Raw genomic sequence first — 55697 nt, 5'->3', positions numbered from 1 at the left:
GATTTTCGTCCATTTCATTTCCCCAGAAATATTCAGTTCCGATTGTTTTTCTCGCAGGATCTCTTCTATAGCTTGGCGGTCTTCTGATTTAACCAAAGCTCCGCCATAGAAATTCGAGAAGTATCGACCTTTCTGAGCAGATTCATCGCAGAAGATAGTATAGTGTCGCTTAGCCATGCTTATACATGCCATTGGGGTGTGGCGTTGGTCAATGTTACATTACTGGTTTCATATTCGGTTGACAGCTTTAGATTCCCCTATGCGCGCGCTCACAGCATGCAACTCAAGCACAATGATAGGAAAATAATCCTTGACACCGTGACGGTCGTTCGCTAGGGTTATGCCATGATCGGGAAGCTGTGGCCGGAGGGGTTGCAGCGGTTCGGTTGAGGGTTTCGAAGGGTCCGCTTGGCGGGCCCTTTTTTCGTTTTGGAGGTGCGCATGGTCGAGGATGCGGGGATTGAGGCGCTGCCCGATGTCATCGAGGTGAAGGCGGCCGGTGGGGGATCGGATCTGGAGCGGCTGCTTGGCGAATTCACCACCGAGATGCGCGCGCAGTTCGAGATGTTCCGGCGGCTGAGGGAAGCGGCCGAGAGCCTGCTCGATGGTGCCGACGAGGGGCTGGCGAAGCTGGCGCGGGCGGACGTAAAGGCCGCGACCGATGCGATTGCGCTGATCGTGCGCACGCTGGAAAAGATCGACTCGCTCTTGCGCCAGCTGGAGCGCGATCGCCTGGAGGCCGAGGAGCGGGCGCTCGATGCGCGCGATCCGGAGGTGTTGCGGGCCGAGGTCGAGGCGCTGATTGCAGCACGGGTCGAGCAGGCGGTTGCCGCGCGGCTGGACCAGGCGGTGGCGGCGCACGTGGCCGAGGTGTCGGGGCTGGCCGAGGGGCAGGGGCCGTGACGCGGTCTTGTGTGATTTCTTGATGATGAATGACGACGGATTGCCAACAGGACGGATCCCCTTCACGGGCGAAATCTGAAGTTTAGGCGGCTTACGCTGACCTCAAGCCTTCGATTTCGCGTTCTCCCCCACAGTGGGGGAAGAAGGCGTTGGCGGTTGCGGTATCGTCCCCTCTCCCCTTGTGGGAGAGGTTACAAAATCGAGGGCTTAGCCCGATCAGGGCTAAACCTCAGATTTTGTTGGTGAGGGGATCGGTTCAGTGGGTAGCGCTGCCCGGTCACCCCCACCCGCCGCCATGCGGCGACCTCCTCAAGGGGGAGGTGGGAGGCGCAGCCTGGTCGGTCTCAACCGGCTTCGACCATGCGGGCGAGCAGCGCATCCAGCTGCAGGAATTGTTCCGGCATCGAGCCTTCCATGCCGATGCAGGCTTCGTCGAGGGCTTCCTTCGAGGGATAGGCTTCGTGCAAAACGAGGCGGGTGCCGGCGGGGTCGGGCGTGAAGGTGACCGTGGTGATGGTGGTTTCGCCGCTTTCGTCATTGGTCCAGACGAGGCGGGCATTCGGTTCGACCTCGACATAATCGCCGAAGAAGGTCATCGCCTCGGCGGGATCATGGCCGAAGGTGACGCTGTAGCGGCCGCCGACGCGCAGATCCATCTGAACGTCGAGGATCGGCACGCCCATGGATTGCGGCGCCCACCAGAGCTTGAAGAGGTCTGGCGTGGTCCAGGCCCTGAAGACGCTGGCGACGGGGGCGGCAAAGACGCGGGTGACCACGAGGTCGGTCTCGGACATGCGCTCGACCGAAGTCGGGCCGACGGTTTCAAGCTTGCTCATCGGGTCTCTCCTGTTGCAGCAGTGTTTCGAGCACGGTGTCGAGCGCATCGAAACGGTCGTTCCAGACCTTGCGGCGCGCGGCAATCCAGGCAGCGACCTCACCCAGGCCCTCGGTCTCGATCCGGCAGACCCGGACGCGGCCCAGCTTTTGAGATGTCACCAGCCCCGCCTCTTCGAGCAGGGCCACGTGTTTTTTCATGCCCGTCAGGCTCATCGCGAAACGATCGGCAAGCCGCGTGATCGAGGCCTCGGAGCGGCCGAGCTCTTCGAGCACGCCGCGACGGGTGGCATCGGCAAGGGCCGCGAAGGCGGCATCGAGCTGGGCGGCAGATTGCTGAACCATTTGGTTCAGCGTTTAGCATGAAGATGGGGTGGTGGCAAGGGAGGGGCGCTCCGTTGCGGGCGGTGCGCGGACGGAAGCGATGCCCTCGACGGCAAAGCTGTGGCTGGGCGGGATCAGTGCCGTTGGCTGCAGGCAAACAGATGCTGTGTGGAGACTGCCGATGACGCCGAAATCTCTGGGGCGGCTGGCGCGCGACCGGGCGGCGAAGAGGCTGACTTCGGCTTTTGCCATGGCTGGCGATTTGAAGGCTGGGTTGGTCGGGATTTCCGAAACACTGCAATCGGCGGCGGCGCAGGGCACGGCCCTTCAAGAACAGGTCTCGCCCGAGACGCGGGCGCAGGCCGGGTTTTCGATCGGGACCGAACGGGATGGGCGTGACGGGCGAAGGGATCGGCCGGTATCGGCAGGGCGGAGCGACGTTTTCGATCTTGCCGAGCTGACCGCCGCAGACCTCGCCTTTCTCGCCCGCGACTGGCGGCTTCTGGCGCGACCCGAACAACTGCCGCCGGAGGGCGACTGGCGCCACTGGCTGATTTTGGGCGGGCGTGGATCGGGCAAGACGCGGGCAGGGGCCGAATGGGTGCAGGCCGAGGTTCAGGCGGCCGGCCGGCGGACGGATCTGCGCATTGCGCTGGTGGCAGAGACCTTGGGCGACGCCCGCGAGGTGATGATCGACGGGGCCTCGGGGCTGGCGAGAATCGCCCGGCGGATGCGGCCGGTGGTGGAGATATCAAGGCGCAGGCTGGTCTGGCCGAACGGCGCGATCGCGCAGATATTCTCCTCGGAAGACCCGGAAAGCCTGCGCGGGCCGCAGTTTCATCTCGCCTGGTGCGACGAGCTCGCCAAATGGAAACATGCCGACGAGACCTTCGACATGCTGCAGTTTGCGTTGCGGCTGGGCGCGCATCCGCGCCAGGTGGTGACGACGACGCCAAGGCCGGTGCCGCTGTTGAAGCGGCTGATGGCGGATGAGGCGACGCGGCTGACGAAGATGGCGACGGCGGCCAATGCCGCGCATCTGGCGCCCGGATTTTTGCAGGCCCTGGCGGCGCGTTATGGCGGGACAAGGCTGGGGCGCCAGGAGCTGGATGGCGAGCTGATCGAGGACCGGCCGGATGCGCTGTGGAAGCGGGCGCGGCTCGATGAGATCGTGGTAAAACTCGCAGAACCCTTGCGCCGGATCGTGGTCGCGGTCGATCCGCCGGCGGGCGGGGCGCAGGCCTGTTGCGGCATCGTCGTTGCCGGGCTGAAGGACAATGGCCAGGCGGTGGTGCTGTCGGACTGCTCGGTGGAGGGGACAGGCCCGGCCACCTGGGCGCGTGCGGTGGTCTCGGCTTACAGGCGCTTCGAGGCGGACCGGGTGGTGGCCGAGGTCAACCAGGGCGGCGACATGGTGAAAAGCGTGCTGGAAAGCGTCGAGGCGCGGCTGCCGGTGACGACGGTGCGCGCCACACGCGGCAAGTTTCTACGCGCCGAGCCGGTGGCGGCGCTCTATGAGCAGGGGCGGGTGCTGCATGCCGGCAGGTTTTCAGCACTCGAGGACCAGATGTGTGATTTCGGCTTAGACGGGCTGTCGAACGGGCGCTCGCCGGACCGGCTGGACGCGCTGGTCTGGGCGCTGACGGCGCTGATGCTGGAGGGCGGGGCTGAGCCGCGGATACGCGGGGTGTGAGAATACCCTAAATTTCACATGGTTGATAAAAGGTAAATTCATGCAATCCTGAGTTCTCGTCAATTTTTCTGGGGGCAGGGGAATGCGGAAGATGATTTTGCTCGCGCTGTGCGCGGGTGTGAGCGGGTGCGTGAGCAGTCCAAAGGGGAATGTAACGCCGATTTCGATGGATCAGCTCATTGAAAAGGTGCGTTGCGAACTGAAAGAAAGCAGCAGGACCTCAAAATATCTTACGAATGGTGGTTCGGTCGCCGCAACACTCACTCTTCAGACCACTAACGTGGGTGCGTTCGGTTCGACTTTGACCCCGGCAGATGCACTGTCGAAGCCGGGCGAAACGTTCAGTTTTGCGCTGCCGTTTGGTTTTGAACGATCGACAAAGAGATCGTATACCCAGTTATTCACTATAGATCTTGCCACGGCGCTCACAGAAGGCTGCGTCTCCCATAGTAATTCGCCTGTTATCGGAGATATCGGTGTTGATGCCCTCGTGAACGAATATGCCACCACCTACGAGTATCTGCAGCAACGAAGGAAAAATGGTGGCGGTCGCGGAATCCAAGTTGCAACCATTACTGATGATAAGCAGGCTTTGTTCTCCGGGATTACCGAATTCACCGCGAAGCTCTCAGCTGGCCCCACTGGCCCAACCTGGGTTTTAAGTCACCTCACCGCAGCTCTCAATCTGACCGGATCGTCAGAAGCTTTCGGGCAGCTGCAACTGGCTTTTGTCGACGTAACGTTTGAAAAACCAAAAAGACAGGAAATTGAACAGAGGCAAAGGAAGAAAGCAGATCAGATTCAGACACCTTCCGTTTCACAGGAATCCATCATCAACAGAGCGCCTGCTGGATTCAATTTGCTTCTGTACAACAACAACTTATTGAACAATGATCAAAGATGAATATTCGTTGAACAAAATCTAGCGTCGCCGGGATCCGTTGCGCCATATACCACGCCGCCGCTGCGTATAGTTTGGCGCACGGCAAGGCGTGGCTTCGAAGGCTGAGGATTTGACTTACGGTGAGCAGCGTTAAATGAAAAAAACCGGCGCCTTTCGGCGCCGGTTTGCTGATGGGACGGTGGATCTGGGCTTACTTCTGCGCCGGCTGGCTGGACGGCTGGCGGACCTGGCGCCATTCGTTTTCGAGGCGCTGCAGGACATGGGCCGGGATCGTGGCCGGGGCGGCGGTTTTGGGCGAAGTGGTCGTCGTCTGCATGTCTTCCCTCCTCATGCTGGAAGTATCGGCTTCCAGAACGTCTGCATGAGCGGAAAGTTCCACAGTGTTAAAGCTTTGTAAATGTGAACGGAACGGGCTCTAAACGATTGAATTTTCTTCAATCGTTTTAAAAAACAAGAATTTTTCCCGATCCTGCGGCAACGGGTGGCGCACGCGCTGCACGGTCCCGTCTCGGGCCGCTTCCTTCGGCCTCTGGAGCCCTGGATCGAGGTTGATCCGGCGCGGTGCGTCGCCCTTCCCATTCTCCTGACTATGAGGTTTCCCATGCGGATTGATCGCGCGATCGTCTTCGCAGGCCTGCGCCATGCCGTCTTCGGCGGGCGGATGGCCCAGGCGCAGGTGGACGGCATCGAGGCCGTGCTGACGCGGTTTTCTGCGCGTGGCTGGGCCGATCCGCGCTGGCTCGCCTATATGCTGGCGACGGCCCATCACGAGACGGCGGGCACCATGCAGCCGGTGCGCGAGACGCTGGCGGCGAGCAATGACGAGGCCGTGGCGCGGCTGGAGCGGGCTTTTCGGGCGGGGAAACTGCCGACGGTGAAGACACCTTATTGGCGGCCGGACGCCGACGGCCGCAGCTATTATGGCCGGGGCCTGGTGCAGATCACTCATCGCGAGAACTATGCGCGGATGAGCCGGGTGGTGGGGCTGGACCTGGTGGCGGAACCGGATCTGGCGTTGCGCCTCGACGTGGCCGCGACCATTCTCTTGGTCGGTATGACCGAGGGGCTGTTTTCGGGCGTAAGGCTTGCCGACTGTTTTTCCGGCATGAAGGCCGACTGGACCGCTGCGCGAAAGATCGTCAACGGGACGGATCGGGCAAAGCCGATTGCCGCGACGGCGCGGATTTTCGATGCGGCGATCCGGGCGGGCCTGGTGGTTTGAGCGGCGTCGGGATCAAGGGCGGTGCGGCTTCAGGGCGGATTGAGCGGGGACGCGTGCGGTGCTATCGGCTTTCGCACTGCAACAGGTCTGATAGGTGCCCCATGATCCGCCACATCGTCTTCTTCACAGCGTCGCCCGACAATGTCGAGGCCGTGCGCGCGGGGCTCTCGATCCTGACCGAGATCCCCCATGCGCGCCTGCTGGAGATCGGCACCAATGTGAAGACCGACCGCTTCGATCAGGGCATTGATCTCGTCGTCTATGGTGAGTTCGACGACGAGGCGGCCCTTGCCGCCTACAAGGCGCATCCGCTTTATGAGGAAAGCATCCGCCGGGTAAAACCGCTGCGCGAGGAGCGGTTTGCGGCGGATTATGGGGTGGGGGATGCGGTGCGGGAGAGGGTTTGAGGGATCAGCGACTCTGGCGGCGGCGCAGCAGCAGGTAAAGCCCTGCCAAGATGGAGACGCCGAGCAGGAAGAGACCTGCCTGGTTGAAAAAGCCGCTGGTGGCGGTGATGTCGATCATGGTGCTTCCTCAAGATCCAAGAGAAATGTGCGTGCCCACAGGTGCAATATAACGCCGAATGTCGAAAACTCCAAGACGGCAAGGGGACTGAGCGTGCTCGGATCTGTCACAATGGCGTTGATCGTCGGCGTCAGAACCCCGATCGCCACCATGGTCGTCCCGCAGGTATTCACGAAATTCGCCGTGAGCTTCTGACTTTCGTTGCGGATCAGAACCGTCAGACTGTCTTTTGGTGCTTCCATCACCGCCCCCTGATTCCCGTGACCGAAAATGCAACCATGAGATGGTAGTCCAAGGCTGGTTTTCCGCCAAGGGGCCGACCATCGAGATTGCCTCACCGTCGAGCAAGGACACACCCCATGAAACTCCCCTTCCGTTTGCCCTGGGCGCAAGCCCCGGATCGCACCCGTTTGCCTGATGAAAAGGCGCTGTCTCCCCGGCCTGGCACGCCACTGGCCTTGATTGCCGGCGAGGGCGAGGCGCGGTGGACGGGGCGCAGTTATGCGGCGCTGTCGCGCGAGGGGTTCATGAAGAACCCGGTGGCGCATCGCTGTGTGCGGATGGTTTCGGAAGCGGCTGCCAGCATCGGCTTTCTCGCCTATCAGGGGCCGGCCGAACGGGAGGATCATCCGGCGCTGTCGCTTCTGTCACGGCCGAACGGGGCGATGACCGGGGCGGATTTTCTCGAGGCGCTCTATGGCCAGCTGCTGCTCTCGGGCAATGCTTTTGTCGAGGCGATTGCGGTTGGCGCGGGGGCCGGGGCGAGGGCGGAGCTGCATTTGCTCAGGCCCGACCGGGTGAGTGTCGTCTCCGCTGCCGATGGCTGGCCGGCAGGTTATGATTACCGTGCGGGCACGGTGGTGCGGCGCATTGCGCTGAACGGGCTGCTGCATCTGAAGCTGTTTCATCCGCTCGACGATCACCTAGGCTTTGCGCCGCTCGCGGCAGCGCAGGTGGCGCTCGATCTGCACAATGCGGCGGGGCGCTGGAACAAGGCGCTCTTGGACAATTCGGCCAGGCCCTCCGGCGCGCTGGTCTATCAGCCGAAGGAGGGCGGCAATCTGTCGTCCGACCAGTATCAGCGGCTGAAGGTGGAGCTCGACGAGGGTTATTCCGGCCCGATGCGCGCCGGGCGGCCGCTGCTGCTCGAAGGCGGGCTCGACTGGAAGTCGATGGGGCTTTCGCCCAAGGACATGGATTTTGTCGAGGCTAAGAACGGGGCTGCGCGTGACATCGCGCTTGCCTTCGGCGTGCCGCCGATGCTGCTCGGCATTCCCGGCGACAACACCTATGCGAATTACCAGGAGGCGAACCGCGCCTTTTATCGCCTGACCGTGCTGCCGCTGGTGACGCGGACGGGGGCGGCGCTCTCAGGCTTTCTTGGCGATCTCACAGGCGAGGGGCTGCGGCTGGTGCCGGATCTCGACACGGTGGCGGGGCTTTCCGCCGAGCGCGATGCTCTGTGGGCGAGGGTCGGGGCGGCCGGTTTTTTGACGGATGAGGAGAAGCGGGAGGCTGTGGGGTATTGAGGGTGTGGTGCCTTGTGAACCGATCCCCTCACCAACAAAATCTGAGGTTTAGCCCTGATGGGCTAAGCCCTCGATTTTGTAACCTCTCCCACAGAGGGGAGAGGGAACGCCGCCGCTGGCCGCATCGTCTTCTCTCCCCCTTGTGGGAGAGGTTACAAAATCGAAGCGCTAGGCGCGCGCAAGCCGCCTAACCTTCAGATTTTGTTGGTGAGGGGATCAGTTCCATTGGCGCGTTTAGGTATGGCGGGCACCTCCCCATGCAGAATGTCCCGGGCTGCCAGGCGTGCCAGATAGGGCGCGAGGATCAGGCCGGGATGGCCGGTGGCGAGATAGAGACCCTGGACCTCGGGGACAAAGCCGAGGCGGGGGAGTTTGTCCTCGAAGGTGGGGCGATGGCCGATGTCTGCACTGATCAGCGACAGGGGCGACGGCAGATCGAATTCTTCGGTTAGGACGGACAGGAACCGCTTGCCGACGATCATCGGTGTTTCGTCGGGATTGTCCGGATGCCAGGACTCGGCGACGAAGACGGTTTTGTCTAGGCTCTGGCGAACCTCGACACGCGGACCGTCGAGGATATGGCGGATGAAGGGCGTGTCGCAGGCATATCGGAGCAGGAGCGCCGGCGATAGGACCATGCCGATCTCTATGCCGAGCTGTTTTGCCAGCAAGTCCGTTCCCGGACCAGCGGCGAGGAGGACGCAATCGGTCTCGATCAGACCGGACGAGGTCCTGATGCCGCTGATCTGACCATTGACCGTTTCGATTGACGAGACCGTCTCGCCGAAACGGACAGTGGCACCGCGGCTCCGGGCGGCGTCGAGAAGCGTTCCGGCCAGGCGGATCGGATCGATGGCAATATCCTCGGTCGAGAAGACGGCTATTTGCGGCGCATGGCGCAGCTGCGGTTCCAGCCGGCTGATCGTTACGCGATCCACCAGTTCGACGGTTTCGCCGGCATGCTGGCGTGTCGCGAAGAGATCTTCGGTTTCTTGCGCCAAGGCATGCCAGAGAAGTGAGCCACGGCGTGAAAAACCCGATATCTCGGGCAGATCGTGGATCAGGGCGGGATAGTCCTGCACAGCCTTCTGCCAAAGGACATGACTGTCACTGCCGGGCACCCCGTGGACGGTGTTGATCCAGCCGAAGGCGCGACCGGTGACACCGCAGGCGGGGTTCGGGCCGCTCTCGACCAGGACGACATCCGTTTGCGGCGAGGCCAGGTGATAGGCCATCGCCGTTCCGAAGATGCCGGCTCCGATGATGATGATGCGGCGTTTCTGCAATGGCATGATGGCAACCTTGAAATGCGACGAATGCGTGCAATGATAGGCGTTCGCTAGCCTTTACGGGTAACACGCAGATGACGGTCGATGGAACTGAAATAACCGACATTGGCCTCCCACCCGGCGCCCGTGTGATCCCCGACTGGATCACGCCCGCCGAGGAAACCGCGCTCGTCGCCTTTCTCGACGAGGGAGCCTGGAGCGACGAACTGCGGCGGCGGGTTCGGCATTTTGGCTATCGCTACGATTATCGGGCGCGGATCGCGACGCCGGAGAGCCGGATCGGGCCGCTGCCGGAGGACGTGCAGGGGCTTGGACGGCGGATGGTCGAGGACGGGATTTTTGCGCGCCTGCCGGATCAGGTGATCGCCAATGAGTATTTGCCGGGGCAGGGGATCAGCGCCCATGTCGATTGCCAGCCGTGTTTCGGCGATGTGATCGTGTCGATGAGCCTCCTTTCTCCTTGCGAGATGCAGTTTGGCTGCGTCGCGACGGGAGAGAGGCGAGCGGCGATCTTGCCGCCAAGGTCGCTGCTGGTGCTGGAAGGGGTGGCGCGACATGACTGGACCCATGCGATCCCGGCGCGTCGGTCTGATATCATCGACGGGGTGCGGGTGATGCGCGGGCGACGGGTGTCGCTGACCTTTCGGACCATGCGGTTTTGAAGGGCTTGGTGCCCGTAGAACTGATCAGGATGGTGGCATCGCCCTTCGAGGCCAGGCTTAAGCCCGGCACCTCAGGGCGAGGGGATTTCCACTGCGTGCCCGGTGCGCGAGCCCGCTCTTCAGTCCTGCCGCTCGGCCTTTGTCGATGGCGCAGGCTGCAGTAGCGCAGGCGACAGTGACAGCCGGCTTGTGACGGCGTCGAGGACGCGGGCGATGGCTCTTCGGCGCGCGGCATGCAGGCGGTGGCCGAAATCGGTGAGGGCGGCTTCGAGCTTGATGTCGCAGGACTGGACACCCGGTCGACCATAGAAGAGGTGGCCGAGGGCGATCGACAGCATGGCCATCAGGCCTGATGCAATCAGCACATCGGAGAGGAAATGCGCGCCAAAGGCAATGCGGTTGAGCGCGGTGAGCGCCGCAAAAAGGCTGAGCAGGCAGAAGACGCAGCGGCGCCAGACGACCGGCACGAAAAAGGCGAGCGGGATGAGACAGGTGACGACGGCGGCTTCGCCCGAGACGAAGGAACGGTCGTCGAAATAATCGCCGCCGAGCGCCCAGGCATGGATGAAATGCTCGGTGCCGCCGAAATCGATGATGCTGCGCGGCCGGGGGCGATCGATGAGCGGTTTCAGGATGCCGTTGACGGTGAGCGCCGGGCCGAGCAGGAAGAGGCTGGAAAAATAGAGCGTGAAGCGCGGCGGAAAGAGCGATGCCCGCGAGGGATAGATGAGCTTGAGCACCAGCCCGATCACCAGCACGATGGTGAGTGCCAGCGGAAAATACTGGCCGAAGGCGCGGAAGGTGTTGAGCGCCGTCATTTTCGTCGCCGGGAACCCCTGGCCCTCGACATAGAAAAAGTGGCTGACGGCGAGATCCACCGCCGGAAACGAAACGAAGAATGCCGACAGTGACAGCGTGACGAGAGTGGCGAGAAGCAGCGGTTTTTCCGCAACGGTGCCGCGCGGCGCACGCGCCGCGTCGATGACATAGACCATGATGTGACCCCAAACATATTACCCCGCATGCACATAGGCAGGCCTTGATGAAAGGCGTGTGACGGTCGCGTTTGCGATCTGGGAAATACGTGTCCGGGCCTCGTCCTTCGAGGCCCTCGCTTTGCGAGGGCGCCTCAGGATGAGGGGAGAGAGTTGGTTTCGCGGGCGGCCTTGTCGCGGGACAGCCGACCTGGCTGCAGGGCGGGCCGGCGCCGTCTGTTGAATCGGAATGTGAGCGACTTCACGCAGCAGGTTCACATGCGGAATCGCGGTGTGAACATCCTCGCCCAAGAGATTCAGAATATTCGAAAAAATCCGCCGCCATCACCTGGATAGGGCCGCAGTCCGTTGCAGTCGAAGGGGAAGGTTTGCGCCGGCCGCAGCCTTTTGGGCGGGATCGTACCGGCCGGCGCAGACATCAAGCCTATCAGCGAAAGATGAACAAATGACTGACTTCAGCCATGACGGCGGCGTTTTTTCTGCGCGCCTGATCGGGGCGGTCGCGGGCTCCGCGATTTCGCTCGTCTACCTCCTGCCCAAACATCGCCGCGAGGCGGCGGTGCGTTTCCTGACCGGGCTCGCCTGCGGGCTGATCTTCGGCGGGCCGACGGGTCTCTGGGGCGCGACCCGGCTCGGTATCGAGCCGGACCTGTCCTCCGCCGAGATCATGCTGGCCGGCGCCACGCTCGCGTCTTTCACTGCCTGGTGGGGGCTGGGCGTGCTGGTGCGGCTGACGGGGCGGGCGGGGGAGAAGGTTTGAGTGGCACGCTGCGACTGTCGTTCACCCTGTGACCAAAAAGCCCCTCATCCGCCCTTCGGGCACCTTCTCCCCGCAGGCGGGGAGAAGGGCGATGCGGCCGGCGTGGTGCCCCCTTCTCCCCGTTCACGGGGAGAAGGTCCCGGCAGGGGGATGAGGGGCGGTTCTATCATCAAGCGCCGATCGGTGATCACCCCCACCCGCCGCTTTGCGGCGACCTCCCCCCCTCGAGGGGGGAGGTGTGAGAGCCGCGACACACGAACATCACGAGGAGAGACACATGCAGCGCGAGCAAGGGCCGGGCGGCCAGAGTTTTCGATATGCGGGGCTGACGCTGAAGGGGGTTGCCGGCGACGGGACGTTTTCCGGTTATGCCAGCCTGTTCGGCGAGGTCGATCTCGGCCGCGATGCGATCGAGCCCGGGGCTTTTTCGGCCTCGATCGACAAGCGCGGGGCAGGCGGCGTGCGCATGCTGTTCCAGCACGATCCGGCCGAGGTGATCGGCCGCTGGACGGTTTTGCGCGAGGACGCGCGCGGGCTTTATGTCGAGGGCAAGCTGGCAACCGATGTGGCCCGCGCCCGCGAGGTGCTGGCGCTGATGAAGGCAGGCGCGCTCGACGGGCTGTCGATCGGCTTTCGCGCGGTGAAGACGCGCAGCGATCGCAAGGCCGGGGTGCGGCGCATTCTGGAGGCGGATCTCTGGGAGATCTCGGTCGTGACCTTTCCCATGCTGCCGACGGCGCGTGTCTCCAATGTCAAGCATCGGCGGTTCTACCGCGACAGGGAAACCGAGCTCGTGCGGCTGATGCGCCGGGCGGCGAGGGCGATGGCGAGCAATCATTTCAACAGGGGATGACGAGATGGATCAGGCGAAAGGACAGGGCATGATGACGGACGACGGTACGGGGGCGAAGGGGGCGGGCAAGCCGGTTTCGCCGGCGCGCGCGCCACTCGAGGTGAAAGCGGCACCCGACACGGTGACGGCGGCTTTCGAGGAGCTGATGAGCGCCTTTGAGGCGTTCAAGGAGGGCAATGACCAGCGGCTGGCGGAAATCGAGGACAAGCTGACAAGCGACGTCGTGACCCGCGACAAGGTCGAGCGGATCAACAAGGCGATCGACGATCAGGGGCGGCTTCTCGACGAGCTGGTGCTGAAGAAGCTCCGGCCGCAACTCTCGCGGCCGGGGCGCGACGACCAGGTGTCTGCCGAACACAAGGCGGCCTTCGAGGCCTATGTCAGGCGCGGCGACGACCAGGCCTTGCGCGATCTCGACCAGAAGGCGCTCTCGGCCGGTGTTTCGGGTGACGGCGGCTATCTCGTGCCGCCGCAGATGGATGGCGAGATTGGCCGCAGGCTGACCGCCATTTCGCCGATCCGCGCGCTCGCCACCGTGCGGCAGGTGTCGGGGTCAGTGCTGAAGAAGCCGTTTGCGGCAGCGGGGTTTGCCAGCGGCTGGGTGGCGGAGACGGCGGCAAGGCCGCAGACCGGCACGCCGGAACTTTCCGAACTCGCCTTCCCGACCATGGAGCTCTATGCCATGCCGGCGGCAACCCAGGGGCTGCTTGACGATGCGGCTGTTGATATCGAGGCCTGGATTGCGGCGGAAGTCGACATCGCCTTTGCCGAACAGGAGGGCGTTGCCTTCGTCTCCGGCGATGGCGTCAACCGGCCGAAGGGCTTTCTGAGTTATCCGCAGGTGGCCGACGACGCCTGGGAATGGGGCAAGATCGGCACGGTGGCGACCGGGGCGGCGGGCGCCTTTGCCGCAAGCGGGGCGTCGGACGTGCTGATCAACGCGGTTTATGCGCTGAAGGCGGGGCATCGCCAGAACGGCACATTCGTCATGAGCCGGCGCAGCCAGGGCGCGGTGCGCAAGCTGAAGGATGCCGACGGCAACTATCTCTGGGCGCCCCCCGCCCGCGCCGGCGATCCGGCCTCGCTGATGGGCTTCCCGGTCGCCGAATCCGAGGCCATGCCGGAGATTGCGGCGAATGCCACGGCGATTGCGTTTGGCGATTTTCGCGCCGGCTATCTGGTGGTGGACCGGGTCGGCGTGCGGGTGCTGCGTGATCCCTATTCGGCCAAACCTTACGTGCTGTTTTACACGAAGAAGCGCGTGGGCGGCGGCGTGCAGGATTTCGAGGCGATCAAACTGGTGAAGTTCGGGGTGTGAGGCATTGACCCTCCCCTTGGACGGGGAGGTGGGTGGCCTTGGCCGCCCGTTGAAACAGGCCCCTCATCCGCCCTTCGGGCACCTTCTCCCCGCCCCTTCGACAGGCTCAGGGCGGGGAGAAGGGCGAATGCGGCCAGCGGCGTGCCCCCTTCTCCCCGTTCACGGGGAGAAGGTCCCGGCAGGGGGATGAGGGGCAGTCCTCATGCTGAGGTGCCCGCGTCAGCGGGCCTCGAAGCATCGGCCCCCGCGAGGGTGGCCTCGTCCTTCGAGGCCCGGCTGGGCCGGGCACCTCAGGATGAGGGGTTTGCTTTCATTTCCATATTCAAAGGATCTCCCATGACCATCATCGACCTTACTCCGCCGTTGGCGGAGCCACTGACGCTTGCCGAGGTGAAGGCGCATCTGCGGCTGGATACCGAGGACGAGGACACCCTGCTCGGCTCGCTGATCACGGTCGCGCGCGAACATCTGGAGCGGGAGACCGGGCTGGTGCTGGCGATCAGAGATTTCCGGCTTTGCCTCGATGCCTGGCCGGACGACGGCATTTTGACGATCGCGCGCGGGCCGGTGCGGCAGGTGACGGATGTGACGGTGTATGACGGCGATGGCGTCGGTCAGGCCGTGGATCTGACCGGGCATTTGCTTGATGGCGAGGCGCGGCCGGCGCGGCTTTGGCTGCGCGATGTGCCTCAGCCGGGGCGGGTCTTGAACGGCATCGAGGTGGAATTTGTCGCCGGGTTTGGCGAGAGCGGTGCTGACGTGCCGGACACGCTGAAGCGGGCCATGCTGTTGCATATCGCGGCGATGTTTGCCTGCCGGGGCGTGGTGGCGCCTGAGGCCCAGCCGGCGGTGGTGCCGCCGGGATATGACCGGCTGATCGCGCCCTTTTGTCGGCGGGGGCTCTGACCATGGCGGCTCTCGATATCGATGCCGGCCGGCTGACGGCGCGGCTGGTGCTGGAAGCGCCTCAAGCCACGGATGACGGGCAGGGCGGGGCGGATGTCGTCTTTGCCGAGCAGGCCCGCGTCTGGGCACTGATCGAGCCGAAGACATTTGGCGAAGAGATCAAGGGGCCGGGGCTGGTGTCGGAGGCGACGCATCAGGTGACCTTGCGGGCACGCGGCGATCTCAGGCCGGGGCAGCGGCTGTGCAAGGACGCGCGGGTTTTCGAGATTTTGGCGTTGCGCGATCTCGACGAGACGGGGCGGTTAATGCTGGCGCTCTGCCGTGAGGTGACGGGATGAGGCGCGGCGGCGGGCGGGACCATGTGCCGGTGGCGCTCGAGGAGACCGGGGTGGTGCTGGGCGAGATGTTGCGGCGGGCGTTGACGGAGCGGTTGGCGCGGGCTGCGCGGGGAGACGCTGACGGTTCAGAGCTGGAGGGGCGACGGGCAGGGGATGATGGGGGCGGTGGCCTCGTCCTTCGAGGCCCGGCTGCGCCGGGCACCTCAGGATGAGGGGTTGGCGTGATGCATGAGGGGTTGGCGTTTGGCACGAGGGGTGGCGTGATGTGTCGGTACTCAGCTCGGGCGTGATCAGGGAGATGAACAATGGCGAATGCGGTCAATGCGTTGGCTTCGGCGCTTCAACAGGCGGTGAAGGCCGATGCGGCGCTGGCCGGGCTGCTCGGGGCGGACGGGATGACCGACCGGACGCTGCGGCCGCAGCACTTTCCGGCGCTGGTGCTGGGCACGGTCGAGGCGCGGGATTATTCGACTGGCGAGGCGGAGGGGGCGGAAATCCTGCTGGTGCTGGAGGCCTGGAGTGCGAAATCGCGGCGCGAGGCGGAAGAACTGGTGGCGGAGCTGCGCCGGGTGGCGAAGGGGCTGCCGCAGGGACTCTCTGGCTTTCGGCTGGTGAATTTCAGGCATCGGCGCACGGTGAGCCGGCGCGAGGTGAAGGCCGGGTTGTTTGTCGCGGAGGCAAGTTTTCGGGCGGTGGTGGAGTGAGGGGGGGCACGAGGGACGAAACTCGATCCTATGGAAACCGTTCACGTCCTAGGTTATCTTGCATTCAGCCGTTTCACAGGGGGCGTTGATGGGCGTGATCGCACAGAGCTTGGGTGGCCGGGTGGCCGATCCGGAGCGTTTTCCGGCGCTGAGGACACTGCTGGCGCGCATTGACGCTGCCTGCGATCCGATCGAGGTGATCCTCTATGGCAGCCGGGCGCGTGACGAGGCGACTGCACAGAGTGACTGGGACCTGAAGATCATCGTCGCCGATGACGCGCCCGAGAGCATGTTGTCGCCGCTGTTCGGCTGGACGCTGCAGGACGGATCCGGCGTGCATGCTGACGTCTCGGTCACACGCCTCTCCGACTTCCAGGCCGATCTCAAAGTGGCGAATTCGGCGGCCAGCCATATCGTTGACGACGGCATTCTGCTTTTCCGCTGAGCTGCATATCGCCAACGCCCTGCGTTTGGCCCGCGAAGATCTCGATGCGGCGCGGCTGCTATCGGGGGCGGATAATCGCAACGATGCCTATCATGCCCAGCAGACGGCAGAGAAGATGCTGCTGGCGCTTTTGACTTCGGAAGGCATCCGCGCCGAGCGACGGGATTCGCATCGCATCGACGTGTTGCGGGATCTCCTGCCTGATGCCGATCCGTTCAAGGCGCGGTTTGCGCCGCTGACCTTCCTGACCGTGTTCGCGACGACCTACCGCTATCCCAAGGATGCCGGCCGAATACCGGCGCGGGCCGAAAGGGATGAACTGGAGCGGGTACTCGTGACGCTCCAGGCGATCCTGACCGACCTCGCGGAGCATTTTGGCGTGGAGCTCTCGGCGTCGGATCGGCTGCCGGCGGCCAGATCTAACCCACCGCGCACCTAATGCAACCGCCCACTCCGCCGCGCCATCACCGCAAGCGCCAGAATAGCGACGAACGCCGTGGCGGCGAAGAGGGTGGCAAGCGTCAGGCCGGCGGTGAGGCCGGCGCGGTCGATGACGGCGGTCATCAGCACGGGGGCGGTGGCATTGGCGAGGTTTTGCGGCAGAGCGAGCCGCGCCGATTGCTGGGCAAAGCGGCTGGCGGAAAAGAAGCTGAGCGGCAGGAGCGCGCGGGCGATCGTGGTGACGCCCGACCCGAAGCCGTAAAGGGCGACGAAGGCGAAGAGTGTCGAGGGCGTGCCCTCGGTGAAGAGAATGATCAGCGGGGCGGCGGTCAGCATGGCGGTGCCGGCTAGACCGGTCGTGAGCGGTGAGGAGCGTTTGCCGAGCACCACATCGACGGCGCGGGCGGCAATGCCGAAGACGGCGCGCAGCGACCCGAGCTGCAAGGCGAGCGCTGGCGTGGCGCCGGAGACTTCCAAGACGTGGAGCAGGATCGGCGAGAGGCCGAAGGTCATCAGGCTGGCGAGCGCCGTGGCGAGTGCAATCAGGGCAAAGGCGATGCGCGCCTGGGCGGGGCTCAAGGTGAGCGGCTCGACGAGGTCGGCGGCGCGGTCTTCTGCGGAACGCTGGATCGGCATGCGGGCGAGCGCCAGATGCGCCGGCAGGCAGACAAGAAACTGCACGACGGCAGCGCCGATGAGCGCGCCGCGCCAGCCGACGGCGTCCGACGCCAGCGAGAGGAGCGGCCAGCAGATGGCCGAGGACAGGCCGGTGAAGATCATCAGGATGCCGATGGTGCGTTTGGCACCGTTGCCTTCGCGTTCCACGACGGCGGCGTAACTCGGCACCGACAACCCGCAGGCGCCGCCAAAGCCGAGGATCAGCCAGCCGAGGCCATAAAGCACGATCCCTTGAGCGGCGGCAAGAACCAGCAGGCCTGCGCCCATGGTGAGCGAGCCGAGCGCGAGCGTCCGGGCGGCGCCGTGGCGGGCGATCAGACGGCCGGTGAAGGGGCCGAGTGCCGCCATCATCAGCATCATCACGGTGAGCCCCGCAAAGGCGAGCTCATTGGCCATCCCGAGATCGGTCGCCATGGCGCGGCCGAAGACGGCCGGCATTTCGAAGGTCGTGCCCCAGCCGAGGATCTGGCAAAGCGCGAGGGATGCGACGAGCGCGAGGCGGCGGAGGGGCATCATGGGGGCTCGGGGCGGGTGGGGGAGAGCGAATAGCGAATAGGCAGTAGGCATTAGGCATTAGGCAGTAGGCAGTAGGCAGTAGGCAGTAGGCAGTAGGGTTTCTAGAGGGGGATGGGCGGGGGCGCCAGGGCGAAATCTTGGGGTGGGGGCTTCTTCTCCCCCCTTGCGGGGGAGAAAGCGAAATCGAGGAGTTGGCCCGATCAGGGCCAAACCTTGAGATTTCGCAAGTGGGGCAAGGTCAGGTTTCTGCCCCCGCAACTGAGCCCCTCTCTTGGAAAATCTGAAGTTTAGGCGGCTTGCGCTCGCCTACACCTTCTCATCGCCTTCGCGCGGCATCGCGCTCAGGCCTCCGTTCGCTGAAATCGATTCACTGGATCGATTTCTGGCCTTTGGCCACCGCTCCGAAGTCTCCCCCGCAAGGGGGAGAGAGGACCCCGCAGGCGCCTCGCCCGACAATCAATCTACACACACATCAACCAGGAGGCGGATATGGGCGCGCAGAGGGGCAAGGATCTCTTGCTGAAGATCGATGATGGGGCGGGCTTTGTCACGGTGGCGGGGCTTCGCGCCAGGCGGCTGTCGTTCAATGCGCAATCGGTGGATATCACCGATAGCGAAAGCGCCGGGCGCTGGCGGGAATTGCTGGAAGGGGCTGGCGTGCGGCGCGCCGGGCTGACGGGGTCTGGTCTGTTCAAGGACCAGGCCTCGGATGCCCTTGTGCGGGCGGCCTTCTTTGCCGGCTCGATCCTGAATTTCCAGGTGGTGATCCCCGATTTCGGCACGGTGACGGCGCCGTTCCAGGTGACGGCGCTGGACTATGCCGGCAATCACGACGGCGAAATGACCTTCGAGATCGCGCTGGAATCGGCCGGTGCCGTGTCCTTTGCGGCGCTGTGAGGCTGACATGCGGGGTTATGGAGAGAGGGACCGCGATCAGCCGGTGACGGTGAACCGCGCCAACCGCCATCGCGGCGAGGTGGAGGCTGTCATCGATGGCGAGCGGCGCATTCTGTGTTTGACGCTGGGGGCGCTGGCCGAGTTGGAGACGGCGTTCGGGGCGGAAAGCCTTGGGGATCTCGCCGCGCGGTTTTCGACCGGGCGGCTGAAAAGTGCGGATCTGATCCGCATCCTCGCCTGCGGTCTGCGCGGCGGCGGCAACCGGGTGTCCGATGCCGATGTCGCCGAGATGGCGGTCGAGGGCGGCGTGGCGGGGGCGGCGGGTGTCGTCGGCGAGCTGCTGACGGTGACGTTTCAGACGGGTGGGGCGGCGGGCGTTTCTGCCGGTGCCGGGGCGGAGACGACGGCGTCCCCTTGAGGGCCGCAGGCGGCGGGGACGAAGGGCCAAAGCCGTTTCCCTGGGGGACGGCCATGACGCTCGGGTTCCATCGCCTGCGGCTGTTACCAGAGGTGTTCTGGCGGCTGAGCCTGCCGGAATTTGTGGCGATGGCCGGCGGATTTGATCGGCCGGGCGGGATTTCGCGCGGCGAGGTGGAGCGGATGATGTTGAGGTTTCCGGATTGAGGGGCTCAAGCGGGTAGGCCGCCCCTCATCCGCCCTTCGGGCACCTTCTCCCCGCAGGCGGGGAGAAGGACGGAGGCGGCACCGCTATCCAGTTGGAAGCGGCCTATTTCTGATAGAGAAAGCGGCACTGAATGATTTCGATCTGCTGGACGCTGCCCTTGCCGGAAACGCGATAGACAAGCCGGTGTTCGCCCAGGATACGGCGAGACCAAAAGCCGCTGAGATCGCCCTTGAGCGGCTCGGGTTTTCCAAGGCCCTGGAAGGGGGATCGCTTCATATCCCGGATCAGCGTGTTGATTTTTTCGACCATGGCCGGGTCGGAACCCTGCCAGTATTCGTATTCCGCCCAGGCGTGCACGGTCCAGAGCAGGTTCATGTTACAGGGTCGGATCCCTGTCGATCAACTCTCCGCCATCAAGCTGGGCAAGGCTTTCACGCAGCCGTTCAGAATTCGCCGGCGTTGAGAGAAGATGCAGCGTTTCCTGCAGGCTCTCATATTCGCCCTCGGCCATCACGACCACGGCCTCCGATCCCTGGCGGGTGACGAGCAGCGGCGCGCGCGACGCGATCACCTCGTCGAAATGGGTCGCGATGTTTTGGCGGAACTCGGTCAGGCGGACATGGGCCATGATGGCTCTCCTGGATGGACTGTACGTAAATGTGTACGGATTGCTTTGAGGTGTCAATCGGTGTGCGGTCAACCAGGGCTTGGATTGTCTTCCCCTCATCCTGAGGTGCCCTCGCGTAAGCGAGGGCCTCGAAGGATCCGGGCGTGCGGTGATCGGTGGCCTCGTCCTTCGAGGCCCGACGGGGTCGGGCACCTCAGGATGAGGGGAGTTGTTGGTGGGCGCCTCAGGATGAGGGGGCGTTGGCGGGTGCCTCATCATGAGGGGAGCCGGCGGCGGGCGCCTGAGGATGACGGGCAGACGGTTCTGCGCGGCCACCAGTTTGCGCGTGAAAAGAAAGGAAATCTCCATGACCGATGACGACACATTGGCGCTGTCCGTCGATCTCGATGGCAGTGCGGCCTTGGCCGTGCTCGACGATCTCGAAAGCCGCTCGGCCCGGTTCGGGCGGGCACTGACGTCGGCGTTGGCGGGCGCCGTGACCGGCGGCAAGGGGCTGGAGGAGGTGCTGCGCACGGTGGGATTGCGGCTCTCCGACATCGCGCTTTCGGCCGGTTTGAAGCCGCTCGAAAATCTGCTGGGACAGGCGGCAGGCGGGTTGCTCGACGGTCTGACAACGGGGCTCGGATCGGCGCTTGGAACGGGTGTGGCTGCCTATTCCAAGGGCGGGGTGCCGGGGCGGGTCACGCCCTTTGCCGATGGCGGCGTGGTGGCGCAGCCGACGTATTTTTCAATGGCGGGCGGCACGGGCTTGATGGGCGAGGCCGGGGCGGAGGCCATTTTGCCGCTGAAGCGCGGAGCCGATGGGGCACTGGGTGTGGCCAGCGACGGCGCGGGCGCGGGTACGGTGATCCATTTTCAGGTGACGGCGACGGATGCGGCGAGTTTTGCCCGGAGCGAGGGGCAGATCACGGCGATGCTGGCGCGTTCGGTGACGCGCGGGCGGCGGGGGATGTGAGGGTGCGGGGAGCGAGTAGCCAGTAGGCAGTAGGTAGTGGGGGGGTAGGGAGAGGTGGCCTCGTCCTTCGAGGCCGGGCTGGGCCCGGCACCTCAGGATGAGGGGAAACCCGGGACCTCAGGATGAGGGGCAAGAGGCGAGGTAGGGCGGCACCGACCGCCCTCATCCTGAGGTGCCCTCTCATCGCGCGGGCCTCGAAGCATCCCTTGCGTCGAACAGGTTCAAGATCATCGTCAACGGAGGCATCCATGGCCTTTCATGAACAGCGTTTTCCGCTGCGCCTGTCGCTGACCTCAAGCGGTGGGCCGGGGCGGCAGACGGATATTGTCTCGCTGTCGAACGGCCGCGAGGCGCGCAATCGGCGCTGGCGGTTTTCCAGGCGTCGGTATGATGTCGGCTCGGCGCTGCGCTCGGTGGCCGATCTCTATGCGGTCCTGGAGTTCTTCGAGGCGCGCGGCGGGCAGCTGCATGGCTTTCGTTTTCGCGATCCGGTGGATTTCTGCTCGGTCCGGCCGGGCGAGCCGGTGACTGCGCTCGACCAGTGGATCGGGACGGGCGACGGGGTGACGGCGGGGTTTCCGCTGGTCAAGGCCTATGGCGACGGGGCGGCGGTGGAGCGGCGGCCGGTGGTGAAGCCGGTGGCGGGCAGTCTGCGGATCGCGGTGGACGGCGTGCAGCGCGAGGACGGGTTTGTGCTGGATGCGGTGACGGGGATCGTCACCTTCGCCGCCGGCCATGTCCCGCTTGAGGGGGCCGAGATCCGGGCGGGTTTTGAGTATGACGTGCCTGTGCGCTTCGACACCGACCGGATCGAGATCAATCTCGATGCTTTCAGGGCCGGGCGCATTCCCTCCATTCCGCTGATCGAGGTGATGCCATGAGGGCGATTCCGGAAGCGCTGGCCGCCCATATCGCGACGGGGGAGACGACGCTCTGCCGGGCCTGGCGGGTGACGCGGGCGGATGGAACAGTGCTTGGCTTTACCGAGCATGACCAGGCGCTGACCTTTGCCGGCACGGTGTTTGAGCCGGCAAGCGGCTTTGCGGCCAGTGAGGCGCGTGGGGCAAGCGGGCTTGCCGCACCGGGAGCGGAGATTAAGGGCGGGTTTTCGAGCGATGCGATCACGGAAGCCGATCTCGCCGCCGGGCGGTATGACGGCGCCCGCGTCGAGCTGTTTCTGGTCAACTGGCAGGCGGCCGAGGATCAGCATGTGCTGCTTTCGGTGCAGGAGATCGGCGAGGTGGTGAGGGCGGGTGCCGGCTTTTCCGCCGAACTGCGCAGCGTCGCCCATCGGCTGCAGCAGCCGCAGGGGCGGATCTATAACCGGCGCTGCGATGCGGATCTGGGTGATGTCAGATGCGGGGTGGATATGGGCGTCGGTGGGCGGCGGCGGAGTGGCCAGGTGGCGGCGGTGGTCTCGGCCGACCGGCTCACGGTTTCGGGACTGGCGGGGCTGGGCGAGGGGCATTTTCGCCTCGGGCATTTGCGCTTCGACGGCGGGGCGCTTGCCGGGCGCAGGCTGGCGATCGAGGAGAGCGGGGCTTCGGTGGACGGGCTTGTCGAGGTGCGGCTCTGGCTGCCGCTGGAGGCCATGCCGGAGGTGGGCGATGCCGTGACGCTGTCGGTCGGTTGCGACAAGAGTTTTGCCACCTGTCGAACAAGATTTTCCAACCAGATGAATTTCCAGGGTTTTCCCCATATGCCGGGCAGCGATTTTGCCTATTCCTATGTGAGCGGTGCGAGCACCCATGATGGTGGGGTTTTGTATGAGTGAGGGGGGGGTAAGAAGCCCCTCATCCGCCCTTCGGGCACCTTCTCCCCGTAAACGGGGAGAAGGAAGAGCCGCCGCCGGCTGTATTCGCCCTTCGATGAACTCAGGCGGCGGATGAGGGGCAATTACACACACTGGCCGCTCCATCCCTTCGCTATCCCCCGCAGACAACACTGAAAGGTATTGCGATGAAGATCATTTGCCCTGACGGAAACGGATATTCTTATTATGTGCAGGCGGTCGACGAGAGCCGCTATATCAGGGTCGACGGCGTCGAGACGTTTCTGGTGAAGGCCGGGGATTATTGGAACGGCGCTGGCGGCAGCGATGCCCTGAACTATCGCGAGCGCTGCGAGGCGCGGGTGACGACGGAGGATAGGGTCGGCTCGACGCAGACCTATGCGTTTCAGCTGAAGATTCCGTCCAGCTATCCGGAGTTCAGCCCGAAGCAGACGCTCGGGCAGTGGCACAATGGCGCTTACGACAGCGTCTACAACCGCTATGAGAATGGCGAATTCACCATCTGCCTCAACAATCACGACACCGACAGCTTCTTGGAATATCCGGTCACGGTGACCAAGGGGGTGTGGAACAGCTTCAGCTATACCTTCGTCTGGCATGCGCGGGCGGGGGCGGTGACGGCCAGGGTCAACGGCAAGACGGTGGTCAAGGCATCAGGGCTGGCACTGGTGCCGGCGACGGCGAGGTCGGTCTATTTCAAATACGGGATTTATCGGAACATGGCCAAGGGCTTGGTCGGGCCGGATCAGCAGGTGAGTTATCGCCAGGTCAGCCGGGGGTGAGGGGGTTGCCTAGGTTGCCCCTCATCCCCCTGCCGGGACCTTCTCCCCGCAAACGGGGAGAAAGGGGGTGCGGGGCTGGCGGCGGCTCTTCCGTCTCCCCGCCTGCGGGGAGACGGTGCCCGCCCTTCGATGCCCTCATGCTGAGGTGCCCGCGCATGAGCGCGGGCCTCGAAGCATCCTCAGGCGCGCGGTGGCCTCGTCCTTCGAGGCCCGACGCAGTCGGGCACCTCAGGATGAGGGGGAAACGTCTGTGCTCGCGGGCCCCCCTCTGTCGGCTGCGCCGACATCTCCCCCACGGGTGGGGAGAGTGGGCTGCGGCGCGGCGTCCGATCTGTCGTGTTCCGCGAGCATCGCCGATCCCCACCACAAATCCCTCAACATCACCTCCTCCGGAGCCTCCCATGTCCGTCAATGCGCGTGTGCTCGGCATTGCCGAGCGCTGGATCGGCACGCCCTATCGGCATCAGGGGGCGACGAGAGGGGTGGGGTGCGATTGCCTCGGCCTCGTGCGCGGGATCTGGCGGGAGCTGTATGGCGGGGAGCCGGAGGTCGTGCCGGCCTATGCGCCTGACTGGGCGGAGCGCTCGGGCGAGGAGCGCTTGCTTCAAGCGGCGGGGCGGCATTTTTCGACCGTTGCGTCTTTTGAGGAGAGCCGGCCTGGCGATCTCGTGCTGTTTCGCTTTCGGCCGGGAATGGCCGCCAAACATGCAGGGATTTTGGCGCGGATGACGGAGACGGACGTGAAAGCCGACGCCGCGAGCGGCGATGCCGACCTGGTCGGTGACCATGCCGGCGCTGGGCAACTCGGCCTTGCCATGGCACGCGACGCCGGGCCGGACGGAATCTGGACGAGGGCGGCTGACGAGCTTTGCTCCGCCCCCGATGCCTTCATCCACGCCTATGAGCAATCGGCGGTCACCCGCTCGGCTTTGGTGCCGGGATGGAAGCGCAAGATTGCCGGGATTTATCGGTTTCCGGAAAGGGATTTTTGATGGCGACGATCCTGTTGCAGGCGGCGGGGGCTGCGCTCGGCTCGGTGTTCGGGCCTGTTGGCGCCATCTTGGGCAGAGCGGCAGGCGCCGCGGTTGGCAGCATGATCGACCGCAGTCTCTTGTCGAGCACGACCTCGCTAACCGGAGCGCGGCTGTCTTCGGCACGGCTGGCGGGTGCCAGCGAGGGCACGGCGATCCCGAGACTGTATGGCACGGCGCGGCTGGGCGGCACGCTGATCTGGGCGACGCGCTTCGAGGAAGAGGCGGTGACGGAGCGCAGCGGCGGCAAATCGAGCGGCGGGACGCGGACGACGACCTATCAGTATTATGCCAATCTGGCGCTCGGGCTCTGCGAAGGTCCGATTGCGGGTGTGCGGCGCGTCTGGGCCGATGGGCGGGAACTCGACCTGACCGAGATCGAGATGCGGGTCTATCGCGGCACGCGGAGCCAACCGGTCGATCCGCTGATTGCGGCCAAGCAAGGGGCGGACAAGGTGCCGGCCTATCGGGGGCTGGCCTATGTCGTCCTCGAGCGCCTGCCGCTTGACGATTTCGGCAACCGCATTCCGCTCTTGCAGTTCGAGGTGATCCGGCCGGTCGGGCAGCTGGAAGAACAGATCCGGGCGGTGGCGCTCATTCCGGGGGCGACCGAGCATGGCTATGCGGTGACGCGGGTGTCGGATGCGCCGAAATCAGGCGAAAAGCGCTGGCTGAACCGCAACACGCTCATCGCCGCGACCGACTGGCAGGCCTCGATGGATGAGCTGCAGGCGCTCTGCCCCAATCTTGAAGAGGTGGCGCTGGTGGTGGCCTGGTTCGGCACGGATCTGCGGGCCGGCGAATGCCGGGTGTTGCCGGGGGTCGAGGTGGCGTCGCGGCGGCAGGAGAGCCGCGCCTGGCGCGTGGCGGGGCTTGGTCGCAGCGCGGCGCATCTGGTGAGCCGGCATGACGGCGGGCCGGCCTATGGCGGGTCGCCGGATGATCAGAGTGTGATCGAGGCGATCCGCGATTTGAAGGCGCGCGGGCTGAAGGTGACGCTTTATCCCTTTCTGCTGATGGACATTGCATCCGGCAATGGGCGGCCCGATCCCTATGGCGGGGCGGAGCAGGCGGCCTATCCCTGGCGCGGGCGAATTACCGCTTTTCCTCTGAGTGCCGACAAGACGGCGGCGGCGCGGGCGCAGGTTTCGACATTTGTCACCCGCGCGGACGGTTACCGGCGGTTCATCCGGCATTATGCGGACCTGGTTCAGGAGGCGGGCGGGGTGGATGGTTTTCTGCTCGGCTCCGAGCTGAAGGGGCTGACGACACTGCGGGATGGGGCAAACGCCTTTCCCTTTGTCGAGGCGCTGGTGGCGCTGGCGGCCGAGGTGCGCGGCATGCTGGGGGCGTCGACGGCGATCTCCTATGGGGCGGACTGGAGCGAATATTTCGGCCATCAGCCGGCCGATGGTTCCGGTGATCTGTTCTTTCATCTCGATCCGCTCTGGGCGAGTGCGGACATTTCGGGTGTCGGGATCGACAACTACATGCCGCTCGCCGACTGGCGCGACGAGGATCTGGAGGCGGTGAGCCCGGATGGATTTTCCGGGGTAGATGATGCCACCGGTTTTGCCCGGATGCTGACGGCGGGCGAGGGATTTGACTGGTATTATGCCAGCGGGGCCGACCGGCAGGCGAGGGTCCGCACCCCGATCACCGATGGGGCCTACGAAAAACCGTGGGTCTACAGGGTCAAGGATCTCGAAAGCTGGTGGGGCAACCGGCATTACAACCGGATCGGCGGGGTGGAGCAGGTCGTGCCGACCGCCTGGACGCCTGCCATGAAACCTTTCTGGTTTACCGAGCTTGGTTGCGGGGCGGTCGATCGCGGCGCAAACCAGCCGAATGTCTTTGTCGATGCGAAATCGACCGAGAGTGGACGGCCGCATTTTTCCAATGGCGCCAGGGCCGACAGCCAGCAGCGGCGGTTTCTCGAGGCGCATCTGTCCCATTGGGCGGAGAGCGAGCGGCCGGCGGGGCTGGTTGATGCCTCGAAAATCTTCGTCTGGAGCTGGGATGCGCGGCCCTATCCGGCCTTTCCGCAGGAGACGGGGCTTTGGGCCGATGGGCGTAACTGGCGCACGGGGCATTGGCTGAACGGGCGGCTGGGGACAGTGACGCTGGCCGATGTGATCGCGGCTGTGCTCACCGATCATGGGTTTGCCGATTTCGACGTGTCGCAGGTGGCGGGCGATCTCGGCGGTTATGTGAAGGGGGATTTGACCTCGGCGCGCGATCTGATCGAGCCGCTGGTGGAGCTGTTCCAGATCGATGTGGTGGAGGATGGCGAAACCTTGCGCTTTCGCACACGGGGCAATGCCAGCCTGCCGGCGCGCGAGATTGCAGTGCTCGCCGATATGTCGGACCAGCCGCTGTGGAGCGAGACGCGCGGGCATGACAGCGATTATGCCTCGGAAGCTCTGGTGACTTTCTACGATCCGGCGGCTGACTATGCGGAAGCCAGCGTGCGCTCGCGCAAGGTGGAGGCGGCGACCGAGCGGCAGCTGGCGCGTGATTTGCCGGCTGTTATCCCCGAGGAGACGGCGCTTCTCGCGGCGGAAGGCTGGTTGCGCGACAACCGGCTGGCGCGGCGCACGCTGCAGCTGGCGCTGGGGCCTGAGGAGATCGCCGTGCAGCCGGGCGACGTGCTGCGGCTCTCGGAAGGGCCGGCGGGACGCTTTCTCGTGAGCGAGATCGACGAGGGGTTCGAGCGGCGGCTGACGCTCAGGGCCTTTGCCGGAAAGGTGTCTTCCGAAGTGGCGGCGGTGGAGCCGGGGCGGGCGGGGGACAATCCGGGGGCTGCGGGTTTCGATCCGACGGTGGTGTTTCTCGATTTGCCCCGGATCGACAGCACGGTGATGACCGGGGATGCGGCCGTGGCGGCCTATGGCAAGCCGTGGCTGCGGCTGGCGGTGTCGAGTTCGCCGGAGGTCGAGGGCTATCGGTTGCGCCTGACGCTCGATCGGCCGGCGACGCTGGGCACCTTGGTCGAGCCGTTGGCGGCGGGTGTCTCCGGGCGGTTTGACCGGGCCACTCATCTGGTGGTGGATCTGCTGTCGGGGGCTCTGTCGTCAGCGAGCCGGACGGCGGTGTTTTCCGGCACGAACAGGCTTGCGGTGCGCTCGGTTTCGGGAACCTGGGAGGTGCTGGGCTTTACCGATGCCGAGGAGATTGCGGCGGGTCGCTTCCGGTTGACGGGGTTGTTGCGCGGGCTGTCCGGCACCGAGGATGCGACAGCGGCAGGGGCCGAAGCCGGGGCGGATGTCGTGTTGCTCGATCAGGCGGTGAAGGCCTTGGGGCTTCATACGGCCGAGCGCGGGGCGGAGCATAACTGGATCCTTGAGCCGATGGGGCTGGTGACCGAGCTGTCCGGTCCGCATGTATTCGCCGGTGGCTCGCGCGCGGAAACGCCGCTGTCTCCGGTGCACCTGGAGGCGGAGAGGTCAGGTGCCGGGGATGTGATGCTCTCCTGGATCCGGCGTGGGCGTGTCGATGCCGACGGCTGGAGCGAGGGTGATATTCCGCTCGATGAGGAGACGGAGCGCTACCGGGTCGAGATCCTCGATGGGGTGGTGGTGCGCCGGACGATCGAGGGGACGGCGCCGGTCTGCACCTATGCGGCGGGTGACGAGATGGCCGATTTCGGGGCGGCGCAAGAAAGCCTGAAGGTTCGCATTCGCCAACTCGGGCGGCTGGCGGCCGGTTTGCCGGCCGAGGCCATTGTTTCCATTCGATAAACTGTGAAACAGAAGGAGAGAGCCATGCTGGACATGAAACCCTGGTACCAGTCGAAGACCGTCTGGGGCGCGCTGATTGCGATCGGCGCGCCGCTGTTGCGGCATGCCGGCTTCGATCTTGGGAGTGCCGAGGAGGCTGAAGTGGCGGATGCATTGACGACGCTGGCGGGCACGCTCGGTGGGTTGCTGGCGCTTTATGGGCGGCTGTCGGCGACGAAGGGGGTGGGTGGGTGAGGGGGGCGACAGTCCTCATCCTGAGGTGCCCCCGCGAAGCGGCGGCCTCGAAGGATCATGCGTAATTTGCCCGGGCCTCGTCCTTCGAGGCCCCGGCCTTGCCGGGGCACCTCAGGATGAGGGGGGGCGTTTCGACACCGGTTCAGAGGCGCCACACTTTACCGAGTAAGGAATATCCATTACATTCTTTCCTCAGCCGAGGAGTTTGCCGCGATGAATTCGATTTTGCGCAAGGTCAGCACCATCACCGACAAGGGGCAGACGACCATCCCGAAATCGATCCGGGATGCGCTCGGCGTTGGCTATGGCGGGCGGATTGCCTTCAGTGTGGATGCGCAGAACCGGGTTTATGTCGAACGCGACGATGCGGATGGAGACGATCCGGTTCTGGACGGGTTTCTCGACCTCTTGGCCAAGGACATGGCGGCACGGCCGGACCGTGCCTTTGCCGAGATCCCGCCCGCCCTGCGGGCGCGGATGGCGGTGCTGACGGCGGGTGTGGAGATCGATCTCAATGCGCCGATCGAAGGTGAGGTCGAGCTCTGAGCGATGGAGATGGTCAATGGCTGGATCATCCGGGCGCATCCACTTTTCCTCGACCAGTTGGAGCGCCTGACCCTGGCCGTGGAGCGCGAGGCGCAGAAGAGACCTGAGACGTTCCGGTCGGGTGCCAATGCCAAGCTCTTGGCATCACTGCAGAAGCTGGTTTTCGAAACAATTCCGGCCGATCCGGCCTCACCGGCATTCCGCCAGGGCGGAACGCTTGGACCGGAGCGCAAGCACTGGTTCCGTGCAAAATTCGGCAATGGTCGGTTTCGGCTGTTCTTCCGCTACAGTTCGACGGCGAAGGTCATTGTGTTTGCCTGGGTGAACGATGCCGAGACGTTGCGCAGTTATGGCGCACGCAATGATGCCTATGCGGTTTTCCGCGCCATGCTGGATGACGGCAATCCGCCCGACAGTTGGAGCCACCTGCTGGAGGCTGCATCGAGCGAGACAGCGATGAGGCGGTTTGCCCGTGCGTCGCAGGCGGGCGATGCCCGATCCGAGGATGGGGACTGACGATGATCCCCTCCCGCGCATCCCTCCCATGAGCAAGCATTCATTTGCCATTCAGAAGGCTTGCGGTACATATTTTGCCAGAATGGGCGTTCAGACAGAAGAAGTAGCAATGGCATCAATGATGGAAATCGCCGGACGGAAGCTGACCGGGATGGCGCTGGCCGTGGCCTTGATCGGCCTGCCGGGTCTGGGCAGCTATGCCATGGCCGCGGATTGCCGGGCAGCCGCCGCACGCGTCGTTGAGGAGGTGGGCGGGCAGTTGCTTTCGGTCCACGAATCGGGCGGTGAATGCGTGATCGTCGTGCTGGTGCCCGGCAATGGCTCCGAGCGTCCCCGCAAGGTGACGATGCGGGTTGCCGAGTGATACCTAGAGCATTTCCGGCGACACGGGGTCGTCTTCAATGCTCTATCTTTTTGTTTTCATGCAATTCCGGACGCAAAACCGCTTCGCACTTTTGCTGGAATTGCTCTAAGCCGGCCGGATCGCCGTCTGCTTCAGCCTAGGGGAATTTCATGCGCATTCTCGTCGTCGAGGACGATGTCAATCTCAATCGCCAGCTGGTCGAGGCCCTGCAGGAAGCCGGTTATGTCGTCGACAAGGCCTTCGACGGCGAGGAAGGTCATTTTCTCGGCGAGACCGAGCCCTATGACGCCGTGATCCTCGATATCGGCCTGCCGGAAATGGACGGCATCACCGTGCTGGAGAAATGGCGGGCAGCACAACGGGTGATGCCCGTGCTGATCCTGACGGCTCGCGATCGCTGGTCGGACAAGGTGGCCGGCATCGATGCCGGTGCCGACGACTATGTGACCAAGCCTTTCCATGTCGAAGAGGTTCTTGCCCGCATCCGCGCGCTGATCCGAAGGGCGGCCGGCCATGCCTCGTCGGAAATCGTCTGCGGTCCGGTGCGGCTCGACACCAAGAGTTCCAAGGCGCTGGTCGATGGTGTGGCCTTGAAGCTCACCTCGCACGAATACCGGCTCTTGTCCTATCTCATGCATCACATGGGTGAGGTGGTGTCGCGCACCGAACTGGTCGAGCATCTCTACGACCAGGATTTCGACCGTGATTCCAACACCATCGAGGTGTTTGTCGGGCGTCTGCGCAAGAAGATCGGCATCGACATGATCGAGACCGTGCGCGGCCTCGGCTATCGCATCCAAGCGCCTTCGAAATGAAGCCCCGCTCGCTCACCGCGCGCGTCCTGCTGCTCGCCACCATCTGGTCGGCGCTCGGTCTGGTGACGATCGCGGTGGCGATATCGGCCCTCTATCGCCAGGGCGTCGAACGCGGCTTCAACAATCTCTTGCGCGCCCAGCTTTATAACGTCGTCAATTCGGTCTCGATCGGCGACGGCGACAGCCTGACCGGTTCGCCGGCCCTCGGCGACCTCAGGTTTTCCCAGCCCGGAACGGGCTGGTACTGGCTGGTGGAGCCGCTCGGCAATTATGCGACGGCGCCTTTGGCATCCGCCTCGCTCGGGGTTGCCAATCTCGCCGTGCCGGATGTCGAGCAGACGCCCTTCGACGAGAATTACGAGCGCTATTACGAAATGACCGACGATGTCGGCAATCGCATCCGCGTGGCCGAGACGGAAGTGGTGCTCGATGATCAGGGCCGTGCGGCGCGCTTTCGCGTGTCCGGCAATCTGGCTGTGATCGAGGAGGAGATCTCCTTCTTCGCCAGCCGCTTGAACATTGCGCTCGCCGTCGTTGGCATCGGCGGCCTGATCGTCAACGGTCTTGCCATTGTCTATGGCCTGAAACCGGTGGACCGCGCCCGCCGCGGGCTGGAGCGCATCCGGCGTGGCGAGGCTGAGCGGATCGAGGGGGATTTTCCCCGCGAAATCATGCCGCTGGCAAGCGAGATCAATGCGCTGATCGACAGCAACAGGCGCATTGTCGAGCGCGCCCGCATGCAGGTCGGCAATCTCGCCCATTCGCTGAAGACGCCGATTGCGGTGCTGCTCAACGAGGCGCGCACGCTGGACAAGACCCATGCCGAGGTGGTGGTGAGCCAGGCGGAGGCGATGCAGGCGCAGGTGGCCTCCTATCTCAACCGCGCGCGCATTGCCGCCCAGCGCGACAGCGTGCTGGCCCGCACCGAGGCGCAGCCGGTGCTGGAGCGTCTGGTGCGCGTCATGCGCAAGCTGAACGATGCGGTCGAGTTCGAGCTTGAGGTGGCACCCGACCTCACCTTTGCCATGGAGCAGCAGGACGTCGAGGAAGTGGTCGGCAATCTCCTGGAAAACGCCTCGCGATTCGCTCGCTCCAAGATTGTCACGCGTGTGATGCCGACATCGCGCGAGGACGAGGGCGCGGGTGAGGGGCGTCGCAGCTGGATCGAGGTGGTCGTGGAGGACGACGGACCGGGACTGGCGCCGGATCAGATCGGCGAGGCGCTGAAACGCGGTCGCAGGCTGGACGAAAGCCGACCCGGCACGGGACTGGGTCTCTCGATCGTCAAGGAGATATCAGGCGAATATCAGGGCTCGTTTGGCCTTTCGCGGGCAAGCCTTGGCGGTCTTCGCGCACAGTTGATACTACCAGCTGTGACGAAAGACACTGCGTGATTGATTTTCCTGTGGAATTACATAGTTGTATAAAACGGCCTGCAGATGCGGGGCGGCGCAGCCTCACGACACGCGCCACCTTGCCGATCAGGTTGCAGGAAATTTGCGTCGGGACTTGGGCAGCTCGGATGGGTAAATCGCGCTTTGGAACTCTGGCAATCGCCGCTGTGGGGGCACTCGCGCTGACGGGCTGCACCACGACGGGTGGCGGCACGGCGGGTTCGGTCCAGGCCGGATCTGCCGTCTATATCAGCGCATTGCAGGGCGGCATCGTCTCCCGCACGGGGGTCAAACTCTCCAACAGCGAAACCCAGCGGGCGCTGGAAGCCGAATACCGGGCGCTGGAAGCAGCCCCCGGCGGCCAGCCGGTCACCTGGGCCGGTAGCGACACGCGCGGCGAAGTGATCGCCGCTGCCCCTTACCAGGTGGGCAAGCAGAACTGCCGCCAGTTCACCCACAAGGTGGTGAGCGGCACACGCACGCTTGAAGCGCGCGGCGCCGCCTGCCGCAATGCCAATGGCACGTGGACGCCGCTGACCTGATCAAGGCCGGCAGTTCGCTTCGTGGACCTATCTGGGACAGAGGCATTGGGCGCCGTTGCAGGCTGCTGACTTCCTTGCGTGCCGCGTACTCCCAAGACGGTCGCGCAGCCCGGCTTCCCCACTTGACTTGGGTCAAGGATAGGCGTGGTTTGAGAGGCTAATCGGGTTTGCGGCCAAACGCCTCAACTTTGCGTCATGGGCCGTTTGCCAGTTGGAATGCACCCGCCCTTGCCGTAATTGAGTTTCATGTTGTTCTGGATCCTCTCCGCCTTGCTGACGGTCGTTGCTGCCGTCCTTTTGCTGTCTCCCCTGCTGCGCGCTTCGGCCCGAGCCACGCGTTATGACGAGGGGGAAGCGGCCGTCTATCGCGACCAGTTGCGCGAGCTCGAACGCGACAAGGCGGGCGGGCTGATTTCGCCCGAGGAGGCGGATTATGCGCGCGCCGAGATCGGGCGGCGGCTGCTGGCGGTGGCCGGACGTGCGTCCTCGGAAAACGATGGTGATGATGCGGCCCTCGCCGCGTCCGAAACCGCTGGCAAACAGCCGCGCCGCAGAAGCGGCTATCGCCTGTCCCAGGCCTTCATCCTCCTCTGTCTTCCCGCAATCGGGCTTGCCGGCTACCTGGAGATCGGTAGCCCCGGCACACCCGATGCGCCGCTGGCCGCGCGCATGGAAAACCCCGGCGACGACGTCAACCTGCTGATCGCCAAGGTCGAGCGGCATCTGGCCGACAGCCCCGACGACGGCAATGGCTGGAACGTGCTGGCGCCGGTCTATTTTCGCGTCGGCCGGCTGGATGATGCCGAGCTTGCCTATCGCAATGCCATCCGCATTCTCGGTGCGGATCCGGAGCGGCTGAACGGGCTGGGCGAGACGCTGGTGACGCGCAATGACGGCATCGTCACCGACGATGCGGCCGAGGCTTTCGAGGCGGCGCGCAAGATGCAGCCCAACAATCCGCGCGCCGATTATTACCTGGCCTTGGCGCTGGAGCAGGGCGGCCGCCGGGCCGAAGCGCTGAAAGCCTTCCAGGAGATTGCGGCAGCGTCGCCGGCCAATGCGCCCTGGATGGAGCTGATCAACCGCCATATCGCCACCAACAGCGCCGGGGTGCCGCTGGCCAATGCGCCGGCGCCGGCAGCACCTGCCAATCCGGCAGCGCCCGGCAATCCGACGGCCGGCGATATTGCCGCGGCGCAAAACATGTCTGAGGGCGATCGCAGCCAGATGATCCGGGGCATGGTCGAAAGCCTCGACCAGAAGCTGAAAGACGATCCCAACAATTTTGAAGGCTGGATGCGGCTCGTGCGCTCCTATGCCATGCTGAAGGACAAGGCACGCGCCGAGGCGGCCCTGAAGGACGGGCTGAAGGCCTTCCCGGCTGACGGTGCCGAAGGCCAGCAGCTTGTCGCCATGGCGCGCGAACTCGGCCTTGATGTCGAGGAGGTGAAGCCATGACCCGCAAACAGAAGAGACTGGCCGTCATTGCCGGCGGCATGAGTTTTATCGTCGCTGCCGTGCTGCTGGTGATGTTCGCCTTTGGCCAGTCGATCGCTTATTTCTATGTGCCGGGTGACCTGCAGAAGACCGAAGTGAAGCCCGGCACCCGCATCAGGCTGGGTGGTCTGGTGGAGACCGGCTCGGTCAAGCGCGATACGGGCTCGACGGTGACCTTTACCGTCACCGATACGATTGGCGAAGTGCCTGTGACCTATACCGGCATTCTGCCCGACCTGTTTCGCGAGGGGCAGGGCGTGGTGGCGGAAGGCGTGTTCCGCGAGGGCGACCGTGTCTTCGTCGCCGACACGGTGCTCGCCAAACATGACGAAACCTACATGCCGAAGGACGTGGCCGATCGGCTGAAGGCGCAAGGGGTTGAACTCGGCGGCAAGGAGGTGGTCCAATGATCATCGAACTCGGGCATTATGCTTTGGTGCTGGCGTTCGCGACCAGCCTGGTCGTCTCGATCCTGCCGGTGATCGGCGTGAGGCGTGGGGACGCCGCGATGATGGGTGTCGCGACGACAGGCACCTATGCGATGTTCCTGCTGATCGCCTTATCCTTCGGCGTGCTGACCTGGGGTTACGTCGTCTCCGATTTCTCGGTGAAGAACGTCTTCGAGAATTCGCATTCGCTGAAGCCGATGATCTACAAGATCTCCGGCGTTTGGGGCAATCACGAGGGCTCGATGATGCTCTGGGTGCTGATCTTGACGCTGTTTTCGACCATGGTGGCGCTGTTCGGCGCCAACCTGCCCGACCGGCTGAAGGCCAATGTTCTCGCCGTGCAGGCCTGGATCACCACCGCATTTACGCTGTTCATCCTCTTGACCTCGAACCCCTTCATCCGCCTGTCGCCGATCCCGGCCGAAGGGCAGGACCTGAACCCGGTGCTGCAGGATGTGGGCTTGGCCATCCATCCGCCGCTGCTTTATCTCGGTTATGTCGGCTTCTCCGTCTGTTTCTCCTTTGCCATTGCCGCCCTGATCGACGGGCGCATTGATGCGGCCTGGGCGCGCTGGGTGCGGCCCTGGACGCTGGCCGCCTGGGTGTTTCTGACGGCGGGTATTTCGATGGGCTCCTACTGGGCCTATTACGAACTCGGCTGGGGCGGCTGGTGGTTCTGGGACCCGGTGGAAAACGCCTCCTTCATGCCCTGGCTTGCGGGCACGGCGCTGTTGCATTCGGCACTGGTCATGGAAAAGCGCGATGCGCTGAAGATCTGGACGGTGTTGCTCGCCATCATCGCCTTTTCGCTGTCGCTGCTTGGGACGTTCCTCGTGCGCTCGGGCGTATTGACCTCGGTGCATGCCTTTGCGACCGACCCGACGCGCGGCATCTTCATTCTCGGCATTCTCGTCATCTTCATCGGCGGCGCCTTCACGCTGTTTGCGCTGCGCGCGCCGAGCCTCAAATCCGGCGGGCTGTTCCAGCCGATTTCGCGCGAAGGCGCACTGGTGTTGAACAACCTGATCCTCACCGTCTCCATGGCAACCGTGCTGATCGGCACGCTCTATCCGCTGCTGCTGGAAACGCTGACGGGTGAGAAGATCTCGGTCGGCCCGCCCTTCTTCAATCTGACCTTCGGCCTGTTGATGGTGCCGCTGCTGCTCGCCGTGCCCTTCGGGCCGTTCCTCGCCTGGAAGCGCGGCGATCTGCTTGCGGCCCTGCAGCGGCTCTATGTGGCCGCAGCCCTCTCGCTCGTGCTGGGGCTTGGCCTCTGGTATTCGCAGCATGGCGGGCCGGTGATGGCGGTCTTCGGCCTCGCGCTCGGTTTCTTTGTCATTGGCGGGGCGCTCGCCGATCTCTGGTATCGCGCGGGTTTTGGCAAACATCCGTTCGCCACCGCCTGGAGCCGCTTCAAGGGGCTGCCGCGTTCGGCCTTTGGCACGGCGCTCGCGCATTTCGGCCTTGGCGTGACGGTCATCGGCATCGTGGCGGTCTCGACCTTCCAGACGGAGCACGTCGTGGAAATGAAGCCGGGCATGACGACGGAGGCGGGCGGTTATGTGCTGACCTTCGATGGCATGCGCGCGGCCAAGGGTCCGAACTACACCGAGGATCAGGGCCATTTCACCATCCGCAAGGCAGGTGTTGCGGTCGCCGGCGTCTGGTCGTCGAAGCGGCTCTATCCGGCACGGCGCATGCCGACGACGGAAGCCGGCATCGTCACCTTCGGCTTCAGCCAGCTCTATGTGTCGCTCGGCGATCCCATGGCTGACGGCGGCATCGTCGTGCGCGTCTGGTGGAAGCCGTGGATCCTCTGCATCTGGTATGGCACGCTGGTGATGATGGCGGGCGGGATCGTCTCGCTGTCCGATCGGCGCCTGCGCGTTGGCGCGCCGAAGCGGGCGAAGGCGGCGGTGAAGCCGGTGCTGGAGGCGGCTGAATGATCAGTTGGATTTGGAAGGCTGCCCCTCATCCGGCTGCCGCCACCTTCTCCCCGCAAGCGGGGAGAAGGGCGAACCCGCCGAGGTCGGCCATCCCCTCTCCCCGCTTGCGGGGAGAGGGTCAGGGTGAGGGGCGAGGCCGCCAGACACTGCGCCGACTGTTCCTCACGCTCGCCCTCCTGCTGACCCCAATCCATGCCTTTGCCGTGAACCCCGATGAAGTGCTGGCCGATCCGGCACTCGAGCATCGCGCCCGCACCATCTCGGCGGAACTGCGCTGCATGGTCTGCCAGAACCAGTCGATCGACGATTCGAATGCCGAACTGGCGCGCGACCTCAGGGTCGTCGTGCGCGAGCGGCTGGTCAATGGCGATAGCGACGAGCAGGTGCTTGATTATGTCGTGTCGCGTTATGGCGAATTCGTGCTGTTGAAGCCGCGGCTGAGTGTGAAGACGCTGGCGCTCTGGGGCGCACCGGCGGCGCTTGTGCTGGTGGGGCTGATCGTCGCCTTCGTGTCGGCCAGACGTCGCGCGGTGCAGCCGTCGGCGAAGCTGTCGGCGGATGAGGAAGCGCGGCTGGGGAAGCTGCTCGACGGGGAGTGATCAGGGCAATTCGAAATCGGTATCGTCGTCGAGGGGCAGTTCGGGTGGTTTCTCTCGGCCGTGGCGGATCGTCAGGATCACAATTGCGGGATCTCTGAGCTCGTAGTGAATGAGATACTCGCCCATGGTGAAGCGTCTTGTGTTTCCAAAGGGCATATCTGTCGCCTCCTGTCCCATCATGGGGAACTGAGCGAGCGCCCTGACAAACTGTTTCACGTCGTGGAGAAATCGGTCGCCGGCGGCACGATTGCGTTCTCGCAGATAGGCTCCTTCCCGCGCCACATAGGCTCTGGCACTGGGCGAGAAGGTGACTTTCACGCCGCAGCGCCCTTGATGATCGCGTCCAACTCCGCAAGCACGTCTTCGGCGTCTATGCCCTCACCATTGGCGACTGCCTCGCGCGCCTGCGCCAGCTCCAGGATTTCACGGCCTTCCTGGGCCATGTAAGCCTTTAAGGCTCGGACCATGATCCAGCTGCGGCTGCGTTCGCAAGCCTGCGCGACAGCTTCGACATCCGCCAGCAGGTCGAGCGGTAGGCGAAGCGTGAGCGGGTCGGATAAATTCTGTTTCGTCACGATTTTCTATCCTATTTGTAATACGAAGATATCTGCGTTCTCTGTCTTCGTCAAATAGTCGGCCCCTTTGGTCTGCTCCCCCTCTCAAAGATTACCAACAATTCATCCGCCGTACAGTTCGCCGTAACGTGACGGGGGCTATATCTCTCCTCATCCACCGCTTCCAACCGCCGGACAGTCTGGCGGCTCCAGTCAGAAGAACAGATGAAGGTAGATCCCATGTTGCAGATCAAAGGCCACTCTTTCCGCTCTATCCTGAAGTCCTCCACCGCCGCCGGCCTTGCGGCCGTAACGCTTTTGACCGCAGCCCCCTTTGCGGTCGCGCCGGCATTCGCGGCCCCCGTTGAAGTCAACGCACCGCAGGTGCCGAGCTTCGGCGATGTCGTCCAGGCGGTTCTGCCCGCCGTCGTTTCCGTCCGCGTTCAGTCGAATGTGCAGCCGGCCTCCAACGACGAAAGCAACTTCTCCTTCAACTTCGGCGGCCGTGGGTTCGACGAGCTGCCGGACGATCATCCGCTGAAGCGTTTCTTCCGTGAATTCGGCGGCCCCGGTGCCGGTCCCGAAGAAGGCCGACCTGGCCGTCCGCATGGCGACCATGGCCCAGGCCGTCTGCGCCCGACCGCGCAGGGCTCCGGCTTCTTCATCTCCGAAGACGGTTACATCGTCACCAACAACCACGTCGTCGACGATGGCGCAGCCTTCACGGTCGTGCTGAACGACGGCAAGGAATATGATGCCAAGCTGGTCGGCAAGGACAGCCGTACCGACCTCGCTCTGCTGAAGGTCGATGAACCCAAGGTCAAGTTCACCTATGTGCAGTTTGCCGATGACTCGAAGGTCCGCGTCGGCGACTGGGTCGTTGCCGTCGGCAACCCCTTCGGTCTCGGCGGCACGGTGACGGCCGGCATCATTTCGGCGCGTGGCCGCAACATCGGCTCCGGCCCCTATGACGACTACCTGCAGATCGACGCGGCCGTGAACCGCGGCAACTCGGGTGGCCCCGGCTTCAACCTGAACGGTGAAGTGGTTGGCATCAACACCGCGATCTTCTCGCCCTCCGGCGGCAATGTGGGTATCGCCTTTGCGATCCCGGCTTCGGTTGCCAAGGACGTGATCGAGAAGCTCAAGGACACCGGCACCGTGTCGCGTGGCTGGCTCGGCGTGCAGATCCAGCCGGTGACCAAGGACATCGCCGACAGCCTTGGCCTCGCCGAAGACTCCGGTGCACTCGTGGTCGCCCCGCAGGCCGGCTCTCCGGGTGAAAAGGCTGGCATCAAACAGGGTGACGTCGTGACCGCCGTCAATGGCGATCCGGTGAAGGACCCGCGTGATCTCGCCCGCCGTATCGCAGCCTATGCCCCCGACACCACGGTGGATGTGACCCTGTGGCGTGACGGCAAGGCGACCGAAGTGAAGGTCAAGCTTGGCGAACTGCCGGCGGAACAGGCCGCAAGCGCCGAATCCGAGAACGACGCCGCACCGGCGCCGGGCGCGGAACAGGAACTGGCGAGCCTCGGCCTTTCCGTTCGCCCCGCTGACGGTGGCAAGGGTCTGGCCATCGTCGACATCGATCCGGACAGCGACGCGGCCGACAAGGGCCTGAAGGCCGGCGAGACCATCACCTCGGTCAACAACCAGGAGGTTTCCTCGGTTGCCGACGTCCAGAAGGTCATCGATCAGGCCAAGAAGGACGGCCGCACGAGGGCGCTCTTCCAGGTGGAATCGGAAGCGGGCAGCCGTTTCGTGGCACTGCCGATCAACCAGGGCTGATCCTGATGTGAGCAAGGGGCGCCGGCGGTCGACGACCGGCGGCGCCCTTTCCGTTTTCGGCGGTCCGGCATCGCCACCATATGGGAAAGGACGAAGCATGGGGATCGTGGAACAAGGACGGCCGTCAAGTGGTGAAACCGGCTATACGGTGACCGGGACCGACGCTAAGGTCGCCCACATGAAGATACTTGTCATCGAAGACGACCTGGAAGCCGCAGCCTATATGACCAAGGCCTTTCGCGAGGCCGGCATTGTCGCCGATCATGCGAGTGACGGCGAAAGCGGGCTCTTCATGGGCTCGGAAAATACCTATGATGTGATGGTGGTCGATCGCATGCTGCCGCGTCGCGACGGGCTGTCCGTCATCAGCGAATTGCGCAAGCGCGGCATCGACACGCCGGTTCTCATTCTCTCGGCGCTTGGTCAGGTCGACGACCGCGTGACCGGGCTTCGCGCCGGCGGTGACGACTATCTGCCGAAGCCCTACGCCTTTTCCGAACTCTTGGCGCGTGTCGAAGTGCTTGGTCGCCGCAAGGGCAAGCCGGAACAGGACATGGTCTACCGGGTCGGCGACCTCGAACTCGACCGGCTGTCCCATGAGGTGAAGCGTGCGGGCAGGGAAATCCTGTTGCAGCCGCGCGAATTCCGCCTGCTCGAATATCTGATGAAGAATGCCGGCCAGGTGGTGACCCGCACCATGCTGCTCGAGCATGTCTGGGACTATCACTTCGATCCGCAGACCAATGTCATCGACGTGCATGTCTCGCGGCTGCGCTCGAAGATCGAGAAGGATTTCGACCGGCCGCTTTTGAAGACCGTGCGCGGCGCGGGTTACATGATCAAGGACGAAGGCTGACATGGCACTGATGCCGAGGAGGTCGAGACTGGGCGTCGTGCTGCGGTCCACCGCCGTGCGCCTGTCGGCGCTTTATATTGTCCTGTTTGCCCTGTGCGCCGCTTTCCTCGTCTTCTACGTCACGGGGCTGTCCGAGCGCATTCTCAACAACCAGACGCGCGAGGCGCTGAGCCAGGAAGTCCAGGAAATCCAGGGCGCCTATCAGCGCGGCGGCATCAACCAACTCTTGCGCACCATGGAGCGCCGCGCCCGCCAGCCGGGGGCCAATCTCTATGTGATCGCCGGGCCGAACGGCGAGATCCTTGCCGGCAATGTCGCCTCCGTCCAGCCGGGCATCTTCGATGAGGAAGGCTGGACCGAGTTCCCCTTCCGCTACGAGCGCTACAGCGACACGGGCAAGGTCAAGCGGCATCTGGCAACCGCCCATGTCTTCTTCCTCGACAATGGCTTCCGCCTGCTGGTCGGGCGCGATCTCGGCGAGCCGAGCCAGCTGCGTTTGCTGGTGCGCCAGGCCCTGATGGTGGCGCTGTTGATCATGGGTATCGGCGCTGTGGTCATCTGGTTTGCCATCGGCCGCAATGCCTTGAAGCGTATCGACCGGGTCTCTGCCGCCAGCCAGAAGATCATGGCCGGCGATCTTGCCCAGCGCCTGCCGGTTTCCGGCTCCGGCGACGAATTCGACCGGCTGTCGTCTTCGCTGAACGGCATGCTGGGGCGCATCGAGCAGCTGAACGAAGGTCTGCGCCAGGTCTCCGACAACATCGCCCATGATTTGAAGACGCCGCTGACCAGGCTGCGCAACAAGGCGGCAGATGCGCTGGAAGAGGATGACGGCGTGGCGCGTCGGGCGGCACTGGAGACCATCATCGCCGAATCCGACCAGCTGATCCGCACCTTCAATGCACTTTTGATGATCTCTCGCGTCGAGGCGGGTTCGATCGCCGCCGAACTCTCCGACATCGACATCTCCGCCATCGCCGCCGACAGTGCCGAGCTTTACGAGCCGGTGGCGGAAGAGGCGGGGCAGACGATGGTCTGCGACATCGCGCCGGGACTTTCCGTGCGCGGCAACCGCGAACTCGTCGGCCAGGCGATGTCGAACCTCATCGACAATGCGATCAAATATGGCAGCCAGGGCGACAAAGGCTCGACCATTCGTGTCAGCGTCACCCGCTCGTCCGAAGGCGTGGAGATCGCGGTCTCCGATGAGGGCCCGGGCGTGCCAGGCGACAAGCGCGACGAGGTGGTGAAGCGCTTCGTGCGGCTGGACAAGAGCCGCTCCAAGCCCGGAACGGGGCTTGGCCTCTCCCTTGTCGAGGCGATCATGGCGCTGCATGGCGGACGCCTGGTTCTTTCAGACACCCGCGATCATCCGGATCATCCCGGGCTGACGGCAACCATGGTCTTTCCCGGAATGAAGCCCTAACCTGCGTCCGCCACCAGATTCGTCAGAGATCCGGGGCGCGGCAGAGGAGGCATGCATGGCGGAAATGACAGCGAAGCGTCTGGCCGATGTGGCCGAGGGTGTCATCCGGCCCCTGAACCAGACGGAGCTGAAATCGGCGACGTCGCTCGTCAAGGACCTGATCCGTCAGGAGCCCGACCTGGCCGACATGCTGTCCGGCGACGGACCCTTGCGCAGCTTCATTCTGGCCGCTTTCACGCTGTCTCCTTATCTGCGCGAGATCGCGACTGTACGGCCGGCGCTCCTTGTCGAGGCGCTGTCCGGTCCGCTGGAACCACTGCTGGCCGCAGCCGTGGTGGAGGCGCGCGCCGCCTGGCAGGCGGAAGAGGGCACGGCGGTGCCGAGCGAAGGCGAGGTGATGGCAAGGCTGCGGCGCGCCAAGCGCAAGGTGGCCTTCGTAACCGCGCTGGCCGATCTCGCCCGCATCTTTACCGCCCGCGACACGACGGCCTGGCTGACCGCGATTGCCGATGCGAGCGTCGCCGCCGCCATCGACCACCTCCTGTTGACAGGGCATGAGACGGGCAAGCTGACGCTGAAGAACCCGGAACAGCCGGCCGAGGGCAGTGGCCTGATCGTGCTTGGCATGGGCAAACACGGTGCCCGCGAACTCAACTACTCCTCGGACATCGATCTCGTCATCTTCTATGATCCGGAAGCCGGCATCCTGAGGGATCCCGATGACGCGATGGAGACCTATGGCCGGATGATGCGCCGGCTGGTGCGGATCCTGCAGGAGCGCACGGCCGATGGCTATGTCTTCCGCACGGACCTGCGTCTGCGCCCCGATCCGGGCTCGACGCCGCTTGCCGTGCCCGTCGAGGCGGCGCTGATCTATTACGAGGGCAGGGGACAGAACTGGGAACGGGCCGCCTTCATCAAGGCGCGGCCGGTGGCTGGCGACATCAAGGCCGGCGAGAGCTTCCTGCGCGAACTGACCCCCTTCGTTTTCCGCAAATATCTGGATTATGCGGCAATCGCCGACATCCATTCGATCAAGCGGCAGATCCATGTGCATAAGGGGCACGGCGCGATTGCCGTGAAGGGGCACAATGTCAAACTCGGGCGCGGTGGCATTCGCGAGATCGAGTTTTTTGCCCAGACCCAGCAGTTGATCGCCGGCGGGCGCATGCCGGACCTCAGGCTACGGCCGACCGAACAGGCGCTGACCGCGCTGGCCGAGGCCCGCTGGATCGACGCAGCCACCGCCGAGGAACTGATCGATTGCTACTGGTTCCTGCGTGACGTCGAGCACCGCATCCAGATGGTGCATGACGAGCAGACCCATGTCTTGCCGGAGACCGAGGCCGAGCTGAAACGCATCGCCTTCATGCTGGGCTTCATCGATACCACGGCCTTCTCGACGACGCTCGAAACGGTTCTGAAGACGGTGGAGCGGCGCTATGCCCGGCTGTTCGAAAAGGAGGAGGGCCTGTCGAGCGCGACCGGCAACCTCGTCTTCACCGGCCAGAAGGATGATCCTGATACTCTGAAGACCCTGAAAAGCCTGGGTTTCGAGCGGCCGGAGGACATATCGCGGGTGATCCGCACCTGGCATTACGGGCGGTACCGGGCAACGCAATCGGTCGAGGCGCGCGAGCGGCTGACCGTGATGACGCCGGACCTGCTGAAGGCCTTCGGCGAGAGCCGTCGGGCCGACGAGGCGCTGCTGCGCTTCGACAATTTTCTCGCAGGCCTTCCCGCCGGCATCCAACTCTTTTCGCTGCTCGGCAACAACCCGGCGCTCTTGGACCTGATGGTCAACATCATGGCGGCCGCGCCGCGACTGGCCGAGATCATCGCCCAGCGCCCGCATGTCTTTGACGGCATGCTCGATCCGAGCCTCCTGGTCGAACTGCCCACCCGCGACTATCTCGGCAAGCGGCTGTCGAATTTTCTCACCAGCGCACGCCACTACGAAGACATTCTCGACCGCCTGCGCATCTTTGCCGCCGAACAGCGCTTCCTCATCGGCATCCGGCTGCTGACCGGCGCGATCGGCGGCGCCCAGGCGGGGCGCGCCTTCACCGATCTGGCCGATCTTGTGGTCGAGGCGGCGCTTGCGGCCGTGATCGCCGAGATGGAAGCGGCGCATGGCAGGCTGCCGGGCGGGCGCGTCGCGCTGGCCGGCATGGGCAAGCTCGGCTCCTTCGAGCTGACGGCAGGTTCCGATGTCGACCTGATCCTGCTGTATGAACATGATGAGGATGCGAGCGAGAGCGACGGGGTAAAGCCGCTGGACACGCTGCGCTATTACACCCGCCTGACCCAGCGGCTGATCGCGGCGCTGTCTGCACCCACGGCGGAGGGCGTGCTCTACGAAGTGGACATGCGGTTGCGCCCCTCCGGCAACAAGGGGCCGGTCGCGACACGGCTGCGGGCCTTTGCCAAATATCAGCGCGAGGAAGCCTGGACCTGGGAACACATGGCGCTGTCGCGGGCGCGGCTGATCTGCGGCGATGAAAGCCTGATGGACGAGGCGCGGACGATCATCGCAGACGTGCTTTCGACGCCCGGCGACATGGCCAGGATCGCCGCCGATGTCAGCGAGATGCGGGCGCTGATCGAGCAGGAGAAGCCACCGCGCGACCTTTGGGATCTGAAGCTCATTCCCGGCGGCCTGGTCGATATCGAGTTCATCGCCCAGTATCTGGCGCTCTTGGCGCCGGCGCGCGGTCTGGCCCTATCCACCTCCGGTCTCTCGACGGCAGACTCGTTGAGGGCGCTCGCTGATCTCATCGATGCCAACGACCGGGATATCTGCCTGGACGCGCTCAGGCTTTACACCGACCTGTCCCAACTGATCAGGCTTTGCATTGACGGACCCTTTGACCCCGCTGCGGTGCCGGCCGGTTTGATCGACCGGGTGGTGCGCGCGGCTGAATGCCCGGATCTGAAAACCGTCGAGGCCGAGCTGAAACGGCATGCAAAGGCGGTGCGGAAGGTATTTTCGCGGGTTTTGGCCGTCCGCTGATCAGCATCGCTCCGTTACAAAAATAAAGCAAATCTAAAAAAGTAATATCGAATTCATATGCGCGCTGGATAGTTCGCTTCAGATTGAGGTCGCGCGGCCCGAGTCGTGCTTTCACAGGGTGAAGTGAGATATGAAGAACATACCAATCGTCGGCAAGTTTATCGCCATCATGGCGGTCTTCGGGATTTTCTCGATCGGCGTTGCGTTTTACACGGGCTCGCAGCTGAAGAGCATCGACACGAGTTACAGCAATCTGCTGGAAGGCGAAACCAAGGCGGCACTGTATCTGGCCCGCTCCAACCGCTCGATGCAGAACATGCGCGCGGCGATCGGCGACGTTGTGCTTTCCCGGACTGCGGAGTTGGCCGACAAGGCCGACAAGGAGTTCCAGAGCGCGAGGGAGAGTTTCGCCAAGTTCATCGACTCTGCCGCCATGGCTGCCCCGTCGAATGCGGATATTCCGGCCCTCAAGGCCGCAGTCTTGAAGGTCGTTGATGAGGCTTGTGCCAACACGCTGGCGGTGGGCCGCGTCGCGACGGAAGAGGCGGCTGTCCTCGCCAGCCAGGACATCTTCCTCAAGGAGTGCCAGCCGCAATTTGCGATCATCGCGCCCAAATTCACCGACGTAACGTCCAAGATGACCGAGGCAGCAGCAACGTCCAGCGTGGCCCTGACCGATCACACCAACGCAACCGCACGCAACAGCCTGATCGGCGTGCTCGTAGCCGTCGCAGTCGTCCTCGGCATCGGTTTCGTCGCGATTCGCAGCTGGCTGGTCCGTCCGATCCGCTCCTTGTCCGACACTATGGGTGCGCTGGCCGGCGGTGATCTTGCGGCCGATGTCGACGGGACGGAACGCCGCGACGAGGTCGGGCTGATGGCCCGCTCGGTGCAGATTTTCAAGGATACCGGCCTGAAGGCGCGCGAACTCGCCAGCGAGGCGGAGGCAGCCCGCAGCCAGACGGAAGCTGAACGCCTGCGTGCCGCAGAGGCTGACCGCAAGCGGGCGGCCGAAATGGCGGAGGCGACCACCGGGCTTGCACAGGGGCTCCAGCGCCTCTCCGATGGCGACCTCGGCTATCAGCTGAGCACGCCCTTTGCCACCGAATTCGAAAGCCTGCGCGCCGACTTCAACACGGCGGTCGAAAAGTTGCGCCGGACGCTGGGAGCCGTGGCCCAGGCGACCGGTGCCATTGATGGCGGCTCGCGTGAGCTGAGCCAAAGCGCCTCGGACCTGTCGAAGCGCACCGAGCAGCAGGCTGCCTCGCTTGAGGAGACCGCTGCCGCACTCGACCAGATTACGACAAACGTGCAGAACTCTTCCAAGCGCACCGAGGAAGCGCGCAGCGTCGCGATGAAGGCCACCGAATCGGCGAAGAAATCCGGTGAGGTCGTCGCCAATGCGGTCGACGCGATGCAGCGGATCGAAAGCTCGTCGAGCCAGATCTCCAACATCATCGGCGTGATCGACGAAATTGCCTTCCAGACCAATCTTCTGGCGCTCAATGCCGGTGTCGAAGCCGCACGCGCTGGTGAAGCCGGCAAGGGCTTTGCGGTTGTCGCCCAGGAAGTCCGCGAACTCGCCCAGCGCTCCGCCCAGGCGGCGAAGGAGATCAAGGGCCTGATCAGCAAGTCGGCGGAAGAGGTCGAAAGCGGCGTCAAGCTGGTGACCGCGACCGGCGAAGCCTTGAAGGTGATCGGCGAGCACGTGATTTCCATCAACGGCCAGCTGGACGCGATCGCGACTTCGGCCCGCGAACAGTCGGTCGGCCTGTCGGAAGTCAACACGGCGGTCAACCAGATGGACCAGACGACGCAACAGAACGCTGCCATGGTCGAACAGGCAACCGCAGCCTCTGCCTCGCTCGCCACCGAAGCCGACCGACTGCGTCAGCTGATTTCGCAGTTCCAGCTCGGCAATGCCGGACACGATGGCCCGCGCGCCCCGGTCACGGCCTCCACCGACCATCAGCCCGTCGCCTCCCCGGCCCGCCGTATGATGAAAAAGGTTGCAGGCGCGCTCGGCATGGGTGGCGGCTCTAAGCAGGGCGATAGCTGGGAAGAATTCTGAGCGCCGACAGGGCACGACATCCTACTGATCCCAATAGCAAGGGCCGCCCGTTCAGAGGAACGGGCGGCCCTTTTTGTGTTGTTCTGAACTTGACGGGACGCCGCGCTTGCCGCTCAGAAATCGACCTTCCAGCCGGAGCGCAGCCAGATATCCGTGTCGTCGCTTTCGGTCGTGGCATTGAGCATGAAGGAGGCGACACCGCCGCCGACGGCTATTTCCGTGCCGATGCCGCCGCGCAGCCAGAACTGCTTAATGTCTTCACCAGGGACCGCGAGCCGGATGCCGGCGACTTCGGTTGACGTACCGCTCGTCTGTTCCTCGAAGCGATAGGCTGCTTCGGCGCGGGCAAGGAGTGTGACGGTATCGTTCAGCTTGTAAGTCCCGTCGATACCGAAGCGCGCGAACGTAGCATGCTCGTTCATGGCATCATGCGCGGCCGGGAAGCCGCCGCCCGTCTCAACATAGGCATCTGTCTTAGCCAAGGTGCGCGAAAGCGCCAAGTACGGTGTAAAGGCAGCATCGCCGAGCGTCACCGCGTTCAGCCAGTCGATGCGAACCTTTCCGGCGAGCGTCTCCGTGTCTGTCTCGCCCGTCGAGAAGTCGAGGCTGGAACCGTTCCGATAGCCGCGTTTGATGTCGAGATCACCGCGACCGTAGAGCCCACCGACCGTCAGATAGAGATCGCCGAGCAGATTGGCGGTGACTTCAGGAGCCACATACCAGCCGCGCGACTGGAAGGCGCCGCCATCGTACAGGTCTTGGTCCGTAAAGGTCGCACCAGTCTGCAGACGCACAGTGACGCCATCCATCAGGCCGTAGCCGAAACCGAAGTCGCCCAAGACCAGAGCACCTTCAGATTTCGTGCCGCTGTCATAGCCGGTGTCGACAGTGCCCCAGGCGGAACGGCGCCCGACCTCGAGTAGATTGCGCATGGGGCTGCCCTGGGCACCAAACATTACGGTGTTGGTACTCGATGTCTGCAGGCCAATGGCAACGGAATTTGTCTGCGCAGCGGATGTCAGGTAGTCCGTCACGCTGATGACCCCACCCGTGCCGCCGTCAGGCGTGCCGCCACCGCCAGATGTTTCGCCGACATGGGCTATGTAGATGTCGCCGGTGATTTCCTGGCCGATGACTGTTTTGCCATCCGCCGAGACGGAGGTGGCACTCTGGGAGAAGTCTTCTGCAACACTGACGCCGGCGTCACGCAACCATTCTTCGACGGTGATCATGCCCGTCTCTTGAGTCCAGCGGAAGCCGCGCGAAACTGTGCTGCCGCCGCCTCCCGGGGAGGGACTGGGCGAGGGGGCGCCGTTGCCACTGGGGGAAGTAGGGTTTGCGTTGCTGTTGCTCTGCTGCAGCATTTCGACCGAGCCAACCACGACCGAGCCGTCGTCACTCACGTCCCTGGCCTCGGATCTGGTGAAGCGCGTGGCGTGTATGTCCTGCATGGTTCCATCGGCCCAGCGGAATGCTCTATACTGCACGCCCTGATTTGCCGGCTGATATCCGGCATAACCAACCAGCGCGCTGCCGTCGCGGTTCATGGCGTTCAAACGCACCTGTCCGTCGCCTTCAAAGCTGCCAAGGTTGACGAGGCCGCCCCCCGATGTCCAGCGAAAGGCGCGGTCGTTGCCCGAGGCGTCGGCGGCTTGGCCGGCAACGACACTTCCGTCATAGCTGGCGAAGACGGCTGCGCTCCACGTACCTCCGGACAGAAACCCGATGCCGGTCATTTGGCGAGTGTCGCGGTTCCATACGAAACCCTGCGAATTGCCATCTTGATCCTGCGATTCACCGACAACAGTCTTCCCGTCTCCACTCAAGCCATATGCGAAGCTTCTGCCTCCGCCGAGATTGCCAAGAAGGGTGAATGTGTTGTGATAGACATAAAAAGCGTCTTGGCCGTCCACGGTGCCTGTGAAAGCAGAGCCGTTGTCATCGACCAAATCAAATCGGAAGCTGCCGCTGGTTGCGCCAGTATCAATGAACGTCAGGCCCGATGCCTCAGTCCAGGCGAACAGACGATTTGCTCCGCTCGAATCCCACCCGATACCAATCACGGTGCTTCCATCGCGGCTGATGGCTCCCGGAAGGAGATTCCCTGCGCCATCCGTCACCGTATTGGGATCATTCGCCAGGTCAGGGTTGCTGCTGTAGATCGTGTAGCCCGTGTTAGAGCCGTTGATGATCGGCGAACGCGCGAATACTCCAGCAGAGCCAATCCGGCCCGAATAAAGAATCCGGGAGGCATCGCCACTGACCCAAGTGTCAGCATGCGCTGTGCCGGCAAGGCTGAGGATTGCGATCAGGGGTAGCGCGGATGCGGCGGCGAGGGAGAGACGGCGGACACGAAGGGGGGAGAGGTGAAGTGCAGGCATAGATCGATCACGCCCTGCCGTGGCGAGACAGCAGAGTATAGTGCTCCCGAATTGTGTTTTACTTTATTTAGAGGGTGCTATTTTTGTTTTAGACAGTATTCCGGAAAATATGACTCGAATTTGGGAGATGAATACAAGTGCGCTGAGTAACGCGCAATAAGGAGACCTCATTTACAAGTCGCCCTACCAAAAAAAGTACAAATATATTATGATTTCATAAGAGACGATTGCGGCAGCTGCGAGAGGTCACCCGGAACAGCAAACCGGCCCTGAAAAGGGCCGGATGCGGGTTCTGCAGGGGGTGGGCTCAGGCGCGGCGCTTCAGGCCCGGCTTGGCGCTGACGTCGGGGATCCGGAGCGACACGACGGTGCCCTGGCCTTCGCGGGAGCGGATCTGGAGCGAGCCGCCATGCATGCTGACCAGCGAGCGGGAGATGGCGAGCCCGAGGCCCGATCCGCCATTGCTCTTGGCATATTGGCTCTGCACCTGTTCGAACGGGTTGCCGATCTTCGACAGCGCCGATTTCGGGATGCCGATACCCGTGTCGGCGATGGTGATGGCAACACTGCCGCCCACCTTGCGGGCGCGAAGCTCGATGCGGCCGCCGGGTTCGGTGAACTTGACGGCGTTCGACAGGATGTTGAGCAGGATCTGCTTCATCGAGCGGCGATCGGCGATCATCGAAAGGCCCGGCGCCACACTCTGTTCGATGCGGATTGCCTTGTCTTCCGCCGGGATGGCGGTGAGGCGCAGGCTTTCCTCGATCAGCGGTGACAGATCGATGGTTTCGCAGCGGATCTTCATCTGGCCCGCCTCGATCTTCGACATGTCGAGGATGTCGTTGATGACATTCAGGAGGTGCTTGCCGCTCTCGTGGATGTCCTTGGCATATTCCTCGTATTTGGGGGAGCCGATCGGTCCGAACATGCCGGCGAGCAGGATTTCCGAGAAGCCGAGGATGGCGTTGAGCGGCGTTCTGAGCTCATGGCTCATATTGGCGAGGAATTCTGACTTGGCCTTGTTGGCGGCCTCGGCGCGCTGCTTTTCGGCAAGATATTTCTCGTTGGCGTCTGACAGTTCGGTCTTCTGGCGCTCGAGGATTTTCTGCGAGGCGGAGAGATCGCCGATGGTGGCCATCAGGCGGCGTTCCTGGTCGCGCAGCCGTTCCTGGTGGCGCTTGAGGAGCGTGATGTCGGTGCCGACGGAGACGAGGCCGCCGTCGCGGGTGCGACGTTCATTGATCTGCAGCCAGCGTTCGTCGGCGAGCTGCACTTCCGAGGTCCGCGAATTGGTGCCGTCGTCGGCGTCGGCAATGCGGCGCTGGATGATCGGGCGGGCGGCAGCGGCCAGCACCAGAGAACGCTCCTTGCCCGGCAGCAGCACGTCGTCGGGCAGGCCGTAGACTTTCTGGAAATGGCCGTTCCAGGCGACGAGCTTGTCGTTCTTGTCCCAGAGCACGAAGGCTTCCGAGGTGCATTCGATGGCGTCTGCGAGGCGCTGATCGGCCTCGGCGTAACGCTGGGCGAGGCGGTGCTGTTCGGTCACGTCCATGGCTATGCCGATGACATGCAGGTCGCCGGTATTGGTGCAGATGATCTGGGCGCGGGCGCGCATCCAGACATAATGGCCAAGGGCATGGCGCATGCGAAAAATCTGGTCGATATGGCGCGACTTGCCGCGACCGACGGACCGGGCGAGCGCATAGAGATTGCCGTCGTCGGGATGCATCAGTCGGGCTGCATCGGCAAAGGCGAGCGGCTGGGTCGAGGGCGTGAGGCCGAGCATGTCGTACATCGACCGCGACCAGACGAGCTTGCGGCTTTCGAGATCGAAGTCCCAGAGGCCGCAGCGGCCGCGGGCGAGCGCCGCTTCGACCCGCATGTTGGATTCGAGGAAGATCTCGTCAGCGTCGCGGGCGCGCTTCACCTGCTGGTAATAGGCATAGAGGATGACCAGGAGGATCAGCGAAATGCCGGAAAACAGCGTCACGCTGAGCGAGATCTCGCTACGCCAGAAATTGTCGACGCCCTGCATCGAATGGGCGGTGAGGAGAAGTGCACCCTCGGTTCCGACAGGCGCGACGATGGCGTAATGCGGCTGGCCGTTGAAGATGGTTTCGATGGCGCCGACACGCTTGGCCGAGGTCTGGCTGACCGAACGCTGGATGGTGGTCACCTCAGGCAGAATGGCCGACAGCATCAGGCCGACCTGGGCCGAGGCTGAAGGTGAGGCGGCAAAGACCCGGCCAGCCGGGTCGACGAGCAGCACGAAGGCGCCGTCAGACAGAAGCTCGTCATCAAGATAGGTCGTGAGTATCCGCTCTGCCGACACCCGGTCAGCGCGCTCGAACAAGGCGGCCTTCTCCGAGAAGGCGGCCTCCGCCGTCGCGGCCATCAGCGATGTCGAGACCCGGATGGCGTCGACCATGCGGCTCTGTTCGGAGAGAATGCCGACGGTGCGCGAAAGCGCAACCACGGCGAGGAATGCGAGAATGAGCACCGGGATCGCACGGCGGAGAATGGTTTCCACCTGCTGCGATGTCGAGCCGGAGGAGGCCGGGGCAGCCTGGCCCCGCACGCCGCTTCCGCCCGCAGGCGGCAGGCTGAACTTGCGCGCCAACTTCCCCATATATGTCCCTACATCGGGAAATTTAGTGCGCAACCGCTCATCGGCTGCGGTCGCCCGCCGCGCGTCAGACATCGTCCCTGCCTCGATCCCTCGTGTGATTCGTTAGCGCCGCTCGCCCGAATCTGGGGTCAAGGAATCATGGCCGATTCGGCTTGTCCAGAGCTGCCAGGTAAAGAAAATATTAACCCCTTACGCCGACTCCGCTTTTTTTATCGCGCCTGCGGCAAGCAGCTGAATCTGATGCAGGAATCGGGCGGGGAATGCCCTCGCCAGAGCATGAAATGCTAAAGACGCCGGTCGGTGACCGGCGTCTCGATGGTGCAAATCAGAGCACTGATCAGCCCTTGAGAACGCGCTCGACGATGTCGCGGACATCGGTCGACAGAGACGGGGCCGCCTCGATGGTTGCGAGCGCCTTTCGCGCATGCTCGGCGCGTACCGGCTCCAGCAGGCGCCAGGACCGGAGCGCGGTCAGGAGGCGTGCGGCAAGCTGCGGGTTGCGCGGATCGATGGCCAGGATCTGCTCGGCATAAAAACCGTAGCCGGCACCATCCGGCCGGTTGAAGCCGGTCGGGTTGGAGAAGGCGAAGGTGCCGATCAGCGAGCGCACGCGATTGGGATTGCTCGGCGTGAAGTTCGGGCTCTTCATCAGCGACTGGACGCGGGCGAGCGCATCGGCCCCCGGGATCGTCGCCTGGATGGTGAACCACTTGTCGAGCACCAGCGGGTTTTCGGCGAAGCGGCTTTCGAAGGCGGAAAGGGCCGCTTTCGTTTCCGGTGCATCGGGGAAACGATGGGCAAGGATGGTGAGCGCCTGCGACAGGTCCGTCATGTTGTCGGCCTTGGCGAAGGCATCGGCTGCCAGGGCCGGCGTATTTTCGGCGAGCGTCAGGAAGGAGAGGGCGCTGTTCTTCAACGCACGCTTGCCGGCCCCGTCCGCGTCCGGGCTGAAGGCGCCGGAAGCCGCATGCGCGGCATGGAGCGTGCCGAAGACCGCAGCACCTGCCTTGGCGATCGCCGAGAGCACGGCTTCGCGGCCGGCATGGATGGCATCGGGATCGTTGTTGCCGCCGAGTTCGCGGGCGATGTCGGCTTCGGTCGGCAGCGACAGCGCCTGGGCGCGGAAGGCCGGCTCCAGCGTCTCGTCGGCGGCGACGGCCAGGAGTGCATCGATGAAGGCGGGTGCGACCTCGATCGTGCCGCCGGCCTGGGCGGTTTTCGCGGCCGAGGTCAGGATCGGAAGCGCAATATCCGTGATCGCCTGCCAGCGGGCAAAGAGGTCGCTGTCATGGCGGGCAATGTGGATCAGGTCGTCCTTGCCCTGGGAGAAATGCAGGGTGACGGGTGCCGAGAAGCCGCGATTGAGCGAGACGACCGGACGGCTGCCGATGCCGGAAAAGGTGAAGGTCTGGGCGCGTTCGGTCAGATGCAGGACGTCGCCGGTGACCTCGCCGCCGGACACGGACGAGGCGGAAGCCTCCGAGCCGTTTTCCGAGATCAGCGCAAAGCGCAGCGGGATGTGCATCGGCTCCTTGGTGCTCTGGCCGGGGGTGGCCGGAACCATCTGCTCGAGCGACAGGGTCAGCGTCTTGGCGCCGGCGTCATAGGCCGAGGACACAGTAATCTGCGGCGTGCCGGCCTGATGATACCAGAGCGAGAACTGGGTCAGATCCTTGCCGCTTGCATCCTCGAAGCACTTGACGAAATCTTCGACCGTGGAGGCGTCGCCGTCGTGGCGTTCGAAATAGAGGTCCATGCCCTTCTTGAAACCATCGCGGCCGAGAATGGTCGCGATCATCCGGGTGACTTCCGAGCCCTTCTCGTAGACGGTCGTCGTGTAGAAGTTGTTGATCTCGCGGTATTTCGTCGGGCGCACCGGATGGGCGAGCGGGCCTGCGTCTTCCGGGAACTGCTCCGAGCGCAGATGGCGGACTTCCGCGATCCGCTTCACCGAGCGCGAGCGCATGTCGGCGGAGAACTCATGGTCGCGATAGACGGTCAGGCCTTCCTTGAGGCAGAGCTGGAACCAGTCGCGGCAGGTGATGCGGTTGCCGGTCCAGTTGTGGAAGTATTCATGCGCGATGATCGCCTCGATGTTCGCGTAGTCCTGGTCGGTCGCGGTCTCGGGATCGGCAAGCACGTACTTGTCGTTGAAGATGTTGAGGCCCTTGTTCTCCATGGCCCCCATGTTGAAGTCGGAGACGGCGACGATCATGAAGATATCGAGATCGTATTCGCGGCCGAAGACGTCTTCGTCCCACTTCATCGAGCGCTTCAGAGCGTCCATGGCATAGGTCGCGCGCGGCTCCTTGCCATGCTCGACATAGATCTTCAGCGCCACGTCACGGCCGGACATGGTGGTGAAGGTGTCTTCGACGACACCGAGGTCACCGGCGACCAGCGCAAAGAGATAGGACGGCTTGGGATGCGGGTCGAACCAGGCGGCGAAATGTTTGTCCGGGCCGAAGCCGGCGCCACCGAGGAAGTTGCCGTTGGAGAGAAGCAGCGGATTGGCGGCCTTGTCGGCGATGATGTTGATCGTGTAGACGGCGAGCACATCCGGGCGGTCGGGGAAATAGGTGATGCGGCGGAAACCCTCGGCCTCGCACTGCGTCGCATAGATGCCATTCGTCCGGTAGAGGCCCATCAGCTGGGTATTGGCCTCCGGGTTGATCATCGTCACGACGGTGATCTCGAAGGGCGTCGATTCCGGCAGGTCGCGGATGACAAGGCTCTCGGGCGTCGCGGTGTAGCGCGCGGGATCGAGCTCGATCTGGTCGAAAAGCAGGCTGGTCATGGTGAGATCGTCACCATCGAGCACCAGCGGTGCATTGGCATCGACGCCTTCACGGCGGTGGAAGATCAGACGGGCTTCCACCTTGGTTTCAGTCGGGTCCAGTTCGAAGGTCAGATCAACCCGTTCCAGAACAAAGTCGGTGGGGCGGTAGTCTGCCAGATGAACGATCCGGCCCGTATCTGTGCGCATTGTATATCCTGGTCGCTTCGAGGTTGGCCGCGACGGCGCAAGCAGATTTACTCTGCACCGAATGGGGTCAAGTTACCGGCGATGATTGCAGCAAAATCTGAACGATTGTTAAAACACGTGATATTTTTCGCTGGCCCTTTTTGGGCTCAGACAAGATCTGCACGCCAGATCGGTCGGTAAGCGGCAACACTGAAGAATAGCGCGGGGCTGATCTTTTCTCTTCGTTGCCGGCCGGTGCCGATGAGAGACGACTTGCAATTCGGCAGCCTGCGAATGCTGTCCGTGCCGTCATCTTCATTGGAAAATCAGGGGCAGGGCGCTTTGAGCGGGATGGCTGCCAGAGTGCGACTGGGCGGCGCTGAGCGGCCGCGTGGCTTTGCCGACCCGGCCCGAAGCTGTTCGCTTCGGTCGCCTTTCCACGGCACGTCTTCACCGAGGGAGAAAGAAAGGATTTGGTGATCGCAATGAATGAAATGAGCGTCTGCACTATGGAATGACGACAAATCTATGGGGCCCGGTTGAAGGCATGGTTAACGCCGGATAGCAAGAAAACCCATGCCAGAGGTGCTTTTGCCGGTCTTGAGCCTTGTTTCGGTCCGGTTGAGGTGCAAGGTCTAGCGGGCGGGTTGCACAATACGGCAGCGCGCGTCGTCCGATTGCTCTCCCGTCCTCTGGCTCGCTCAGCCTTGAAGCCGCGAACTGCCAACGAAATTGCTGACTGAAATGGCTTTTGCAGACCCAAATCCGCTCCGCGGCATTCTCCTCAAAGTGCTCTCGGTCACCGTCTTCGTTGCGATGC

56 protein-coding genes (2 of these 56 cut by a window edge) are annotated in these 55697 nt (G+C 63.9%); 41 read left to right on the top strand and 15 right to left on the bottom strand.

Translation table 11 applies throughout. The annotated features are described in order from the left end of the window. Positions 1-177, bottom strand: partial view of a DUF3800 domain-containing protein gene (locus DMY87_RS00555; RefSeq protein WP_110790307.1) — the 5' portion only. 669 nt of this gene lie to the left of the window's left edge; 177 of the gene's 846 nt are visible here — the first part of the coding sequence; the start codon lies at positions 175-177; its stop codon lies off the left edge, out of view. A gap of 264 nt (positions 178-441) precedes the next feature. Between DMY87_RS00555 and DMY87_RS00550 the strand changes: the two genes are divergently transcribed. Further along, complete coding sequence (locus tag DMY87_RS00550; protein ID WP_110789357.1) at positions 442-903, top strand: hypothetical protein; 462 nt, start codon at positions 442-444, stop codon at positions 901-903. Positions 904-1247: 344 nt separating this feature from the next. Here DMY87_RS00550 and DMY87_RS00545 read toward each other — a convergent pair whose 3' ends face one another. Beyond that, the gene (locus DMY87_RS00545) at positions 1248-1739 is read right to left on the bottom strand and encodes an SRPBCC domain-containing protein (protein ID WP_110789356.1); all 492 of its coding nucleotides are present in this window, start codon (positions 1737-1739) and stop codon (positions 1248-1250) included. Further along, positions 1726-2082 (bottom strand): ArsR/SmtB family transcription factor, encoded by a 357-nt coding sequence (locus DMY87_RS00540; protein WP_110789355.1) that lies wholly within the window; start codon positions 2080-2082, stop codon positions 1726-1728. Before DMY87_RS00540 ends, DMY87_RS00545 begins: the two co-directional genes overlap by 14 nt. 160 nt (positions 2083-2242) lie before the next feature. On the opposite strand from DMY87_RS00540, the gene DMY87_RS00535 reads away from it, so the two are divergent. Both DMY87_RS00535 and DMY87_RS00530 read left to right on the top strand, forming a co-directional pair. Then, positions 2243-3754, top strand: coding sequence for a DNA-packaging protein (locus tag DMY87_RS00535; RefSeq protein ID WP_245408779.1), 1512 nt, complete (start codon positions 2243-2245; stop codon positions 3752-3754). Positions 3755-3836: 82 nt separating this feature from the next. Next, positions 3837-4658: a hypothetical protein gene (locus DMY87_RS00530; protein WP_133252986.1), complete on the top strand. Its 822-nt coding sequence runs from the start codon at positions 3837-3839 to the stop codon at positions 4656-4658. Positions 4659-4848: 190 nt separating this feature from the next. On the opposite strand, the gene DMY87_RS24505 is transcribed toward DMY87_RS00530, so the two are convergent. Continuing rightward, positions 4849-4974, bottom strand: a complete 126-nt coding sequence (locus tag DMY87_RS24505; protein ID WP_280953033.1) for a hypothetical protein — start codon at positions 4972-4974, stop codon at positions 4849-4851. A 285-nt stretch (positions 4975-5259) separates the two neighbouring features. Here DMY87_RS24505 and DMY87_RS00525 point away from each other — a divergent pair, with 285 nt between their 5' ends. Continuing rightward, positions 5260-5880: a glycoside hydrolase family 19 protein gene (locus DMY87_RS00525; RefSeq protein ID WP_110789353.1), complete on the top strand. Its 621-nt coding sequence runs from the start codon at positions 5260-5262 to the stop codon at positions 5878-5880. 101 nt (positions 5881-5981) lie between these two features. After that, positions 5982-6287, top strand: a complete 306-nt coding sequence (locus DMY87_RS00520) for a Dabb family protein (RefSeq protein WP_110789352.1) — start codon at positions 5982-5984, stop codon at positions 6285-6287. 114 nt (positions 6288-6401) lie between these two features. Here DMY87_RS00520 and DMY87_RS00515 read toward each other — a convergent pair whose 3' ends face one another. Further along, positions 6402-6647: a hypothetical protein gene (locus DMY87_RS00515; RefSeq protein WP_110789351.1), complete on the bottom strand. Its 246-nt coding sequence runs from the start codon at positions 6645-6647 to the stop codon at positions 6402-6404. A gap of 117 nt (positions 6648-6764) precedes the next feature. Here DMY87_RS00515 and DMY87_RS00510 point away from each other — a divergent pair, with 117 nt between their 5' ends. After that, positions 6765-7934 (top strand): phage portal protein, encoded by a 1170-nt coding sequence (locus DMY87_RS00510; RefSeq protein ID WP_110789350.1) that lies wholly within the window; start codon positions 6765-6767, stop codon positions 7932-7934. Positions 7935-8128: 194 nt separating this feature from the next. Here DMY87_RS00510 and DMY87_RS00505 read toward each other — a convergent pair whose 3' ends face one another. Beyond that, positions 8129-9226 (bottom strand): NAD(P)/FAD-dependent oxidoreductase, encoded by a 1098-nt coding sequence (locus DMY87_RS00505; RefSeq protein ID WP_110789349.1) that lies wholly within the window; start codon positions 9224-9226, stop codon positions 8129-8131. Between the two features lie 125 nt (positions 9227-9351). On the opposite strand from DMY87_RS00505, the gene DMY87_RS00500 reads away from it, so the two are divergent. After that, positions 9352-9885 (top strand): alpha-ketoglutarate-dependent dioxygenase AlkB, encoded by a 534-nt coding sequence (locus DMY87_RS00500; RefSeq protein WP_245408778.1) that lies wholly within the window; start codon positions 9352-9354, stop codon positions 9883-9885. Positions 9886-10004: 119 nt separating this feature from the next. Here the strand turns inward: DMY87_RS00500 and DMY87_RS00495 are convergent, their stop codons facing one another. Beyond that, positions 10005-10880 carry a phosphatase PAP2 family protein gene (locus DMY87_RS00495; RefSeq protein ID WP_110789347.1) on the bottom strand — a complete coding sequence of 292 codons (876 nt, stop codon included), beginning with the start codon at positions 10878-10880 and terminating at the stop codon, positions 10005-10007. A gap of 445 nt (positions 10881-11325) precedes the next feature. Between DMY87_RS00495 and DMY87_RS00490 the strand changes: the two genes are divergently transcribed. From DMY87_RS00490 to DMY87_RS00450, 8 genes are all read left to right on the top strand, one after another. Next, positions 11326-11640 carry a DUF6107 family protein gene (locus tag DMY87_RS00490; RefSeq protein WP_110789346.1) on the top strand — a complete coding sequence of 105 codons (315 nt, stop codon included), beginning with the start codon at positions 11326-11328 and terminating at the stop codon, positions 11638-11640. A gap of 277 nt (positions 11641-11917) precedes the next feature. Further along, positions 11918-12493 carry an HK97 family phage prohead protease gene (locus tag DMY87_RS00485; RefSeq protein WP_110789345.1) on the top strand — a complete coding sequence of 192 codons (576 nt, stop codon included), beginning with the start codon at positions 11918-11920 and terminating at the stop codon, positions 12491-12493. A gap of 31 nt (positions 12494-12524) precedes the next feature. Next, on the top strand, positions 12525-13811 hold the full coding sequence (locus DMY87_RS00480; protein WP_110790305.1) for a phage major capsid protein: 1287 nt from the start codon (positions 12525-12527) through the stop codon (positions 13809-13811). A 336-nt stretch (positions 13812-14147) separates the two neighbouring features. Next, a complete protein-coding gene (locus DMY87_RS00475) occupies positions 14148-14717 on the top strand; it encodes a head-tail connector protein (RefSeq protein WP_110789344.1) in 570 nt (189 codons plus the stop codon). Between the two features lie 2 nt (positions 14718-14719). Further along, positions 14720-15055 carry a phage head closure protein gene (locus DMY87_RS00470; protein ID WP_110789343.1) on the top strand — a complete coding sequence of 112 codons (336 nt, stop codon included), beginning with the start codon at positions 14720-14722 and terminating at the stop codon, positions 15053-15055. 305 nt (positions 15056-15360) lie between these two features. Next, complete coding sequence (locus DMY87_RS00460) at positions 15361-15759, top strand: DUF3168 domain-containing protein (protein WP_110789341.1); 399 nt, start codon at positions 15361-15363, stop codon at positions 15757-15759. 88 nt (positions 15760-15847) lie between these two features. Next, positions 15848-16204, top strand: a complete 357-nt coding sequence (locus DMY87_RS00455) for a nucleotidyltransferase domain-containing protein (RefSeq protein ID WP_110789340.1) — start codon at positions 15848-15850, stop codon at positions 16202-16204. Further along, positions 16176-16643: a HEPN domain-containing protein gene (locus DMY87_RS00450; protein ID WP_165826114.1), complete on the top strand. Its 468-nt coding sequence runs from the start codon at positions 16176-16178 to the stop codon at positions 16641-16643. Before DMY87_RS00455 ends, DMY87_RS00450 begins: the two co-directional genes overlap by 29 nt. Here DMY87_RS00450 and DMY87_RS00445 read toward each other — a convergent pair. Further along, entirely contained in the window at positions 16640-17839 is a 1200-nt protein-coding gene (locus DMY87_RS00445) for an MFS transporter (RefSeq protein ID WP_245408777.1), read from the bottom strand. The genes DMY87_RS00450 and DMY87_RS00445 overlap by 4 nt on opposite strands. A 489-nt stretch (positions 17840-18328) precedes the next feature. Between DMY87_RS00445 and DMY87_RS00440 the strand changes: the two genes are divergently transcribed. Genes DMY87_RS00440 through DMY87_RS00430 form a run of 3 tightly spaced genes read left to right on the top strand, consistent with a single transcriptional unit; the run spans position 18329 to position 19360 of the window. After that, a complete protein-coding gene (locus DMY87_RS00440) occupies positions 18329-18736 on the top strand; it encodes a phage major tail protein, TP901-1 family (protein WP_110789338.1) in 408 nt (135 codons plus the stop codon). A 7-nt stretch (positions 18737-18743) separates the two neighbouring features. Then, positions 18744-19154 carry a gene transfer agent family protein gene (locus DMY87_RS00435; protein ID WP_110789337.1) on the top strand — a complete coding sequence of 137 codons (411 nt, stop codon included), beginning with the start codon at positions 18744-18746 and terminating at the stop codon, positions 19152-19154. Then, on the top strand, positions 19151-19360 hold the full coding sequence (locus tag DMY87_RS00430) for a phage tail assembly chaperone (protein ID WP_110789336.1): 210 nt from the start codon (positions 19151-19153) through the stop codon (positions 19358-19360). Before DMY87_RS00435 ends, DMY87_RS00430 begins: the two co-directional genes overlap by 4 nt. A 103-nt stretch (positions 19361-19463) precedes the next feature. On the opposite strand, the gene DMY87_RS00425 is transcribed toward DMY87_RS00430, so the two are convergent. Then, complete coding sequence (locus DMY87_RS00425) at positions 19464-19736, bottom strand: Txe/YoeB family addiction module toxin (RefSeq protein ID WP_110789335.1); 273 nt, start codon at positions 19734-19736, stop codon at positions 19464-19466. Position 19737: 1 nt separating this feature from the next. Then, a complete protein-coding gene (locus DMY87_RS00420; RefSeq protein WP_110789334.1) occupies positions 19738-19989 on the bottom strand; it encodes a type II toxin-antitoxin system Phd/YefM family antitoxin in 252 nt (83 codons plus the stop codon). 346 nt (positions 19990-20335) lie between these two features. On the opposite strand from DMY87_RS00420, the gene DMY87_RS00415 reads away from it, so the two are divergent. From DMY87_RS00415 to DMY87_RS00335, 17 genes are all read left to right on the top strand, one after another. Continuing rightward, complete coding sequence (locus DMY87_RS00415; RefSeq protein ID WP_110789333.1) at positions 20336-20944, top strand: phage tail tape measure protein; 609 nt, start codon at positions 20336-20338, stop codon at positions 20942-20944. 248 nt (positions 20945-21192) lie between these two features. Next, a complete protein-coding gene (locus DMY87_RS00410) occupies positions 21193-21825 on the top strand; it encodes a DUF2460 domain-containing protein (protein WP_110789332.1) in 633 nt (210 codons plus the stop codon). Then, complete coding sequence (locus DMY87_RS00405; protein ID WP_110789331.1) at positions 21822-22718, top strand: DUF2163 domain-containing protein; 897 nt, start codon at positions 21822-21824, stop codon at positions 22716-22718. Before DMY87_RS00410 ends, DMY87_RS00405 begins: the two co-directional genes overlap by 4 nt. Positions 22719-22903: 185 nt before the next feature. Beyond that, positions 22904-23518: a heparin lyase I family protein gene (locus tag DMY87_RS00400; RefSeq protein ID WP_110789330.1), complete on the top strand. Its 615-nt coding sequence runs from the start codon at positions 22904-22906 to the stop codon at positions 23516-23518. A 401-nt stretch (positions 23519-23919) separates the two neighbouring features. Next, complete coding sequence (locus DMY87_RS00395) at positions 23920-24510, top strand: NlpC/P60 family protein (RefSeq protein ID WP_110789329.1); 591 nt, start codon at positions 23920-23922, stop codon at positions 24508-24510. Then, positions 24510-28289 (top strand): baseplate multidomain protein megatron, encoded by a 3780-nt coding sequence (locus tag DMY87_RS00390; protein ID WP_110789328.1) that lies wholly within the window; start codon positions 24510-24512, stop codon positions 28287-28289. Before DMY87_RS00395 ends, DMY87_RS00390 begins: the two co-directional genes overlap by 1 nt. Before the next feature lie 24 nt (positions 28290-28313). Further along, the gene (locus tag DMY87_RS00385; protein WP_110789327.1) at positions 28314-28523 is read left to right on the top strand and encodes a hypothetical protein; all 210 of its coding nucleotides are present in this window, start codon (positions 28314-28316) and stop codon (positions 28521-28523) included. A gap of 213 nt (positions 28524-28736) precedes the next feature. Continuing rightward, complete coding sequence (locus DMY87_RS00380; RefSeq protein ID WP_110789326.1) at positions 28737-29069, top strand: type II toxin-antitoxin system PrlF family antitoxin; 333 nt, start codon at positions 28737-28739, stop codon at positions 29067-29069. Positions 29070-29072: 3 nt separating this feature from the next. After that, positions 29073-29585, top strand: a complete 513-nt coding sequence (locus tag DMY87_RS00375) for a type II toxin-antitoxin system YhaV family toxin (protein WP_110789325.1) — start codon at positions 29073-29075, stop codon at positions 29583-29585. A gap of 151 nt (positions 29586-29736) precedes the next feature. After that, complete coding sequence (locus tag DMY87_RS00370; protein WP_245408827.1) at positions 29737-29949, top strand: hypothetical protein; 213 nt, start codon at positions 29737-29739, stop codon at positions 29947-29949. 149 nt (positions 29950-30098) lie between these two features. After that, positions 30099-30764, top strand: coding sequence for a response regulator (locus DMY87_RS00365; RefSeq protein WP_110789324.1), 666 nt, complete (start codon positions 30099-30101; stop codon positions 30762-30764). Next, positions 30761-32158 carry an ATP-binding protein gene (locus DMY87_RS00360; RefSeq protein WP_110789323.1) on the top strand — a complete coding sequence of 466 codons (1398 nt, stop codon included), beginning with the start codon at positions 30761-30763 and terminating at the stop codon, positions 32156-32158. Before DMY87_RS00365 ends, DMY87_RS00360 begins: the two co-directional genes overlap by 4 nt. A 128-nt stretch (positions 32159-32286) precedes the next feature. Beyond that, positions 32287-32700 (top strand): hypothetical protein, encoded by a 414-nt coding sequence (locus tag DMY87_RS00355; RefSeq protein WP_110789322.1) that lies wholly within the window; start codon positions 32287-32289, stop codon positions 32698-32700. A gap of 246 nt (positions 32701-32946) precedes the next feature. Beyond that, the gene (gene ccmI / locus DMY87_RS00350) at positions 32947-34158 is read left to right on the top strand and encodes a c-type cytochrome biogenesis protein CcmI (protein WP_110789321.1); all 1212 of its coding nucleotides are present in this window, start codon (positions 32947-32949) and stop codon (positions 34156-34158) included. Next, positions 34155-34607, top strand: a complete 453-nt coding sequence (gene ccmE, locus DMY87_RS00345) for a cytochrome c maturation protein CcmE (protein ID WP_110789320.1) — start codon at positions 34155-34157, stop codon at positions 34605-34607. Before ccmI ends, ccmE begins: the two co-directional genes overlap by 4 nt. Further along, positions 34604-36592, top strand: coding sequence for a heme lyase CcmF/NrfE family subunit (locus tag DMY87_RS00340; RefSeq protein ID WP_110789319.1), 1989 nt, complete (start codon positions 34604-34606; stop codon positions 36590-36592). Before ccmE ends, DMY87_RS00340 begins: the two co-directional genes overlap by 4 nt. 146 nt (positions 36593-36738) lie before the next feature. Next, positions 36739-37191 carry a cytochrome c-type biogenesis protein gene (locus DMY87_RS00335; RefSeq protein WP_245408826.1) on the top strand — a complete coding sequence of 151 codons (453 nt, stop codon included), beginning with the start codon at positions 36739-36741 and terminating at the stop codon, positions 37189-37191. Here DMY87_RS00335 and DMY87_RS00330 read toward each other — a convergent pair whose 3' ends face one another. Beyond that, positions 37192-37509, bottom strand: coding sequence for a type II toxin-antitoxin system RelE/ParE family toxin (locus tag DMY87_RS00330; protein WP_110789317.1), 318 nt, complete (start codon positions 37507-37509; stop codon positions 37192-37194). After that, the gene (locus DMY87_RS00325; RefSeq protein WP_110789316.1) at positions 37506-37766 is read right to left on the bottom strand and encodes a CopG family ribbon-helix-helix protein; all 261 of its coding nucleotides are present in this window, start codon (positions 37764-37766) and stop codon (positions 37506-37508) included. The genes DMY87_RS00330 and DMY87_RS00325 overlap by 4 nt, the downstream gene beginning before the upstream one ends. A gap of 219 nt (positions 37767-37985) precedes the next feature. On the opposite strand from DMY87_RS00325, the gene DMY87_RS00320 reads away from it, so the two are divergent. From DMY87_RS00320 to DMY87_RS00300, 5 genes are all read left to right on the top strand, one after another. After that, positions 37986-39536 (top strand): Do family serine endopeptidase, encoded by a 1551-nt coding sequence (locus DMY87_RS00320; protein ID WP_165826113.1) that lies wholly within the window; start codon positions 37986-37988, stop codon positions 39534-39536. A 97-nt stretch (positions 39537-39633) separates the two neighbouring features. Then, entirely contained in the window at positions 39634-40392 is a 759-nt protein-coding gene (locus DMY87_RS00315; RefSeq protein WP_280953032.1) for a response regulator transcription factor, read from the top strand. 10 nt (positions 40393-40402) lie between these two features. Further along, positions 40403-41818 carry a sensor histidine kinase gene (locus DMY87_RS00310; protein WP_110790301.1) on the top strand — a complete coding sequence of 472 codons (1416 nt, stop codon included), beginning with the start codon at positions 40403-40405 and terminating at the stop codon, positions 41816-41818. Positions 41819-41873: 55 nt separating this feature from the next. Next, the gene (locus DMY87_RS00305; RefSeq protein ID WP_110789314.1) at positions 41874-44831 is read left to right on the top strand and encodes a bifunctional [glutamine synthetase] adenylyltransferase/[glutamine synthetase]-adenylyl-L-tyrosine phosphorylase; all 2958 of its coding nucleotides are present in this window, start codon (positions 41874-41876) and stop codon (positions 44829-44831) included. Positions 44832-44961: 130 nt separating this feature from the next. Then, complete coding sequence (locus DMY87_RS00300) at positions 44962-46902, top strand: methyl-accepting chemotaxis protein (protein ID WP_110789313.1); 1941 nt, start codon at positions 44962-44964, stop codon at positions 46900-46902. A gap of 113 nt (positions 46903-47015) precedes the next feature. Here DMY87_RS00300 and DMY87_RS00295 read toward each other — a convergent pair whose 3' ends face one another. The 3 genes from DMY87_RS00295 to pepN all read right to left on the bottom strand — a co-directional run bounded on the left by DMY87_RS00295 (position 47016) and on the right by pepN (position 54898). Then, complete coding sequence (locus DMY87_RS00295; RefSeq protein WP_110789312.1) at positions 47016-49283, bottom strand: autotransporter domain-containing protein; 2268 nt, start codon at positions 49281-49283, stop codon at positions 47016-47018. Between the two features lie 307 nt (positions 49284-49590). Then, the gene (locus tag DMY87_RS00290; RefSeq protein ID WP_110789311.1) at positions 49591-51984 is read right to left on the bottom strand and encodes a PAS domain-containing sensor histidine kinase; all 2394 of its coding nucleotides are present in this window, start codon (positions 51982-51984) and stop codon (positions 49591-49593) included. A gap of 265 nt (positions 51985-52249) precedes the next feature. Next, complete coding sequence (gene pepN, locus DMY87_RS00285) at positions 52250-54898, bottom strand: aminopeptidase N (protein ID WP_110789310.1); 2649 nt, start codon at positions 54896-54898, stop codon at positions 52250-52252. Positions 54899-55621: 723 nt separating this feature from the next. On the opposite strand from pepN, the gene DMY87_RS00280 reads away from it, so the two are divergent. Further along, positions 55622-55697, top strand: partial view of a DMT family transporter gene (locus DMY87_RS00280; RefSeq protein ID WP_110789309.1) — the start only. The gene runs 863 nt beyond the window's last position; 76 of the gene's 939 nt are visible here — the first part of the coding sequence; the start codon lies at positions 55622-55624; its stop codon lies beyond the right edge, outside the window.

This window comes from Peteryoungia wuzhouensis, assembly GCF_003205195.1.
In the GTDB taxonomy this organism is placed as follows: Bacteria; Pseudomonadota; Alphaproteobacteria; order Rhizobiales; family Rhizobiaceae; genus Allorhizobium; species Allorhizobium wuzhouense.
Note: the sequence above shows the minus strand (reverse complement) of the source record. Positions and strands in the feature narration are given on the sequence as shown.

Excerpts from the sequence above, each read along its gene's own strand:
- DMY87_RS00550 (WP_110789357.1), top strand. The coding sequence starts at position 442 with ATGGTCGAGGATGCGGGGATTGAGGCGCTGCCCGATGTCATCGAGGTG.
- DMY87_RS00545 (WP_110789356.1), bottom strand. The coding sequence starts at position 1,739 with ATGAGCAAGCTTGAAACCGTCGGCCCGACTTCGGTCGAGCGCATGTCC.
- DMY87_RS00540 (WP_110789355.1), bottom strand. The coding sequence starts at position 2,082 with ATGGTTCAGCAATCTGCCGCCCAGCTCGATGCCGCCTTCGCGGCCCTT.
- DMY87_RS00535 (WP_245408779.1), top strand. The coding sequence starts at position 2,243 with ATGACGCCGAAATCTCTGGGGCGGCTGGCGCGCGACCGGGCGGCGAAG.
- DMY87_RS00530 (WP_133252986.1), top strand. The coding sequence starts at position 3,837 with ATGCGGAAGATGATTTTGCTCGCGCTGTGCGCGGGTGTGAGCGGGTGC.
- DMY87_RS24505 (WP_280953033.1), bottom strand. The coding sequence starts at position 4,974 with ATGCAGACGACGACCACTTCGCCCAAAACCGCCGCCCCGGCCACGATC.
- DMY87_RS00525 (WP_110789353.1), top strand. The coding sequence starts at position 5,260 with ATGCGGATTGATCGCGCGATCGTCTTCGCAGGCCTGCGCCATGCCGTC.
- DMY87_RS00520 (WP_110789352.1), top strand. The coding sequence starts at position 5,982 with ATGATCCGCCACATCGTCTTCTTCACAGCGTCGCCCGACAATGTCGAG.
- DMY87_RS00515 (WP_110789351.1), bottom strand. The coding sequence starts at position 6,647 with ATGGAAGCACCAAAAGACAGTCTGACGGTTCTGATCCGCAACGAAAGT.
- DMY87_RS00510 (WP_110789350.1), top strand. The coding sequence starts at position 6,765 with ATGAAACTCCCCTTCCGTTTGCCCTGGGCGCAAGCCCCGGATCGCACC.
- DMY87_RS00505 (WP_110789349.1), bottom strand. The coding sequence starts at position 9,226 with ATGCCATTGCAGAAACGCCGCATCATCATCATCGGAGCCGGCATCTTC.
- DMY87_RS00495 (WP_110789347.1), bottom strand. The coding sequence starts at position 10,880 with ATGGTCTATGTCATCGACGCGGCGCGTGCGCCGCGCGGCACCGTTGCG.
- DMY87_RS00490 (WP_110789346.1), top strand. The coding sequence starts at position 11,326 with ATGACTGACTTCAGCCATGACGGCGGCGTTTTTTCTGCGCGCCTGATC.
- DMY87_RS00485 (WP_110789345.1), top strand. The coding sequence starts at position 11,918 with ATGCAGCGCGAGCAAGGGCCGGGCGGCCAGAGTTTTCGATATGCGGGG.
- DMY87_RS00480 (WP_110790305.1), top strand. The coding sequence starts at position 12,525 with ATGACGGACGACGGTACGGGGGCGAAGGGGGCGGGCAAGCCGGTTTCG.
- DMY87_RS00475 (WP_110789344.1), top strand. The coding sequence starts at position 14,148 with ATGACCATCATCGACCTTACTCCGCCGTTGGCGGAGCCACTGACGCTT.
- DMY87_RS00470 (WP_110789343.1), top strand. The coding sequence starts at position 14,720 with ATGGCGGCTCTCGATATCGATGCCGGCCGGCTGACGGCGCGGCTGGTG.
- DMY87_RS00460 (WP_110789341.1), top strand. The coding sequence starts at position 15,361 with ATGGCGAATGCGGTCAATGCGTTGGCTTCGGCGCTTCAACAGGCGGTG.
- DMY87_RS00455 (WP_110789340.1), top strand. The coding sequence starts at position 15,848 with ATGGGCGTGATCGCACAGAGCTTGGGTGGCCGGGTGGCCGATCCGGAG.
- DMY87_RS00445 (WP_245408777.1), bottom strand. The coding sequence starts at position 17,839 with ATGATGCCCCTCCGCCGCCTCGCGCTCGTCGCATCCCTCGCGCTTTGC.
- DMY87_RS00440 (WP_110789338.1), top strand. The coding sequence starts at position 18,329 with ATGGGCGCGCAGAGGGGCAAGGATCTCTTGCTGAAGATCGATGATGGG.
- DMY87_RS00435 (WP_110789337.1), top strand. The coding sequence starts at position 18,744 with ATGCGGGGTTATGGAGAGAGGGACCGCGATCAGCCGGTGACGGTGAAC.
- DMY87_RS00425 (WP_110789335.1), bottom strand. The coding sequence starts at position 19,736 with ATGAACCTGCTCTGGACCGTGCACGCCTGGGCGGAATACGAATACTGG.
- DMY87_RS00420 (WP_110789334.1), bottom strand. The coding sequence starts at position 19,989 with ATGGCCCATGTCCGCCTGACCGAGTTCCGCCAAAACATCGCGACCCAT.
- DMY87_RS00415 (WP_110789333.1), top strand. The coding sequence starts at position 20,336 with ATGACCGATGACGACACATTGGCGCTGTCCGTCGATCTCGATGGCAGT.
- DMY87_RS00410 (WP_110789332.1), top strand. The coding sequence starts at position 21,193 with ATGGCCTTTCATGAACAGCGTTTTCCGCTGCGCCTGTCGCTGACCTCA.
- DMY87_RS00405 (WP_110789331.1), top strand. The coding sequence starts at position 21,822 with ATGAGGGCGATTCCGGAAGCGCTGGCCGCCCATATCGCGACGGGGGAG.
- DMY87_RS00400 (WP_110789330.1), top strand. The coding sequence starts at position 22,904 with ATGAAGATCATTTGCCCTGACGGAAACGGATATTCTTATTATGTGCAG.
- DMY87_RS00395 (WP_110789329.1), top strand. The coding sequence starts at position 23,920 with ATGTCCGTCAATGCGCGTGTGCTCGGCATTGCCGAGCGCTGGATCGGC.
- DMY87_RS00390 (WP_110789328.1), top strand. The coding sequence starts at position 24,510 with ATGGCGACGATCCTGTTGCAGGCGGCGGGGGCTGCGCTCGGCTCGGTG.
- DMY87_RS00385 (WP_110789327.1), top strand. The coding sequence starts at position 28,314 with ATGCTGGACATGAAACCCTGGTACCAGTCGAAGACCGTCTGGGGCGCG.
- DMY87_RS00380 (WP_110789326.1), top strand. The coding sequence starts at position 28,737 with ATGAATTCGATTTTGCGCAAGGTCAGCACCATCACCGACAAGGGGCAG.
- DMY87_RS00375 (WP_110789325.1), top strand. The coding sequence starts at position 29,073 with ATGGAGATGGTCAATGGCTGGATCATCCGGGCGCATCCACTTTTCCTC.
- DMY87_RS00370 (WP_245408827.1), top strand. The coding sequence starts at position 29,737 with ATGGCGCTGGCCGTGGCCTTGATCGGCCTGCCGGGTCTGGGCAGCTAT.
- DMY87_RS00365 (WP_110789324.1), top strand. The coding sequence starts at position 30,099 with ATGCGCATTCTCGTCGTCGAGGACGATGTCAATCTCAATCGCCAGCTG.
- DMY87_RS00360 (WP_110789323.1), top strand. The coding sequence starts at position 30,761 with ATGAAGCCCCGCTCGCTCACCGCGCGCGTCCTGCTGCTCGCCACCATC.
- DMY87_RS00355 (WP_110789322.1), top strand. The coding sequence starts at position 32,287 with ATGGGTAAATCGCGCTTTGGAACTCTGGCAATCGCCGCTGTGGGGGCA.
- ccmI (WP_110789321.1), top strand. The coding sequence starts at position 32,947 with ATGTTGTTCTGGATCCTCTCCGCCTTGCTGACGGTCGTTGCTGCCGTC.
- ccmE (WP_110789320.1), top strand. The coding sequence starts at position 34,155 with ATGACCCGCAAACAGAAGAGACTGGCCGTCATTGCCGGCGGCATGAGT.
- DMY87_RS00340 (WP_110789319.1), top strand. The coding sequence starts at position 34,604 with ATGATCATCGAACTCGGGCATTATGCTTTGGTGCTGGCGTTCGCGACC.
- DMY87_RS00320 (WP_165826113.1), top strand. The coding sequence starts at position 37,986 with ATGTTGCAGATCAAAGGCCACTCTTTCCGCTCTATCCTGAAGTCCTCC.
- DMY87_RS00315 (WP_280953032.1), top strand. The coding sequence starts at position 39,634 with ATGGGGATCGTGGAACAAGGACGGCCGTCAAGTGGTGAAACCGGCTAT.
- DMY87_RS00310 (WP_110790301.1), top strand. The coding sequence starts at position 40,403 with ATGCCGAGGAGGTCGAGACTGGGCGTCGTGCTGCGGTCCACCGCCGTG.
- DMY87_RS00305 (WP_110789314.1), top strand. The coding sequence starts at position 41,874 with ATGGCGGAAATGACAGCGAAGCGTCTGGCCGATGTGGCCGAGGGTGTC.
- DMY87_RS00300 (WP_110789313.1), top strand. The coding sequence starts at position 44,962 with ATGAAGAACATACCAATCGTCGGCAAGTTTATCGCCATCATGGCGGTC.
- DMY87_RS00295 (WP_110789312.1), bottom strand. The coding sequence starts at position 49,283 with ATGCCTGCACTTCACCTCTCCCCCCTTCGTGTCCGCCGTCTCTCCCTC.
- DMY87_RS00290 (WP_110789311.1), bottom strand. The coding sequence starts at position 51,984 with ATGTCTGACGCGCGGCGGGCGACCGCAGCCGATGAGCGGTTGCGCACT.
- pepN (WP_110789310.1), bottom strand. The coding sequence starts at position 54,898 with ATGCGCACAGATACGGGCCGGATCGTTCATCTGGCAGACTACCGCCCC.